This window comes from Synergistaceae bacterium (assembly GCA_017540085.1).
In the GTDB taxonomy this organism is placed as follows: Bacteria; Synergistota; Synergistia; order Synergistales; family Aminobacteriaceae; genus JAFUXM01.
In genome coordinates, this window is the sequence record JAFYBQ010000037.1 from 115,343 (window position 1) to 173,013 (window position 57,671).

General features: G+C 50.0%; 58 protein-coding genes and 1 riboswitch (2 of these 59 running past the window's edge). Of the genes, 20 read left to right on the forward strand and 38 right to left on the reverse strand.

Annotation, left to right across the window (positions count from 1 at the left end; all coding sequences use genetic code 11):
• The 9 genes from IKQ95_09200 to IKQ95_09240 all read right to left on the reverse strand — a co-directional run.
• Positions 1-109, reverse strand: the 5' portion of a protein-coding gene (locus tag IKQ95_09200) for a TRAP transporter substrate-binding protein (GenBank protein MBR4196871.1). The gene continues 998 nt to the left of window position 1, outside the view; the window shows 109 of its 1,107 coding nt (coding positions 1-109); it begins with the start codon at positions 107-109; the stop codon falls past the left edge of the window.
• A gap of 12 nt (positions 110-121) precedes the next feature.
• Positions 122-1,423, reverse strand: a complete 1,302-nt coding sequence (locus tag IKQ95_09205; GenBank protein MBR4196872.1) for a TRAP transporter large permease — start codon at positions 1,421-1,423, stop codon at positions 122-124.
• 3 nt (positions 1,424-1,426) lie between these two features.
• The gene (locus IKQ95_09210) at positions 1,427-1,999 is read right to left on the reverse strand and encodes a TRAP transporter small permease (GenBank protein MBR4196873.1); all 573 of its coding nucleotides are present in this window, start codon (positions 1,997-1,999) and stop codon (positions 1,427-1,429) included.
• Between the two features lie 71 nt (positions 2,000-2,070).
• Positions 2,071-2,997: a hydroxymethylglutaryl-CoA lyase gene (locus IKQ95_09215; protein ID MBR4196874.1), complete on the reverse strand. Its 927-nt coding sequence runs from the start codon at positions 2,995-2,997 to the stop codon at positions 2,071-2,073.
• Between the two features lie 3 nt (positions 2,998-3,000).
• On the reverse strand, positions 3,001-3,792 hold the full coding sequence (aroD, locus tag IKQ95_09220) for a type I 3-dehydroquinate dehydratase (protein ID MBR4196875.1): 792 nt from the start codon (positions 3,790-3,792) through the stop codon (positions 3,001-3,003).
• Positions 3,793-3,795: 3 nt separating this feature from the next.
• Positions 3,796-4,653, reverse strand: a complete 858-nt coding sequence (locus IKQ95_09225; GenBank protein MBR4196876.1) for a sugar phosphate isomerase/epimerase — start codon at positions 4,651-4,653, stop codon at positions 3,796-3,798.
• Between the two features lie 210 nt (positions 4,654-4,863).
• Positions 4,864-5,742, reverse strand: a complete 879-nt coding sequence (locus IKQ95_09230) for a shikimate dehydrogenase (protein ID MBR4196877.1) — start codon at positions 5,740-5,742, stop codon at positions 4,864-4,866.
• Between the two features lie 203 nt (positions 5,743-5,945).
• Entirely contained in the window at positions 5,946-6,260 is a 315-nt protein-coding gene (locus tag IKQ95_09235) for a hypothetical protein (GenBank protein MBR4196878.1), read from the reverse strand.
• Positions 6,261-6,281: 21 nt separating this feature from the next.
• Entirely contained in the window at positions 6,282-6,857 is a 576-nt protein-coding gene (locus IKQ95_09240; GenBank protein MBR4196879.1) for a TerD family protein, read from the reverse strand.
• A gap of 582 nt (positions 6,858-7,439) precedes the next feature.
• Here IKQ95_09240 and cysK point away from each other — a divergent pair.
• The 4 genes from cysK to IKQ95_09260 are packed head-to-tail and all read left to right on the forward strand — an operon-like array spanning position 7,440 to position 11,098.
• Positions 7,440-8,372: a cysteine synthase A gene (gene cysK / locus IKQ95_09245; protein MBR4196880.1), complete on the forward strand. Its 933-nt coding sequence runs from the start codon at positions 7,440-7,442 to the stop codon at positions 8,370-8,372.
• Positions 8,373-8,375: 3 nt separating this feature from the next.
• On the forward strand, positions 8,376-9,164 hold the full coding sequence (locus tag IKQ95_09250; GenBank protein ID MBR4196881.1) for a hypothetical protein: 789 nt from the start codon (positions 8,376-8,378) through the stop codon (positions 9,162-9,164).
• 40 nt (positions 9,165-9,204) lie between these two features.
• Positions 9,205-9,999 carry a hypothetical protein gene (locus IKQ95_09255; GenBank protein ID MBR4196882.1) on the forward strand — a complete coding sequence of 265 codons (795 nt, stop codon included), beginning with the start codon at positions 9,205-9,207 and terminating at the stop codon, positions 9,997-9,999.
• A 31-nt stretch (positions 10,000-10,030) separates the two neighbouring features.
• Positions 10,031-11,098, forward strand: a complete 1,068-nt coding sequence (locus IKQ95_09260) for a site-specific DNA-methyltransferase (protein MBR4196883.1) — start codon at positions 10,031-10,033, stop codon at positions 11,096-11,098.
• A 40-nt stretch (positions 11,099-11,138) separates the two neighbouring features.
• Here the strand turns inward: IKQ95_09260 and IKQ95_09265 are convergent, their stop codons facing one another.
• The 4 genes from IKQ95_09265 to folK form a co-directional block, all read right to left on the reverse strand.
• Positions 11,139-11,888 carry an amino acid ABC transporter ATP-binding protein gene (locus IKQ95_09265; GenBank protein ID MBR4196884.1) on the reverse strand — a complete coding sequence of 250 codons (750 nt, stop codon included), beginning with the start codon at positions 11,886-11,888 and terminating at the stop codon, positions 11,139-11,141.
• 4 nt (positions 11,889-11,892) lie between these two features.
• Positions 11,893-12,696, reverse strand: coding sequence for an amino acid ABC transporter permease (locus IKQ95_09270; GenBank protein ID MBR4196885.1), 804 nt, complete (start codon positions 12,694-12,696; stop codon positions 11,893-11,895).
• On the reverse strand, positions 12,686-13,483 hold the full coding sequence (locus IKQ95_09275; protein MBR4196886.1) for a transporter substrate-binding domain-containing protein: 798 nt from the start codon (positions 13,481-13,483) through the stop codon (positions 12,686-12,688). Before IKQ95_09275 ends, IKQ95_09270 begins: the two co-directional genes overlap by 11 nt.
• A 69-nt stretch (positions 13,484-13,552) precedes the next feature.
• Positions 13,553-14,044, reverse strand: coding sequence for a 2-amino-4-hydroxy-6-hydroxymethyldihydropteridine diphosphokinase (gene folK / locus IKQ95_09280; protein ID MBR4196887.1), 492 nt, complete (start codon positions 14,042-14,044; stop codon positions 13,553-13,555).
• A 110-nt stretch (positions 14,045-14,154) separates the two neighbouring features.
• On the opposite strand from folK, the gene treP reads away from it, so the two are divergent.
• The 6 genes from treP to IKQ95_09310 all read left to right on the forward strand — a co-directional run bounded on the left by treP (position 14,155) and on the right by IKQ95_09310 (position 22,679).
• Positions 14,155-16,086, forward strand: a complete 1,932-nt coding sequence (treP, locus tag IKQ95_09285) for a PTS system trehalose-specific EIIBC component (protein ID MBR4196888.1) — start codon at positions 14,155-14,157, stop codon at positions 16,084-16,086.
• A gap of 5 nt (positions 16,087-16,091) precedes the next feature.
• Positions 16,092-17,702, forward strand: a complete 1,611-nt coding sequence (locus tag IKQ95_09290; GenBank protein MBR4196889.1) for an alpha,alpha-phosphotrehalase — start codon at positions 16,092-16,094, stop codon at positions 17,700-17,702.
• A 114-nt stretch (positions 17,703-17,816) separates the two neighbouring features.
• Positions 17,817-18,644 carry a 5'-methylthioadenosine/S-adenosylhomocysteine nucleosidase gene (gene mtnN, locus IKQ95_09295; GenBank protein ID MBR4196890.1) on the forward strand — a complete coding sequence of 276 codons (828 nt, stop codon included), beginning with the start codon at positions 17,817-17,819 and terminating at the stop codon, positions 18,642-18,644.
• Positions 18,644-19,690 carry an aminotransferase class I/II-fold pyridoxal phosphate-dependent enzyme gene (locus IKQ95_09300; GenBank protein ID MBR4196891.1) on the forward strand — a complete coding sequence of 349 codons (1,047 nt, stop codon included), beginning with the start codon at positions 18,644-18,646 and terminating at the stop codon, positions 19,688-19,690. Before mtnN ends, IKQ95_09300 begins: the two co-directional genes overlap by 1 nt.
• A gap of 8 nt (positions 19,691-19,698) precedes the next feature.
• On the forward strand, positions 19,699-22,365 hold the full coding sequence (locus IKQ95_09305) for a valine--tRNA ligase (protein ID MBR4196892.1): 2,667 nt from the start codon (positions 19,699-19,701) through the stop codon (positions 22,363-22,365).
• Positions 22,366-22,499: 134 nt separating this feature from the next.
• The gene (locus tag IKQ95_09310) at positions 22,500-22,679 is read left to right on the forward strand and encodes a hypothetical protein (GenBank protein MBR4196893.1); all 180 of its coding nucleotides are present in this window, start codon (positions 22,500-22,502) and stop codon (positions 22,677-22,679) included.
• Here the strand turns inward: IKQ95_09310 and grdB are convergent.
• The 11 genes from grdB to IKQ95_09365 form a co-directional block, all read right to left on the reverse strand.
• Positions 22,602-23,906, reverse strand: coding sequence for a glycine reductase complex selenoprotein B (gene grdB / locus IKQ95_09315; GenBank protein MBR4196894.1), 1,305 nt, complete (start codon positions 23,904-23,906; stop codon positions 22,602-22,604). The genes IKQ95_09310 and grdB overlap by 78 nt on opposite strands.
• Positions 23,907-23,919: 13 nt before the next feature.
• The gene (locus tag IKQ95_09320) at positions 23,920-25,212 is read right to left on the reverse strand and encodes a glycine/sarcosine/betaine reductase component B subunit (protein ID MBR4196895.1); all 1,293 of its coding nucleotides are present in this window, start codon (positions 25,210-25,212) and stop codon (positions 23,920-23,922) included.
• A 3-nt stretch (positions 25,213-25,215) separates the two neighbouring features.
• Positions 25,216-25,632: a GrdX family protein gene (locus IKQ95_09325; GenBank protein MBR4196896.1), complete on the reverse strand. Its 417-nt coding sequence runs from the start codon at positions 25,630-25,632 to the stop codon at positions 25,216-25,218.
• Positions 25,633-25,691: 59 nt separating this feature from the next.
• Positions 25,692-25,781, reverse strand: a riboswitch (glycine riboswitch).
• Between the two features lie 126 nt (positions 25,782-25,907).
• The gene (locus IKQ95_09330) at positions 25,908-27,320 is read right to left on the reverse strand and encodes a sodium:alanine symporter family protein (protein ID MBR4196897.1); all 1,413 of its coding nucleotides are present in this window, start codon (positions 27,318-27,320) and stop codon (positions 25,908-25,910) included.
• A 194-nt stretch (positions 27,321-27,514) separates the two neighbouring features.
• A complete protein-coding gene (locus tag IKQ95_09335; protein MBR4196898.1) occupies positions 27,515-27,832 on the reverse strand; it encodes a hypothetical protein in 318 nt (105 codons plus the stop codon).
• Positions 27,829-28,104: a TIGR03905 family TSCPD domain-containing protein gene (locus IKQ95_09340; protein MBR4196899.1), complete on the reverse strand. Its 276-nt coding sequence runs from the start codon at positions 28,102-28,104 to the stop codon at positions 27,829-27,831. The genes IKQ95_09335 and IKQ95_09340 overlap by 4 nt, the downstream gene beginning before the upstream one ends.
• A complete protein-coding gene (locus tag IKQ95_09345; GenBank protein ID MBR4196900.1) occupies positions 28,101-29,033 on the reverse strand; it encodes a tRNA-dihydrouridine synthase family protein in 933 nt (310 codons plus the stop codon). The genes IKQ95_09340 and IKQ95_09345 overlap by 4 nt, the downstream gene beginning before the upstream one ends.
• Positions 29,034-29,801 carry a type III pantothenate kinase gene (locus tag IKQ95_09350; protein ID MBR4196901.1) on the reverse strand — a complete coding sequence of 256 codons (768 nt, stop codon included), beginning with the start codon at positions 29,799-29,801 and terminating at the stop codon, positions 29,034-29,036.
• Positions 29,802-29,828: 27 nt separating this feature from the next.
• Positions 29,829-30,194 carry a sel1 repeat family protein gene (locus IKQ95_09355; protein MBR4196902.1) on the reverse strand — a complete coding sequence of 122 codons (366 nt, stop codon included), beginning with the start codon at positions 30,192-30,194 and terminating at the stop codon, positions 29,829-29,831.
• Positions 30,195-30,392: 198 nt separating this feature from the next.
• Positions 30,393-31,274, reverse strand: a complete 882-nt coding sequence (locus IKQ95_09360; protein ID MBR4196903.1) for a hypothetical protein — start codon at positions 31,272-31,274, stop codon at positions 30,393-30,395.
• Between the two features lie 3 nt (positions 31,275-31,277).
• Positions 31,278-32,549 (reverse strand): NAD(P)/FAD-dependent oxidoreductase, encoded by a 1,272-nt coding sequence (locus IKQ95_09365; protein ID MBR4196904.1) that lies wholly within the window; start codon positions 32,547-32,549, stop codon positions 31,278-31,280.
• Positions 32,550-32,974: 425 nt separating this feature from the next.
• Between IKQ95_09365 and IKQ95_09370 the strand changes: the two genes are divergently transcribed.
• The 7 genes from IKQ95_09370 (at position 32,975) to IKQ95_09400 (ending at position 40,629) form a co-directional block, all read left to right on the forward strand.
• Positions 32,975-34,369 carry a TolC family protein gene (locus tag IKQ95_09370; GenBank protein MBR4196905.1) on the forward strand — a complete coding sequence of 465 codons (1,395 nt, stop codon included), beginning with the start codon at positions 32,975-32,977 and terminating at the stop codon, positions 34,367-34,369.
• Positions 34,366-34,974 (forward strand): transglycosylase SLT domain-containing protein, encoded by a 609-nt coding sequence (locus IKQ95_09375; GenBank protein MBR4196906.1) that lies wholly within the window; start codon positions 34,366-34,368, stop codon positions 34,972-34,974. The genes IKQ95_09370 and IKQ95_09375 overlap by 4 nt, the downstream gene beginning before the upstream one ends.
• 4 nt (positions 34,975-34,978) lie before the next feature.
• Complete coding sequence (locus IKQ95_09380; protein MBR4196907.1) at positions 34,979-36,091, forward strand: hypothetical protein; 1,113 nt, start codon at positions 34,979-34,981, stop codon at positions 36,089-36,091.
• Positions 36,092-36,196: 105 nt separating this feature from the next.
• Positions 36,197-37,624: a cysteine--tRNA ligase gene (cysS, locus tag IKQ95_09385; protein ID MBR4196908.1), complete on the forward strand. Its 1,428-nt coding sequence runs from the start codon at positions 36,197-36,199 to the stop codon at positions 37,622-37,624.
• Positions 37,625-38,884, forward strand: coding sequence for an MFS transporter (locus IKQ95_09390; protein ID MBR4196909.1), 1,260 nt, complete (start codon positions 37,625-37,627; stop codon positions 38,882-38,884).
• 183 nt (positions 38,885-39,067) lie between these two features.
• On the forward strand, positions 39,068-39,892 hold the full coding sequence (locus IKQ95_09395) for a site-specific DNA-methyltransferase (protein ID MBR4196910.1): 825 nt from the start codon (positions 39,068-39,070) through the stop codon (positions 39,890-39,892).
• Complete coding sequence (locus tag IKQ95_09400) at positions 39,784-40,629, forward strand: type II restriction endonuclease (protein ID MBR4196911.1); 846 nt, start codon at positions 39,784-39,786, stop codon at positions 40,627-40,629. Before IKQ95_09395 ends, IKQ95_09400 begins: the two co-directional genes overlap by 109 nt.
• 64 nt (positions 40,630-40,693) lie before the next feature.
• Here the strand turns inward: IKQ95_09400 and IKQ95_09405 are convergent, their stop codons facing one another.
• The 7 genes from IKQ95_09405 to IKQ95_09435 all read right to left on the reverse strand — a co-directional run bounded on the left by IKQ95_09405 (position 40,694) and on the right by IKQ95_09435 (position 46,907).
• Complete coding sequence (locus IKQ95_09405; GenBank protein ID MBR4196912.1) at positions 40,694-41,494, reverse strand: TIGR00282 family metallophosphoesterase; 801 nt, start codon at positions 41,492-41,494, stop codon at positions 40,694-40,696.
• Entirely contained in the window at positions 41,491-43,095 is a 1,605-nt protein-coding gene (gene rny / locus IKQ95_09410) for a ribonuclease Y (GenBank protein ID MBR4196913.1), read from the reverse strand. Before rny ends, IKQ95_09405 begins: the two co-directional genes overlap by 4 nt.
• Before the next feature lie 167 nt (positions 43,096-43,262).
• Positions 43,263-44,051, reverse strand: coding sequence for a histidinol-phosphatase HisJ family protein (locus IKQ95_09415; protein ID MBR4196914.1), 789 nt, complete (start codon positions 44,049-44,051; stop codon positions 43,263-43,265).
• Positions 44,052-44,095: 44 nt separating this feature from the next.
• Complete coding sequence (locus IKQ95_09420) at positions 44,096-44,635, reverse strand: metal-dependent hydrolase (protein MBR4196915.1); 540 nt, start codon at positions 44,633-44,635, stop codon at positions 44,096-44,098.
• A complete protein-coding gene (locus tag IKQ95_09425) occupies positions 44,632-45,441 on the reverse strand; it encodes a metal ABC transporter permease (GenBank protein MBR4196916.1) in 810 nt (269 codons plus the stop codon). The genes IKQ95_09420 and IKQ95_09425 overlap by 4 nt, the downstream gene beginning before the upstream one ends.
• Positions 45,434-46,090 carry a metal ABC transporter ATP-binding protein gene (locus IKQ95_09430; GenBank protein ID MBR4196917.1) on the reverse strand — a complete coding sequence of 219 codons (657 nt, stop codon included), beginning with the start codon at positions 46,088-46,090 and terminating at the stop codon, positions 45,434-45,436. The genes IKQ95_09425 and IKQ95_09430 overlap by 8 nt, the downstream gene beginning before the upstream one ends.
• The gene (locus tag IKQ95_09435) at positions 46,083-46,907 is read right to left on the reverse strand and encodes a zinc ABC transporter substrate-binding protein (protein MBR4196918.1); all 825 of its coding nucleotides are present in this window, start codon (positions 46,905-46,907) and stop codon (positions 46,083-46,085) included. The genes IKQ95_09430 and IKQ95_09435 overlap by 8 nt, the downstream gene beginning before the upstream one ends.
• A 53-nt stretch (positions 46,908-46,960) precedes the next feature.
• Here IKQ95_09435 and IKQ95_09440 point away from each other — a divergent pair, with 53 nt between their 5' ends.
• Together IKQ95_09440 and IKQ95_09445 are read left to right on the forward strand one after the other, a co-directional pair.
• A complete protein-coding gene (locus tag IKQ95_09440; GenBank protein MBR4196919.1) occupies positions 46,961-47,488 on the forward strand; it encodes a bifunctional adenosylcobinamide kinase/adenosylcobinamide-phosphate guanylyltransferase in 528 nt (175 codons plus the stop codon).
• Between the two features lie 30 nt (positions 47,489-47,518).
• Positions 47,519-48,031 carry a restriction endonuclease gene (locus IKQ95_09445; protein ID MBR4196920.1) on the forward strand — a complete coding sequence of 171 codons (513 nt, stop codon included), beginning with the start codon at positions 47,519-47,521 and terminating at the stop codon, positions 48,029-48,031.
• On the opposite strand, the gene glf is transcribed toward IKQ95_09445, so the two are convergent.
• The gene (glf, locus tag IKQ95_09450; protein MBR4196921.1) at positions 48,019-49,122 is read right to left on the reverse strand and encodes a UDP-galactopyranose mutase; all 1,104 of its coding nucleotides are present in this window, start codon (positions 49,120-49,122) and stop codon (positions 48,019-48,021) included. The two genes, IKQ95_09445 and glf, sit on opposite strands and share 13 nt — an antisense overlap.
• Before the next feature lie 390 nt (positions 49,123-49,512).
• On the opposite strand from glf, the gene IKQ95_09455 reads away from it, so the two are divergent.
• Positions 49,513-50,076, forward strand: coding sequence for a response regulator (locus IKQ95_09455; GenBank protein MBR4196922.1), 564 nt, complete (start codon positions 49,513-49,515; stop codon positions 50,074-50,076).
• Between the two features lie 192 nt (positions 50,077-50,268).
• On the opposite strand, the gene IKQ95_09460 is transcribed toward IKQ95_09455, so the two are convergent.
• The 6 genes from IKQ95_09460 to nifJ all read right to left on the reverse strand — a co-directional run.
• Positions 50,269-51,246: an aldose 1-epimerase family protein gene (locus IKQ95_09460; protein MBR4196923.1), complete on the reverse strand. Its 978-nt coding sequence runs from the start codon at positions 51,244-51,246 to the stop codon at positions 50,269-50,271.
• Positions 51,246-52,742: a UDP-glucose--hexose-1-phosphate uridylyltransferase gene (locus IKQ95_09465; protein MBR4196924.1), complete on the reverse strand. Its 1,497-nt coding sequence runs from the start codon at positions 52,740-52,742 to the stop codon at positions 51,246-51,248. The genes IKQ95_09460 and IKQ95_09465 overlap by 1 nt, the downstream gene beginning before the upstream one ends.
• Positions 52,743-52,818: 76 nt before the next feature.
• The gene (locus IKQ95_09470) at positions 52,819-54,099 is read right to left on the reverse strand and encodes an EAL domain-containing protein (protein MBR4196925.1); all 1,281 of its coding nucleotides are present in this window, start codon (positions 54,097-54,099) and stop codon (positions 52,819-52,821) included.
• A gap of 10 nt (positions 54,100-54,109) precedes the next feature.
• A complete protein-coding gene (locus IKQ95_09475; protein ID MBR4196926.1) occupies positions 54,110-54,553 on the reverse strand; it encodes a DNA-binding protein in 444 nt (147 codons plus the stop codon).
• A gap of 186 nt (positions 54,554-54,739) precedes the next feature.
• Positions 54,740-55,516 (reverse strand): hypothetical protein, encoded by a 777-nt coding sequence (locus IKQ95_09480; protein MBR4196927.1) that lies wholly within the window; start codon positions 55,514-55,516, stop codon positions 54,740-54,742.
• Between the two features lie 68 nt (positions 55,517-55,584).
• Positions 55,585-57,671, reverse strand: partial view of a pyruvate:ferredoxin (flavodoxin) oxidoreductase gene (gene nifJ / locus IKQ95_09485; protein MBR4196928.1) — the 3' portion only. The gene runs 1,543 nt beyond the window's last position; 2,087 of the gene's 3,630 nt are visible here — the last part of the coding sequence; the start codon falls outside the window, past its right edge; it ends in the stop codon at positions 55,585-55,587.

A 57,671-nucleotide genomic window follows, 5' to 3' on the forward strand; every position in this document is an offset into this window, starting at 1 on the left:
TCGCTGTAGTGTCGGCGGTAACAAGCCACGTTTCATCAAATTCTGACGCTCCGAAAGCGCATGAGCCGAGCGCAAGAACTAACATAAGGGCAACGATAAATTTTCTCATGATTCACCCCTCCTAATATGCAAGCCACGTGCTTATCTCAGGAATGTAGACAATCAGCGCCAATGAAAGCAAGAATGCCACGATAAACGGGAAAGCCCTCTTTGCGACATCCATCGGCTGATCCTGAGAGATATTTCCGGCCACAAACAAATCGAGTCCGAACGGAGGAGTCGCAAGCCCTATCGACAAGCAGCACACAAGGACAACGCCGAAATGTACCTCATCAACTCCGAGCATTTTCACAGCAGGAAGCAGGACGGGTGCGAGAATGATAATCGCCGGGCCTGTGTCCATAATCATGCCGAGAATCAAGAAGATTATTGTGCATATCGTGAGTACTGATGTCGAGCTGTGGAAGTTTGTGAGAATGAAATCCTGCACCGCTGATGTTGCATGTGTGAGCGACAGAACGCGCCCGAATGCCGTTGCGAATGCGAGAATGAATGCGAGTCCGCCGTAAGTTTTCACCGAGCTTGTGAGAAACGCAGGAAGAGCCGAGAAGCTGATTGTCCGCTCAATGAAGAGACATACAATAATCGCGTAGAAGACCGAGACGACAGCCGCTTCCGTCGGTGTGAAGAATCCCGAATAAATACCGCCGAGAATGATTAACGGACACATTAACGCCCAGAAAGAATCCTTCAGCAGGGGCATGAATCCGTTTGCGCTGATTTCGTCAAGCCTTTTCTGTGTCTTCTCGTTAATCTCCGCTTTGTTGTCTTTGTTCGTAGCGCAGTAGAAAACAGCATAGGCCATGAGGAACAATCCGATTAATATTCCGGGAAATACACCGCCCAAGAATAATTTTCCGGTTGAAACGCCCGTAGCCAGTGAGTAAAGGACGAAAGGGATCGACGGCGGAATGATGACTCCGAGCCCGCCCGCAACCGCGATTAATCCCGCCGCCCATGTCTTGTTGTAGCCAAGATCTACCATGAACGGAATGCACATTGCACCAACTGCCGCCGTTGTTGCAGGGCCTGAACCTGAAATAGCACCGTAGAACAAACACGTCAAAACTACCGCGCAGGGTACGCCGCCCGTGAATCTTCCGACAAAATACGAGAAGAAGTTAAAGAGCTTCTTTGAGATTCCGCCCTCGGCCATGATAACGCCGCCGAGAATGAACAGGGGAACCGCAAGAATCGGTGTTGAGTTTGCGCCGGATAATGTGTTGTCGACAATCTGAGGAATGACTCCGCCGCGTGCCATCATGAGAATGGGAGCGACTGAGCCGAGAATCATACTTACCCCGATAGGTATCGAGAGTACTATTGCTACGAGAAATACTACGAATACGAGTAACGCCGCCATTGATTACTTCGCCCCCTCTGACTTTGCAGCCGCTTCAAGTTCGGCCTTTGCGTCAAGCTGTGTCTGCTCAAGAGTCGTAAGCTCCCTCTCGTTAAACTTGCTGAGATGGATAAAGAACATCTGAACCGATCTGAGAGTCGCCAGGCAGAACCCGAAAAGCCCTACCGCGTACAGCCACCACATAGGCCAGTTCATAGCCGGGGAAGTCTCAGCTTTCGCGCCTTCAAGCATTTCACCCTTAGCCCATTTGAGGCACTCTATGCAGTGATACGCAAGAAGAGCCATGCACACGCCTACGATTACATCAACGCATAAATTTATGACCTTGCGGACTTTTTCGGGGAGAAGGTCAATCACGACATTGACGCGGAGCATGTTTGCTTTTCTGACTGTGTAGGGAAGGGAGATAAATACGCTCATTATCCACATGAAGCGCGAGAACTCCTCAGCCCACGTAAGCGACGGCAGAAACGGAATCTTTCTGACGATAACCTGAAGCATCATGACACATGCAATCAGTATCAGAAATATGACCATTAAGCACTCTTCAAAATGCTCATCAAGCCATTTGAACATGTGTTAAATCCTCCTGACTGTGAAAAAATTAAACAACCCCCCGCAAACCTCACAGGGGGAAATTTCCTGAATTACTCCGACTGAGACGCGATTAAATCCTTTGACCGTCCTGCCCTCAGCACGTAGCTGTCTAAATCATGGCCGACAATCTCGCGAATCTTCCGGGACATTTCCATTACTTTAAGCACATCAACGCCCGTAGCAATTCCCATCTCATCAAGCATATTGATTACGTCCTCTGATGAGATATTGCCAGCCGCGCCGGGGACGAAAGGACATCCGCCGAGTCCGCCGAATGAAGCATCAAAGCGAGTCATTCCCGCCTGCATTGCCGCAAGAATATTCGCCATTGCCGCGCCTCTCGTGTTGTGGAAGTGAAGCCACCATGAAGCCTGCGGATATTTTTCCCGTACGTGCTTGCAGAGATCGTAGACCTGATTCGGGACTGCCTGCCCTGAAGCGTCAGACAGCGAAATTTCGTCAATTCCGACCTTCAGATAGGCTTCTATTATCGCGTCAACGTCTTCAACGGGAGTCCTGCCTTCCCACGGGGACGCATACGGCATTGAGATTGAGCCGGATATAGCTATGTGATTCTCGTTGGCCATCTTCACGCAGTCAGCAAAACCCGCAACGCTTTCCTCCGGGGTGCGGTTAAGGTTCTTGAGATTGTGCATACGGCTTGCGGAAACATTGAGCTTCACTTTCTTGCAGCCGCAATCTATAGCCCGCTGTACTCCGCGTGTGTTGGGAATGAGGGCGCGCAGTTCAACATCTGCAGGAATCTCGCCTATACGCTTGAATATCTCGTCAGTGTCGGCCATCTGAGGGACTCTTTTCGGGTGCATGAATGAGCCTACCTCGATAACCTTATATCCCGCGTCAATGAAGCCCCGCAGGATTTCGAGCTTCTGCTCTGTGTTCGGGTAAACTTTCTCATTCTGTACGCCGTCGCGCAGACCGACTTCACATATTGTTACTTTTTCGGGTAAATTCATCGCCTATGCACCTGCCTGTGCGTTATGTATTCTCGTGAGCATGTCTTTCAGCTCGCCGACCTGAATTTGACCGGGTGCGCTCACCTGACCTGCCGCCCCGAATGTCATACATGAGCCGGATAATTCACACGCAACACGGCTCATCATTCCGAGAGGCCCCATCGAGATTGTGAGATAGGGACGGTCAGTAACATTCCCGAACTCAACGGACGCGGCAATCACGGCTAATACGTCCTCTTTTGACTTGGGCATTACGGCGGCTTTCGGGATGTCTGCTCCTGCTCCCTGCTGATGTCTGAGAGTCGTTACAATCTCGTTTGCATGTGGAGTCGCCGAGAAATTATGACGCGAACCGACAACGAGACAGCCTGCTTTGTGAATCTCGTCAACAAGTTTTGCAGAATAATTTGACGCGGGCGCGTTCCAGTCCGTAATGTTCCAGAACATTTCAACGTCAACCAAATCCGCGTCTCCGCTCTGAGCTACAGCCTTGTTTGCTGCCTGATAGTCTGAAAATGTCGGTGCAACTTCTCCGCCTTCAGGTTTCGTGCGAATCGTGAAAAGTATCGGCGTATCCTTCAGCACTCCGCGTAATTCTTTGAGGGTCTCCAAAAGTTTCGGCGTGTTGAACAAATCCTCGTAGAAATCCGCTCTCCACTCTACCAAGTCAGCAGGAAGCCGTGTAATTTCGTCGGCCTTTGCGAGAATGTCAGCTTTTGTTTTTGCGACAATAGGGACGATTGTTTTCGGGACACCTGCGCCGAGTTCAACGCCCCGGATTGTGATTGCCTTCATGATTTAGTCGATACCGTTGGCGGCAAAATACTTCTTTGCCACATCGAGGCACTGTTTTGCGTGTCCAGCAACGCCGCGGGCTTTAATCTCAGCGAGATTCGGAAGCTCAATCGACAGCGGGATGTTGGGCATTGCCTTTACCATGTCAGCTATTGCCATTGCGCCTTCGCCCGGATACATTCTGCCTTCACGCGCCGTAAAGAGCATGAGGTCATCTTTGATGTTGTCGAGTACGGGGTCTCCGTTGGGCATGTCATCGGAGGGCTTTCCTGCGGGGCCGTCGCAGAGGTGAATGAAGCGGAAATATTTTCGCGGAGTCCTCGCAAGCTCTGAGCCAGTTACGCCTGCCCTGCCTGCGTGAAGTGTGTCGACCATCACGAAAACGTTATCCCTGTACAAGTCATCGATGAGGGAAATATCTTCCTGAAGGTTACGGACACCTGCCCAGGGAAGGAACTCAATGTTGAACATGAGTCCGAACTCTTTTGCCATGTCGGCGACTTTTCCGGCGGTCTCTGTGTACCATTTGCGGTCGCGTGTCCACACTGAGCCAAGTACGTCCGTTGCGCCTAATTTCGCGGCGGCCTCGAATGCGGGCTTGTACTCGTTGATGTCGAGGTCTTTGCGGATTCGTGCAAGCTCAATGTCCATCAGCGGCATGTCGTATTCTTTGAGGGCGGCTTTGATGTCGGCGAAAAGTTTCGGGTCATCCTGCGGGAGGAATGAAGGCTCGCCGGGAAGGTGCATAGGAATTGTGCGGAGGCTCACATAGTCATAGCCTGCTTCTTTTGCGATTTTGATCTGATCCATCGGATTTGTGCCGGGGATTGTGAGGTAAGCCAGTGAAAATTTACGTGCCATTTGTGAAACTCGTTCTCCTTTCAATGTAAATAAATTTTGCGACCCCATCCGCGACCCCTCCGGCCTTCGGCCACCTCCCCTTTCGCAGGGGAGGCAAGAACACGGGCGAGTCCCTCGTCCCCCCTGCCAAGGGGGGAGGGAGCGACAGCGGAAGGGGGGTAGAATCCCCTGCCAAAGGGCTAGAAAGCGATAGCGGAAGGGGGGTAGACCTTACTTTCCTTCTTTTTCCTTCATGATTGTCTCAAGAGTCTGGCGCATTACGTCAAGCGGCACAGCCTGCCCGCCCGTCCACAACTGAATCTGCCGCAGTCCCTGATACAATGACATTCCGAGTCCGTTAATCGTTGTGCAGCCTACTTCAGCGGCTTCTTTGAGGAAACGTGTTGTAGCGGGATTATATGTCGCGTCAAAGCAAATGTGCGACGGCTTGAGGAATTTTTTGTCAACGCAGGTATATTCCTCTTTGCCCTTCATGCCGAGTCCCGAAAGGTTGAGGATAATATCTGTCTCATCGAGAGCCTTCTTGATTCCGGCCTCGTCAGCTGCTCTTACGGGTACGCAGACTCCGGGGTAGAACTTGTTGATTTCCTCGCTGAGAGTCTCGCATTTCTCTGAACGTGAAGAGATGTAGATTTTCTTTGCGCCCTCGTTGGCAAGCTCAAGGCAAACGCTCCTGCCTGTGCCGCCCGCGCCGAATGAGAACATAACTTTGTCTTTGATGACGCAGCCGTGCTCTTTGATGTCGCGCAGTGCTCCGTAGCCGTCTGTGTTGTAGCCGATGAGCTTTCCTGATTCTGTTTTGACGACTGTGTTCGAGCTTCCGATTTTCTTGCAGAGGGGATCTAAATCGTCGAGGTACTGCATTACGGCTTCTTTGTTGGGCTTTGTTACGGCGCAGCCGAGAAACGTGGGCATGTAGCGTATACCGTCAATGATTTCCTTCAAGTGCGTGCTGTCTGCCTCGCAGTAGCAGTACACCATGTTGAACCCTGCCGCCTGATACGCTGAGTTCTGCATTCTTGCGGCGAATGACTGACTCAGAGGCGTTCCGATAAGTGCGATAAGTCTGCTGTTAATATCAATCTGCATACTATTAACGCTCCTGACATATGAAATTTTGTTGAGAAATTTGTGATTGAACGTGATAATTTTATTCACACCGCGCAAAGAATGCAAACATAATTTTACTGGTATCGAAAAATTTTTGTGAAGGGTAAAAAAAATTACCCCCGGTGTTTTTTGCCGGGAGCGTAATTTTTTCATTAGTATGTTTCTTATTGTGTACGCTGAAATTATTTCTGTGTAGCTAACCCATATGCGATTACTGTTATAGCAGCACCAGCAACATGACCTGCAACCGCTGTAACACGCTCTCCTACAGGAGTAGCACCGATACTGGCACCCACGATAGCAGCTCCCCCTATAATAGGTAATGCAAGACCGCCAGTGAAGAAAACCGCAGCAGCACCCAACAGACCACCGACTACACCGCCCACTGCCGTATCTCTGACAGCCTCTCCCCACGTCCTAGCGAGCGCAGGCTCAACGACCGCAAACATCATGACGCACACGACCAACAGCGCAACAACTTTTGACTTCTTCAACATGATTATTCCTCCTCTCAAAACTTAACGCCTGACCCCGTAAGTCTGACACAGCGCACTCAATCCGCCCTTGAACCCGGAGCCGATCGCATTGAACTTCCATTCCCCCGAATGACGGTACAATTCTCCGACAACAACAGCAGTCTCAACCGAGAAATCCTCGCCCAAGTCATAGCGGATTAACTCTTTGCCGTTTGAGTCATCTGCTATGCGTATGAATGCGTTTGAGACCTGGCCGAAATTCTGCCGACGTTCTTCCGCCTGGTATATCGTTACTGTGAATACTGCCTTGTCGATATTGCCGGGAATCTTGCTGAGGTCGATTCGTATCTGCTCATCATCGCCTTCACCTTCACCCGTCAAATTATCGCCCATGTGAATCACCGCGCCGGAATTGTGCTTCAAGTTCCTGTAGTACACAAAATCGTTGTCCGCTGTTACTTTGCCGTCAGCACCCAGAAGAAACACAGACGCGTCAAGGTCAAACGCCGAACCGCCATCATATTTGTTGACATCCCAGCCGAGTCCGACAAGAATTTTTGACAGCCCCGGATTCCCTTTCGTGAGGTCAACTTTTTGCCCTTTGAGTAAATTTACCATACTGAAATATGCCTCCTTTGTTTTATTTGTTTGAACAACTGATGATATATACTGTCCGTTTCATTCCTCCTTTCAATGTACAAAACGTTGCGCCAAACAGCTCCAACTTCACGAAGAAACTACCCGGCGCAAGAGTAAAAGCACACAACTAATAATCATCTACCTTGCGCTATGCTATAATAACCGCAGGACAAGATACGATTAAATGAGTCTCAGCTCACATTAATTGAGTGCTGAAAACATAAATTGATGAAATAGATTATAGCACAGAAAATTTCTTGTCCTTGTTTTTTATGTCTTCATTTCATAATTTCACCGCAATAATTTATCCCAAGAGCTGAAATTCTGTAGTTGATTCCGATTCTCTTTCGTGGCATAATTACCCGCAACAATTTTCCCAAGAGGTGAAACAGTATGCGTAATCACAGAATCACTATCAGCATTCTTGAGGCCGTATGCTGTTGTCGTCCCTTCACATTCTAACTTCGCGCAAGTAAGTTCCATTTTCACACACAAATTTTTCGTTCACGCCTGAGATTTAGCCAGGCAATTATCACATTAACACAAAAGGAGTCGTGTACCATGTCAGGAGTCTATACTTCAGTCGATCAGCTTATAGGACATACTCCGCTGCTTGAGCTTGTGAGAATTGAGAGGCATTTTTCCCTTCACGCAAAAATCCTCGCCAAGCTCGAATACTTCAACCCCGCCGGAAGCGTCAAAGACAGAGTCGCAAAATCAATTCTCGATGACGCAGAGTCAGACGGCAGACTTACCCCCGAAAGCGTCATAATCGAACCCACAAGCGGAAATACAGGTATCGGGCTGGCCTCAGTCGCCGCGACAAGGGGCTACCGTGTCATTATCGTAATGCCCGAAACAATGTCCGTTGAACGCCGCAAAATCATGAAGGCTTACGGAGCGGAATTAGTTTTGACGGAAGGCAAAGCCGGCATGATGGGCGCAATCAAGAGAGCCTCGGAAATTGCTGACGAGACTCCCGGCTCATTCATTGCGGGGCAGTTCGTCAACCCGTCAAACCCGAAAATTCACCGTCTCACTACAGGCCCGGAAATCTGGCAGGATACAGGCGGGAATGTCGACATACTCATTTCAGGAGTCGGCACCGGGGGGACTCTCACGGGAACAGGCGAATATCTCCGCTCAGTCAAGCCCGGCATAGAGATTATCGCCGTAGAGCCGTCCGGGTCTCCTGTTCTTTCGTCAGGGCGAAAAGGAAGCCACAAGATTCAGGGAATAGGCGCGGGATTCGTTCCTGAAGTCCTCAACACAAGACTGTATGACGAGATTATTACCGTTGACGACTCTGACGCAATCAACGCCGCAAAACTTACGGGAAAATTTGAGGGCTTCCTCGCGGGAATATCATCGGGAGCCGCGCTTCATGCCGCGATTGAAGTCGCAAAACGCCCCGAAAATGACGGAAAGAACATCGCGGTTATCCTCCCTGATTCGGGCGAAAAATATTTGTCGACAGAATTATTTGCGGACTAGCTCATGAATATCAGCGAGGCTGTAACGTCAGCAGAAGAAGGACTCAAATCCCGCGCTGACAGCAGAAATTACAACGGCATAAAGGAGAGCATAGAGTCGGCATTCGTCAATATACAGTCGGCGATGTTCCCGGCTCATGTCAACTACGAAGAGAAAAACATTGCTGAAAGTTTGCGGCTTGCGGCTGAAAATCTCAGGTCAGCAATATCACGGTTAATGAATGATTCTGACGGCGAAAAGTTCACGGCCATGCTAATATCTCGTCTCCCGGAAATAAAGCGGGTGCTTCTCACGGACATTACAGCAGCTTATGAGGGAGACCCAGCCGCGAAAAGCCCTGACGAAATAATTTTGGCCTACCCTGCTTTCACGGCAATAAGCGCGTACAGGACAGCCCACGAGCTTTATGTTATGGGAGTGCCGTTAGTCCCGCGAATCATAACCGAGTACGCTCACTGGCTCACGGGAATCGACATTCACCCGGGCGCGGCAATCGGGGAATATTTCTTCATAGATCACGGAACAGGAGTCGTAATCGGCGAGACTTCAACAATCGGCAGGAGAGTCAAAATCTATCAGAATGTTACGATAGGCGCGAAAAGTTTTGACGTTTCCCCGGACGGCTCACTAGTGAAGGGGATAAAGCGTCATCCCGACATCGGCAATAATGTTGTGATTTACGCGGGGGCGACTATATTGGGCGGTGATACGGTCATCGGGGACGACTGCGTAATAGGCGGAAATGTCTGGCTGACTCACTCTGTAGAGGCCGGGCAGGTTGTCGTTAGGTGAAATTTTCCCTCCTGTATAATTTCTGCGGGAGGGATTTTTCTTGATTAATTACTGGACGGAGCAGAGCATAATTTTTGCGGGGCAGAGGAATTATCTTGACGAGCTATTCAGAGTATACCCGGTGAATCCTAACTTGCGCCGGGAGCTTTCACAGTCTCAGGCCGAAAAATTAATGTCGGCTTATGACTCACGCGACAACATAAGGCTTGTTGAAACTTTGCTTGACACTGAACTTTTCCCGCTGAAAGATTCGTATGTTCCTTTTCTCAGGCATGACAGGGGAGCGATAATGCGGAATCCTCAGACGGTGAACAGGATAGCCGGAAATTTATACCAGATGGGAATCGATGCAATAATAGAAAAATGCACAGCCCCGAAAGAAACAAACAGGCAGATGGGGCCGATGTTCAAAAACTGGATAGCACGAAACGTTATCGGAGTCCCAATTCTGAATGACCCGGAAAAATTTTTGCACATGAATGACAACTGCATACTAAATTCTTCAGACGCTTTAATGCAGGACTTCTCACAAAAATATTTGGGCTTCACACGCAACAAGGGAGTCGACTTTCTCGCAAAGTTTCACGGAAAATATATCGCGGGCGAGGCAAAATTTCTGACAGATTTCGGAGGACATCAGAACGCGCAGTTTGATGACGCATTAAGCACACTTCACAGCTTCAGGCCGTCACGATTTGACGTTATCCCCGTTGCAATTATTGACGGCGTAATCTACATCAGCAATCACAGCAAAATGCATGAATATATTTACCGTCACCCGCAGGATAATATCATGTCCGCTCTAGTTCTCCGTGAATTTCTCTACTCACTGTAAAATGCTCCGGCTTTCTTTTGACGGAAGATTATTGCGCGATGAAGTTCTGCAAAAAGCACACAGCACCGCCGCCAATATCAATATCACGCTTGACACGTCACAAAATTATCTCTTCATGGCCGAAAACTTTTCCGCATTGTCGCTCCTCCTGAAATATTACACAGGAAAAATTGATCTCGTCTACACGGATCCGCCCTTCAACACGCAGAATGACTTTTACATTTCCGACACCCGCGCAAATTCCGTAAGCGCAGTGAAATCCCGCAGAGCATACCCCGACAAGATGACCCGGGAAAAATTCCTTGCCTTTATGCGTGAGAGGCTCATACTGATTCATGAATTGCTGTCTGACAGAGGCTCGCTCTATCTTCACATTGACTGCAAGACCGGCCATTATGTGAAAATTATGCTTGATGAGATTTTCGGGGCTGAGAACTTCATGAATGACATTGCCCGCGTGAAATCGAATCCCAAGAACTTTTACCGCCGTGCATGGGGCAATGAGCGCGACATGATTCTATTTTACGTCAAGAAATCCGGCCTCAACATATGGAACGACATCAAAGCCCCCCTCAATGATTCCGAGATTCTGCGGCTTTTCCCGAAAACTGACACTGACGGAAGGCGATACACTACGATTCCTCTTCATGCCCCCGGCGAAACTCAGGGCGTTACCGGGCGGGCGTGGCGGAATATTCCCGTTCCACCCGGCCGACATTGGAGGACTGACCCGGCGAATTTTGACGCTCTCGACTCGCAGGGACTCATAGAGTGGTCAGCGTCAGGCAATCCCCGAATCAAAAAATACGCGGACGGTCACAGCGGCAGAAAGATTCAGGACGTGTGGACATTCAAAGACCCTCAGAATCCCGTTTACCCTACGGAAAAGAATCATGACATGCTGAAATTGATTGTCGCTCAGTCATCGCTTAATGAAAGTATTGTGCTTGATCCTTTTGCCGGAAGCGGGGCTTTCCTAATGTGTGCTAATGAATTAGGCCGTAAGTTTATCGGGATTGACCAGTCAGAAGAGTCCGTGAAAGTTATCCGTGAGAGATTGAGAGATGATTATACGTTTGTTGATTTGGTGAAGGAGTAAAATTTTCCCCCAGTCGTAAAAGGCCGGGGGATTTTTGTTGTTACCGTCTCAATACTTTTGAGAGAAATTCTACCGTACGCGGCTGTTTCGGGTGATTGAACACCTCATCCGGCGTACCCTGCTCGCTGATTATTCCCTTGTCGATAAATAATACCCTGTGCGCGATTTTGTACGCGAATCCCATCTCATGAGTTACAAGATACATAGTCATTCCCAAGTCGGCAAGCTCCTGCATAACGTCAAGAACTTCACCGATCATTTCAGGGTCAAGCGCGCTCGTAGGCTCATCGAACAAAAGCACCTCTGGATTCATAGCCATAGCCCGGGCGATTGCGACTCTCTGCTTCTGCCCCCCCGATAATCTGTCAGGCCATTCGTCTATCTTGTCGGCAAGTCCAACGCGGGCTAGGAGTTCGGCGGCTCTCACATCAGCTTCTTCCTGCGTCATGAGTTTTAGGTCGACAGGGGCAAGCGTCAAATTTTTCCTCACCGTCAAATGCGGGAAAAGGTGAAAATGCTGGAACACCATGCACATTTTACGCCGTACAAGATTTATGTTGCATGAAGGGGACGTAATATCTTCTCCGTTGAATGTGATTGTCCCGGACGTAGGCTCCTCCATTCGGTTAAGGCAGCGGAGGAATGTTGACTTTCCTGACCCTGAAGGCCCTATCACCGCGATTTTCTCGCCCTTCACTATTGATGTGCTTATTCCGTTTAGGACGTTAAGAGTCCGGCCGTCCTGAAGCACGAAAGTTTTGCGAAGGTCTTTCACTTCAATAACCGCCATGTTATTACCTCCTGCCCCGACTGAGCCACTGCTCCAGCTTTTTCACGAGCTTTGACAGTACCATTACCATAATCAGATAGATTATCGCAACCATCACAAGCGGCTGTGAATGCTCAAGCGTCAGTGCCTGAATGTTCTGACCCGCCCGCGTAAGGTCATCAATCCCGATGTACCCGGCTATTGATGTCTCCTTCAGCAGTGCTATAAACTCGTTGAACAGCATCGGCACAACGTTGCGTAATGCCTGCGGTAATATAACGTGCCTCATTGATGAGCCGTATGTCAGTCCCAATGACCGCGCCGCCTCCATCTGTCCCGCGTCAATCGACTCAATTCCGCCCCGGAAGATTTCCGCCACATATGCCCCGGAGTTAAGACCGAACGCAAGAATCGCAATGTACTGCGTGTTGAGATCCCTCGCTGAGGCAAATATAGTGAAGTTCCATATCAATAGCTGAACCATCGCAGGAGTCCCACGCAAAACGGTGATATATGTCTCCGCAAACTTGTTCAGAATCGGAATATGCACCCCGCCTTTGTACGCCACACGTATAACGCTCAGTATCAGCCCGACAATCACGCCGATTACAGTCGCGCCGGCCGTCATGAAGAGAGTCGACTTCAGGCCGTCAACAAGCATCATATAGCGGTCATCCTTCACGAAATTCTGATAGAAACGCCTGTTGAAGTCCGCCCACGCCGAGGCCGTAAAGAATCCCGAACGCCACAGCAAATACAGCAGGAACGCTCCGACAATCCACAGCAGAAAATCTCCGCGCCCCGCTCCGGGGTATGTCTTATTTCGCATAGTCTTCCGCCCGGATTAACGCTACCTGCTTCACGCCCGTAACGTAATTTTCGGAGAAGTCCATATTCTCTTTGCGTTCGTCTGTTACGGTGATTCCCGCGCAAATCATATCAACTTTTCCTGTTGAGACGGCTGTGGGAAGAGCGTCAAAATTCATGTTGATGATTACGAGTTCTTTGCCGAGCTTTTTGGCGATGTGGGCGCACATTTCGATGTCGATTCCTATGAAGCCGCTTCCGACTTTCAGCTCATAGGGGGCAAATCCTGCCTCTGTCCCTACATAGAGCTTTCCGCCTTTCGCACCCTTGCTGAAGTCTATATCCTCCGGCTTGACCGCTGAATAGTCCCCGCCGATGTACTTGGCGAAAATGGTATCCATTGTTCCGTCAGCTTTCATTTCCGCAAGAATCTTGTTGACCTGTGAGACTAGCTCCGTATTTCCCTTCCTGAAGCCGATTGCGTAGCTCTCAACGCTCATAGGCTCGTCCATAATCGCGAGGCCGTCAATCTCATTCACGAATCTTTTCGCGGGCATTTCGTCCATGATTACGGCGCGGATTTTTCCCTGCCTTAGAGCCGCAACAGCGTCAACATATTTCTCGTATGTCGTGAGGAGATCCGCTTTCTTGTCGCCAAGCAGATCCTCGGCTATGTACTGGCCTGTTGTGCCTCTCTGAGCCGCGAGCCTTTCGCCTTTGAGCTGATCCGGGGACTTGAGCTTTTCACCCTCAGCAGACGCACAAACGCACAGCATTAACACGAACATAAGCGCAAGAAACTTTTTCATGATAAGAACAGTCCTTCCTGTGAAAATTTTCCGGCAAATAATTATAGCCTAAATAGTAATGCGCGGGCATTAAAGCTCCGTAACCCTCAGCGGCAACGACTCACCGTCAACCCCGGCAATCATTTCATGAACCGTCAAACCGTTCTCAGGGTGCCGCCAGCCATCCGGGACAATCTGACTCAGCGGCACAAGCACAAAAAGACGCTCCGGGATTCTCGCGTGCGGAATGTCCAAATCCTGCGAGTGAAATATAACGTCATCCATCAGCAGAATATCAATGTCAATTTTCCTCGCGCCCCATCGGACTGACTCAACACGGCCAATTTCGCGCTCAAAATTTTTGACGGCCTTCAGGATTTCGTGAGGCTCATAATCTGACGGCGAGTCGATTCTCACGCAGGCGTTCAGGTAGTCAGGCTGTGCGACTCCTCCCCAGGGGGCTGTGCTGAATACGTCGCTTGACGCTGAGACATGGCCGAGTGATTCGAGTCTTCTGACTGCCTCGCGGAGATTCTGGAGACGATTGCCCAAATTTGAGCCTAACGCAAAATATATCTTCACGGAAAAATCACGCTCCCTTATGGAATATACTTACGGAAAAATTACACTGTCTGCAATATAATTATCACACTTCAAATTATCCCAAAAATTTTATATCGGAGGCGTTGCTCATGGGCAAATTTTTGTCTGACGCAAAAGAGCTTCTCGCGGCCATAGGCGGGAAGGAAAATATCACGGCGGTCTCCCACTGCATAACCCGTATGCGGTTCGTTCTGACTGACCCGAAAATAGCGGACATGAAACGAATCGAGTCCATCAAGTCAGTAAAAGGGACATTCACGCAGGCCGGGCAGTTTCAGGTGATAATCGGGAATGAAGTTGCTGACTTCTACAAAGATTTTGCGGAAGTGTCCGGGGTATCGGGAGTCTCAAAGTCTGAAGTAAAAGCGATGTCGAAACAGAATCAGAATATTCTTCAGCGACTCATGACATCAATCGCGGAGATATTCGCGCCGTTAATCCCTGCTATTGTTGTGGGCGGTCTCATTCTCGGCTTCAGGAATGTTATTGACAGCATGGAGATTTTTGGCGGTGCGACTCTCGTCAGCCAGAGTCAATTTTGGGCGGGCGTTGACCACTTTTTGTGGCTTCTCGGTGAGGCAGTGTTTCATGTCGGAATCCCTGTAGGAATCTGCTGGACTATCATGCGGAAGATGGGCGGTACGGAAATGCTCGGTATCATTCTCGGACTTACGCTCGTATCTTCACAGCTCACGAACGCATACGCAGTAGCCGGAGCGATGGCAAACGGGACACTGAATCAGTGGAATTTCGGCTTCATTCAGGTGAACATGATCGGCTATCAGGCTCAAGTTCTCCCGGCAATGTTAGCGGCTTTCACATTGGCATACTTGGAGCGTTTCTTCAAGAAGATTATTCCGCAGGTCGTGCAGATGATTCTTGTACCGTTCTTCAGCTTATTGTTTGCGGTAATGGCGGCTCATTTCGTGCTTGGGCCAATCGGCTGGCGTATAGGCTCGTGGATTTCTGCGGCTGTCTACGCGGGAATATCGGGGTCATACCGCGTAATATTCGGGGCGGTGTTCGGGTTCTTCTACGCTCCCCTAGTCATTACGGGACTGCACCACATGAGCAACGCTATAGACATTCAGCTTATCGCGGATTTCGGCGGGACTATGCTTTGGCCTATGATAGCGTTGTCGAACATCGCACAGGGAAGCGCGGTGCTAGGTATGATTTTCCTTCAGCGTAAAAGCGCAAAGGCTAAGGAGCTTAATATTCCGTCCTGCATATCGTGTTATCTCGGTGTAACTGAGCCGGCCATGTTCGGAGTCAACCTGAAGTATGTATTTCCGTTCATCTGCGGTATGACTGGCTCATGTATCGCGGGAATCATCAGCACAGCAGCGAGTGTTACGGCGAGTGCTATAGGTGTCGGAGGATTGCCGGGTATACTGTCGATTCAGCCGGGGTCTATTGCGTGGTTTGCTATCTGCATGGCCGTTGCGGTGTGCGTACCGTTCGCGCTGACCTACGCCGCAGGAAAGCGCAGGGGAATCGACAAGGAAGCCGCTGACGAAGCGACAAAGGAAGCCGAATTAGAGCGGGCAAGGACGGAGCATAGGCCGATAGATTTCATGGCGTTCCTTACTGGGAAGACAGTCGCAATAAGTGAAGTGCCTGATGCTACATTTGCCGAAAAAGTTTTGGGCGACGGAATCGCGATAGAGCCGGAAGATAATATACTCGTCTCGCCTGTTGACGCTGTTGTGGAGAATCTCATGGAGGGCAGCAATCACGCAATAGGACTCGTTATGGATAACGGCCTCGAAATTCTGTTACACATTGGGCTTGACACTGTAGCAATGCAGGGAGATGGATTTGTCCTTCACGTTGCGGAGGGCGACAGGGTGAAAAAAGGCCAGGAGCTAATCTCGTTTGACCCGGAGAAAATCAAAGCCGCAGGCCATCCCGTAACAACAATCATGGTAATCACGAATGACGCGGGATATGAGTCGTTCAAATTTGACGCGGGTATTCAGGTCAAAGCCGCCGAAAACGTTATAGCACACGCGGAGTAACAGCCATGCAGGACAAATACAAATCTTCAGCCGTCTACCAGATCTACATCAAATCATTCTGCGACTCAAACGGAGACGGTATCGGCGACATCAACGGAATACGCGCAAAGCTCCCCTACATTCATTCGCTGGGAGTCAAATATATCTGGGTAACTCCTTTCTTCTGTTCACCGATGGCGGATAACGGCTATGATGTCTCAGACTATCGCAACGTTAATCCCATGTTCGGCACAATGGATGACTGCGAGAAAATGATAGCTGAGGCTGACGCGCTCGGAATGGGGTTCATGTTCGACATGGTATTCAATCACACATCGGACGAGCATGAATGGTTCAGGAAGGCACTTGCGGGAGACCCGAAATATATGGACTACTACATTTTCCGGGACAACCCGCCGGAATGGACATCAGTTTTCGGGGGGTCAGCGTGGGAATTTTCGCCCTCAGTCGGGAAATATTACTTGCACTTGTTCCACAAAAAGCAGCCCGATTTGAACTGGGACAATCCGCAAGTCCGGGAGGAACTGAAAGACGTTGTGCGATTCTGGAAGGGGAAAGGCGTTAAGGGATTCCGCTTTGACGTTCTCAACCTAATATCAAAGCCCGCGAATCTTGAATCGCTTCCTGCGGGGGCTGGCGCGCAATTCTGCAAGGACGGCCCGCACATTCACGAGTATATACGCGAGCTTGCTGGGGACTCCGGGATTACGGACATGATTACGGTCGGCGAAATGTCGTCCACAACCCTCGAAAACTGCATACAGTACGCGAATCCGTCAGGCTCTGAGCTTTCTATGTGCTTCAACTTCCATCATCTGAAGGTTGACTACAAGGACGGCGGGAAATGGACTCTAATGCCTCCCGATTTGCACGAACTCCGAAAAATTTTCAGCACGTGGCAGGAAGGACTCTCGAACGCAGGAAGCTGGCAGGCTCTCTTCTGGTGCAATCACGATCAGCCGCGAATAGTCTCAAGATTCGGCGATGAGGGCGAATACTGGAGGCAGTCAGCAAAAATGCTCGCAACGTTCGTACACTTCATGAGGGGGACTCCGTATATATATCAGGGCGAGGAGCTTGGGATGACTAACGCACACTTCACGGACATAAAGCAGTATCAGGATGTCGAGTCGCTGAATTATTATCGGATTATGCGCGACAATGGAGTCTCCGAGTCTGACGCGCTGAAAGTCCTTGCCTCGAAATCACGCGACAACGCACGGACTCCAATGCAGTGGACTCCCGGCCATGAGGCAGGATTCACGGAGGGTAAATCATGGCTCAGTGTTACGGAGAATTTCACGGACATCAACGCCGAGTCAGAAGAGTCAGACCCCGACTCAATCCTCAATTACTATAGGCAGCTTGTGCAGCTCAGGAAGGATTACGCGGTAATCTCGGAAGGTGATGTGAAGTTCATTGACACGGGAAATGATAACGTCATCGGCTATGAGCGGAGATTGAACGGTGAAAGACTCGTAGTGCTGTGCAATTTCAGCGGGAGTGATGAGACTGTTACGGGCGTTGACGTGAAAGGCCGGGTGTTAATCGGGAATTATTCCGGCTCGCACAGGATGATGAAGCCGTATGAGGTTCTCGCGATTCTTGAGGGCTGAGTCAGATTTTCAGGCGTAAAAGCAGGGGCGTTCCTTCAGATTTTGCGGGGACGCTCTTTTTGTGTAGTACAATACCTGAGAATTTCACACTTCAACGAAAGAAGGCTTTATCCCATGAGGAAGACTGCAATAATTCTCGCCTTGATTCTTTGCTTTGCGGGCTGCGGTGAGTCTCTGCCTGCGTACGATAGCGAATCACGCCCCATTCTGATTCAGGGGGCAATGAAAATTGAGACTGACATACTGATTTCCGCGCTTGCTGAGTCTCATGACATCACTATAGAGCATTGGCATTACGTTGCCGGGAAAATTGACGGCTATCCCGTTATAGTGAGCGTAACGCGGTGCGGGGTCGAGAATGCTTCAGTGTCAACAGCACTTGCGATTGAGACATTCAGGCCGTGCGCTGTGATTAATCAGGGTACGGCGGGAGGACATGACCCGGCATTGAGGCGGGGCGATATTGTGATAGCGTCAGACTGTTTCAACTCTTCAGCATGGAAGGCAGGATCAAGCGCAAAAGGTGAGGGAGTAAATTACCGTGATATAAATCTTCTTGACGTTAATTTTTACGATGAGTACGAGAACGGAGAAGAGATTACGTTTCTTCCTGCTGACGAAAAGCTGAAGGCTTCCGCGCTCGCTGTGAAGGGGAAATATTCAGGCGGGAAAATTGCTGTAGGACGTATTGCGACTTCTGACTCATGGGAGAACAGAGTCGACCGTATATTATTCTTTCACGAGAAATTCGGCTCATCGTGCGAGGAAATGGAGACATTCGCGGCGGCTAAGGTGTGCAGGATTTACGGCGTTCCGTTCTTGGGCGTGCGTGTAATCTCAAATTCTGAGCTTACAGGTGAAGAATTTATACCGAAACTCGGCCATGACTGCCAGGAATTTGTGATTGAGGTTGTGAAAAATTACATCAGGGAGATGAATTAATGCAGAGGATAAAATTTGAGACTGACTACCAGGAGGGAGCATCGCCGGAAATTTTAGAGCGTTTACTCTCAACGAACCTCGAACAGACATCAGGCTACGGCGAGGACTCTCACTGTTCCCGCGCAAAAGAGTTAATACGCCGCGAGATAGGCAGGCCGGAGTCGGCGGTCTACTTCATGGCCGGAGGGACTCAGACTAACACAACGGTGATAAAGCATTTGCTGACCCCCTGCGAGGGAGTAATAGCGACCTCAACGGGACATATAAACGTCCACGAGTCCGGCGCGGTTGAGTCGACAGGCCACAAAGTTTTGACGCTTCCGAGTCATGACGGATTACTTGACGCAGGAGACTTTCGGCAGTACATGGAGGCGTTCACCGTTGACCCGACAAATGCACACATGGTACAGCCGGGGCTTGTCTACGTGTCGTACTCGTCAGAATTGGGAACGGTCTACAGTAAATCACAGCTCACGGAAATACGGCGGGTATGTGATGATTACGGGCTGAAACTTTTTCTTGACGGCGCGAGGCTCGGAACGGGATTAACGTCTAGTGTGTCCGACATGGCAATGAATGATATTGCGGACTTGTGCGATGTGTTTTATATCGGCGGTACAAAGAACGGGGCGTTACTCGGCGAGGCTGTAGTTTTCCCGAACCCTGAAGCGGTAAATCTCCGGCACTTTACGACAATAATCAAACAGCAGGGCGGACTCCTCGCAAAAGGTAGGCTGTTAGGGATTCAGTTTGAAGTGTTGTTTGAGGACGGACTATTTTACAGGAATGCAGAACACGCGAATATTCAGGCCATGAAAATCAAGCGGGCATTCACGGATAAAAGTATACCGTTCCTGATAGATTCACCGACAAATCAGCAGTTCCCGATTCTGACACGTCAGCAGAATGAATCACTGTCCGCGAAATTCAGCTATGAGTCGTGGCAGCCGTTAGAGGACGGACGATTAGCGGTAAGATTCTGCACGAGCTGGGCAACAACTGATGACAGTATCAATGAACTAATACAGGCAATCAATCAACTATAGGAGGAAAAATGACAACAAGGAAACGAAACAGGAATTTAGACAAGAGCTACACGCCGGACAACATAGAGCAGAAATGGTACGCGGAATGGGTTTCTCACGGCCTCTTCAACGCGGAAATTAACCCTGACGCAAAAGCATTCTCAATCGTAATCCCCCCGCCTAACGTAACAGGCTCTCTTCATGTGGGACACGCATTCGATCACACATTTCAGGATATTATGTGCCGTACAAAGCGCATGGAGGGCTACAGCGTGTTGTGGCTTCCCGGAACTGACCACGCCGGAATAGCGACTCAAAATGTCGTCGAGAAAGATTTGGCCAAGAAGGGAATCTCACGCTATGACCTTGGCCGGGATGAGTTCGTCAAAAAGGTGTGGGAATGGAAGAAAGTTTACGGCTCACGAATCATTGAGCAGATGAAGAGACTCGGCAACTCGTGCGACTGGAGGCGGGAAAGATTTACGCTTGACGAGGGATTATCGCGGGCAGTAAGGGCGGTATTTGTCCGTCTCTACAACAAGGGGCTAATCTACAGGGGGAAATACATCGTCAACTGGTGTCCCCGCTGTGCGACTGCAATATCAGATCTTGAAGTCGAATATGAAGACCAGCCCGGAAATTTCTACTACGTACAGTACCCATTGACGGACGCAGAAGGCTATATCCTCGTAGCAACGACACGCCCCGAAACGATAATAGGCGATGTAGCAATAGCAGTACACCCCCGCTCAGAGAAATACAAGCACTTAATCGGGAAGCATGTACGAGTCCCGCTCACTGACAGAGTGATTCCCATCATCGAGGACAACATGGTAGACCCTGAATTTGGCACGGGCTGTGTGAAGATTACGCCGGCGCATGACCCGAATGATTTTCTTGTCGGACTGAATCACAATCTCGAACAAATACAGGTAATCGACTCTCGCGGAATAATGAACGAGAATGCCGGAAAGTATCAGGGTATGACAATCGAGGAAGCCCGAAAAGAATCGGTGAAAGATTTGGAGTCGCTTGGCCTCCTCGTGAAGACAGAGAAAATCACGCATTCTGTAGGACACTGCCAGCGTTGCGGGACAACCGTTGAGCCGTATTTGTCGGAGCAGTGGTTCGTGAAGACTAAGCCCCTCGCCGAACGCGGAGTCCAGGCGGTGAAGGATGGCCGAATAAAGTGGACTCCGTCCCAGTGGGAGAAGACATACTTTAACTGGATGGAGAATATCCGGGACTGGTGCATATCCCGCCAGCTTTGGTGGGGACACAGGATTCCCGCGTGGGAGTGCAAAGACTGCGGGCATATCACTGTCGCCGAAATTGACCCTACAGAATGCGAGCATTGCCACAGCAAGAATATACAGCAGGAGAGCGATGTTCTTGATACGTGGTTCAGCTCTGCATTGTGGCCTTTCTCGACAATGGGATGGCCTGACGATGCCCCGGAGCTGAAATATTTTTATCCCACGTCATTAATGGTAACGGGATTCGACATAATATTTTTCTGGGTTGCGCGAATGATTATGATGGGCCTCGAATTTATGGGCGATGTTCCATTCCGGGACGTGTACATTCATTCGCTGATTCGAGACGAGCACGGAAAGAAGATGAGCAAGACAAAAGGCAACGTGATAGATCCTCTCGTGATGATCGAGAAATACGGAGCTGACGCGCTGAGGATGACACTTGCGGCATTGTCTGTGCAGGGGCGTGATATTCTCCTGTCGTCAACACGAATCGAGACATACAGATTTTTCATGAATAAATTGTGGAACGCCTCACGCTTTGCGCTGATGAATCTTGATGACGATGTGAGAGAGATTGACCCGATTCAGCTTCAGCTTCACGACAAATTCATTCTCACCCGGACTCAGGAAATGGCGCGGAGTGTCCGTGAGCAGATAGACTCCTACGACATAGGGACGGCGGCGCGGGGACTCTATGATTTCGTGTGGGGCGATTTGTGCGACTGGTACGTGGAGATGTCAAAGCCTGCGCTGAAGGGCGACGAGGGCGACGCGAGGAAGCACACGACTCAGGGCGTAATCGAGCATGTATTCAGGACAGTATTGCCGCTCCTGCACCCGTTTGTGCCGTTCATCACTGAGGAATTGTGGGCGGCGTTCGGGTTTAACGACGACTATATAATGCGGTCTTCATGGCCTGAGCCTGTGAGGGAGTACGAGTTTTCCGGGGCTGTTGACGAAATGCGAGTCCTGCAGGAAACCGTGAGGACTCTGCGAAATCTCCGGGCAGAAGCTCACGTCCCCCCGCAGAAGAGACTAGCCCGCTCCGTGATTCGTGTTGCGGGTAATACTAAGACCGCTGAAATTTTGCGTGCGTCATTGAATCAGGTTGAGGGACTCTGCAAGGTTGACAGCGTGATTCTTGAGGAGCCTTCGCCGGAATGGTCATACGGGCCTTCATTGTCGAGCGTCTGCGGTGATGCTGAAGTGAAATTGCCTGTGGGTGATGTTCTTGACGTGCCGGAAGAGATTTCGAGGCTTGAGAAAGAAATAGCGTCAATCATGAAGGCTGTTGCGTCAAGCGAGGCGAGACTCAGCAAGGCGGATTTTGTCGCCCGTGCGCCCGCTGAAGTTGTCGAGAAGGAACGCGGGAAAGTCGCAGAAGGTAAAGCGCAGATTGAGAGACTCAAAGCCAATCTTGAGAGTTTGAGCAAGTAATGAGAGATTCCCCCGGTGATTCGCGGCCGTTCACATTAGGGCGGTGCCTGCACCGGGGATAATTTTGCGGCCATGTTCAACGATATTTTAGGGACAATCAGAGATTCAGAGGGCAGAAATTTTTACGAGGTGTCGTGTTAGATCCTTTCATGGGTTCGGGAACAACATGCGCGGCGGCTAAGAATCTCGGAAAGACAGAAATCCCCCCGACTTTTTGCCGAGGGGATAATTTTTTGCTACTCTGTGAAAACTGTCTGCTCTGTGATTTCCGTCTGCAATGCCTTCAAAGCCCGCTCAACGAGTCCGCGCCGTAAAGTTTTCTCCTCTTCAGGCGTTCTTGTCGGGTCTCCTAACGGGTGAGGTATTGCGATTGTCGGGACGATTCTGTTTGCGCCGACTGTCTGCGAGATCGGGACTATCGTGCACATATGGACTACCGGGAGTTTGCGCTCAATTTCTTTTACCATCGTTGCCCCGCAACGTGTGCAGGTTCCTCAGGTTGACGTGAGAATGACCGCCGTAACTCCGTCAGCTACGAGCCTGTTTGCGATTTCCGCGCCGAATTTCTTTGCGTTTGCGACAGCCGTACCATTTCCGACAGTGGTATAGAACTTGTTGTGAAGTTTGCCGATTGCGCCCTCTCTTTCGAGGTCTCTCAATACGTCAACAGGAAGCACCCTGTCCGCGTCCTGGTCAGCATATGTAGCGTCATACCCTCCGTGAGCCGTGCAATATTTCTCGCTCGTGAGGTCATTTACGCCGGTGATGTCATATTCTCCGAACTTGCTCGCGCTTGAGGCTTCAATGTGATCCGGGTTGCCTTTGGGACAGATTCCGCCGGACGTAACGAGGGCGATTACTGCGTGTTTCATGTCCTTCACTGCGGGCTGAGGGTCTACGCGGTCAAAAACGGGCATTTTGTACTCAGTCTCGAAAGGTTCACCCTTAATCTTTGCCGCGAACATATCAACGCATCTTTCCGCCGCTAATTTCCCGTAGAACATATTTTTGCGGATACCCCGCTCAATATATCCTTCCTCTGACGGTTTGCCGATTGCCTCGCCTTTGAGGAGTTTCAGCGCAAGTTTTGCCATCGCGGGGACGGCCTTACGCATTCCTGCGGCTGAGTCCGGGGTCTCGATTATCCACGCGGATTTCTTGTACATTTCCGCGCCGGGGTTCTCCGGGTACATTCCTGATATTACGGGGATTGAGAATGCCTTTGCTACTGCCTCGCACATTGCACCGCACGCAGTACCGTAACGCCCGGCATTGAACGCAGGCCCGGCAATGAATGCGTCAGGCTTGTATTCTTTCATCATGCCGAGAATTTTTGCGCTTGCCTCGTCCATGTTGCTGGCGAAATACGAGTCTCCGCAAATCACGGTAGCTACTATTTCGGCCTCGCCTTTGAACGCCGCATTGAGAGCCATACCCGGCCCGACGATTCCCGCGCGTATTTCGGGCTGATAGTCTGCTTTCTCTTCTCCGCCTATGCCCGCGTAAAACTGATTGATGTAGTGTACTATTCTGTATGCCATTTTTCCCACCTCCTTAAAGCGTGTATGCTCCGAGTTTCGTATAGCCAAGCTCACTTGTTGCGCCCGTGATGGCCTGAAGCTCTACGGTGATTGAGCCGTCCTCAGCAAGCGAACCCTGCCAGCCTCCCGCGATAACGTTTGCTTCTTCAGCATAGCCGATGACTTTCGACATGGCCGGAAGGTGTATAACCTCGTTCGCGTTTCCGGCCGTAACACATGCGTTGCCTTCGGGACATGAGTCGGCCAAAGACTGACTCGCGCCGTCCTGCCCGGCGTATTCGTCCGTGAGTAACGCTGTCTTGATTCCGAGCTGCTCACATTTCCGGCAGTTCATGATGAGATCCGCGTCAGGATTCCCGAATCCCTCCTCCGTAATCACAACACCGTCAAGCCCTAACATAGCGGCCAATTTCGCGGCGTATGATGAGCTTCTGCGCTTGTCGGCAAGTGTTACGTTCTCGTTTGTTACGATGACTGCCACAAAGTTGAAATCTTTTCCGTGCCTCTTGAGCATGTCAGCTATTACGGGGTTGTTCAGGTGTGAATACGTGCTGTTCTTGTCGCAGGCTGATACGCAGTTCCCCGAAACTATTGCGCCGTCCATTACCTCAAGCGGTGAGATGATTGTCGGAAGTATGCGCTTAACATCAACGCCGTAAAGATACGTGTCATGCAGTAATCCCTGTGTCTGAAGCATGTAGATGTATCCGACTTTCGGGAGTCCGGGAAATTCATTCATTGCCTCGCGGATTGTGGGACGCTCGTAGACTTCAACCGAGTCAGCTTTGCACCCGGCGCAGGCTTTTGCGAGATATGCGGCTGTCTTGAGTCCGGCCAAACGGCAAGCCTTCTCGTAGTCGTGCTTGTCCATATTCGGGTCTGAAGGCTCAAGAACAAGTACAACGTTGCAGGTTTTCGAGTACGGCGTGTAATCCGCTCCCGGCCCGGACATGTCTATTATTCCTTCCTGAAAGCGTACGAGCTTCCCCGTTGTGAGAACAGCGCACCCGGATAACACTAACGTTTGACCCTCGCCGACCGTCTCAACATCGCTGATCATTCCGGGGAACACCTGACCTTTTCCCGAAATTTTCCATCGCGGTTCGATTACGTCCTTCACGGGCATTATTCTTGTTGACTCGCCGGGCATCGCAATATCGACATCAATATTTTTCCCTAAAAGCGGGTCTTCCGATATGAGCGCGAGAATTTCGGCCTTGTTCACGGTCAGTATTCCATTCTCAAAGCCGGTTTTCTCTCCTAACTTCAGGCCGTTCACTTTCAGCCTGTGCAGCTCAAGTTTCATGATTTATACCTCCTTCACTCTTAATGACGGGGCATCGCAGAGTCTCTCATCTCTGATTAACCCGTAACGCCCAAGACTCTCCCTCATCAGTTCCGCGTCAATATATGCGTAATCAGCCCGCGTTAATGCGTCCAAACTTTTCGGCGTGATAATTTCTGCTGACTGGTATACGTTCACTGCTGACTCAATAACTGAAAGGGAGTCCAAATCTACAGCACCCGGAATCACATCAACGATTACGGATCTATACGGCTGGTGATTGGGTCTGAGATTGCCGCAAAGGGGATGGGTTAAGATTATGCTTCCTGAATGCACAAGCCCGCGAACATGAATCAGAACATCAAGCGATGATCCGTCAACGTATTCTGATGATTTCGCGCTGTCGTGAAGTCCTGCATTGTTTGTGATAAGTCTTAACATCTCTAACCCTCCTCGAACTTTCTTCATCTGTTGCCATAAGCAAGCGGCTTCAGAAGTCCTGTCCGAATACATTTTTTCTGCCTGAGAGTTTCGCGTTTGACTGCTTGCACCTTCGGCGGCCTGTTATGGCTCTCTCGTGTATTCTTCGTTCAGGGTTACAAGGGAATTATACCCGATGTAACAATTTACTGCTATGCGAAATATACCGCTTGTTGTTACGAACGACAGAAGGAAAAGTGCTGCCCCCGTAAAATTTTGAGACAGCACAAAATCTTCTAGCCCTTCAGAAATTCCTGCTGACTGTAGGATTTCCCCTCGTTGTATTCTCGCAGGAGTCTGGCTACCTTGTTGCTTAGGAATAATATTGCGATAAGGTTCGGGATTACCATTATTCCGTTGAAGAAGTCAGAAAGCTCCCAGACGAGATCGATTTTCAGGACGCTTCCCACGAATATGAACGCCATCACAAGAAGCTGATACGGCAATAACGCTTTGGCCCCGAAAAGATAGCGTATATTCGTCTCGCCGAAATAGTACCAGCCTATGACAGTCGAGAACGCAAAGAACAATAAGCACACCGCAATGAATGAATATCCGTATGAGCCGAGGAAGTGTTCAGAGAATGCCGCCTGCACTAGCGATATTCCCCGGAGATTCGCGCCGCCTTCAACAAAATTCTTGTCGAGGACTCCCGAACTCATTACCGCAAACACTGTGATGTTCAGAACGACAAACGTATCAATGAACACCGCGATGATTCCGAGTACGCCCTGTTCAACGGGATGAGAGACATTCGCGACCGCGTGAGCGTGAGGAGTCGATCCCATTCCGGCCTCGTTCGAGAAGAGTCCCCGTGCGATTCCGTAGCGCGCCGCCTGTGAGACTGCGACTCCGGCCATGCCTCCCCAGACAGCTTTGGGAGCGAATGCACACGAGAATATTTCACCGAATACCGCCGGGAGATGATGGAAGTTGATGACGATTAACGCGAGTCCCACAGCAACATACAGAATGGCCATCAGCGGCACAAGTTTTTCTGTTACTGAGGCTATGCGCTTGACCCCTCCGATGAATATCAATCCCGCAACGACTGCAAGGACTCCCCCGATAATCTTTGTGTCAATACCGAATGCGCCATTGAAAGCATCACTTATTGAATTAGCCTGCACCATATTGCCCATGAAGCCGAGTGCTAATATTATAGAGACGGCGAAAAAGCCCGCGAGGAATTTCGCGAAAGGATTATTGCCCAATCCCCGCGAAATGTAATACGCAGGCCCGCCGACAATTTGCCCTGTCTCGTCTCTTTCCCTGTACAACTGAGCGAGGCAGGCTTCAGCGAAATTCGTGGCCATTCCGAAAAAAGCCGCAACCCACATCCAGAAGATTGCGCCCGGTCCGCCCGACACAAGAGCAGTCATAGCCCCGGCAAGATTGCCCGTTCCCACCTGAGCCGCGATTGCCGTCGCAAGTGCCTGGAATGATGTCATCCCGTGCGACCCGGCAGCCTCTCCGAAGAATGAGAAGTTGCCGAACAATTTCCGGCAGGCTGTCCCGAATTTTGTGATCTGGACGAAACCAAGCCGGAGCGTGAAATACAAGCCCGTTCCGCACAATAACGGAATGAGGAAACTTGTACCCCAGAGAAAGCCGTTAGCGTCTGATACGATTCTTAACAGCTCATCCATAATGAAAATAACCTCCCTGTGAATATATTTTTGATGATTGAAAAATTAAGACAATAAAAACAGGCTCAGGAAAAATTTTCGTTCTCCCAAGCCTGTATTGCTCACAATATTTTCTGCGTTATGACCGCACCGACACCCCGGCCGGATTTTTCTTTCGCGTCATATACGCTTCAACGTCATGAATTTTATTGTCCTCATGCTATGATTATAGCACGTTTCCTCCGCCTTTCTCCCGCCTTCACCGCTTCTGCTTCAAATATTTCTCTCTGCTGTTCTCTGCGCTCTATCGTATGCTGTTCTATTTCCTTCTTCTGACGGGCTTTCTTCCTCAGCTCCGCCGCCTGTCTCATGGACTCGTTGTGCGCGTCTATCGTCTTCATTAATGCGTCATGCCTGCTTGCCTCTGCTGCCTCGTAAAACTCTTCTGCCTCCTCTTGCGTCTCAGGGATTCGGCCTTCATATTTCGGTGGGAGATTGTCCCATATGCTTGTGTAGCGGGTATCTATCTTCATGAGGCTATCCTGTGTTCGCTGAGACCGATTGCCTGCTCGATGGCTTGGGCTAACTGGTCGGCGCATGATGTCATACGATGCCCGCATGTGTTCCCCCGGAGGATTTCCGCTGTAAGTGCCGCGTCTGAACCCTCAACGAGTTTGGCGATGGCCTTCAAATTTCCATTGCACCCTCCGAGAAAGTTAAGGCTGTAGATTCTCCCGTCCTCAATGTCAAACGTTATCAGTTTCGCGCAGACTCCCTCAGTCTGAAATTCATAGTGTTCTCTCATTCCGTTACAATTCCTTTCTGCAATATGCTTGTTATCTCGTCAAGTGTTGCTGATGTCATAGCTTTCTGTCTCAGTTCCGCCGAGCCTCGCTCATTCCGCAGAATGCTCCCGGCAAATCGTTTCATGAGTACAACCGCTTTGTGTTCACCTGAAATTTCGTACATATCACGTGCGAATTTTAACAGCTCCGAAATTTTTTCATCACGAGTCCTGAATTGCCCGCTCCATTCCTCAAACATAAACGGATTTCCGAACGCCCCCCGCGCTATCATTACCCCGGCACAGCCCATCGATAAATATTCCTCAATGTCATTCACTGACCGAACATCACCGCTTGCGCTTATCATTCCGGGAAATTCGGCGCAAGATTGAGAGATTATACTCCTGTCCGCAATACCCTCGTAACGCTGTGAAGGTGTACGGCCATGTATGCAGACATTATCAGCCCCCGCAGAAATTATCACGTCAGCAAAACGCAATGTATCATCGTCATCATCAAGCCGTCTCATTTTCACCCACACAGGAAGGCCGAGAGTCTTCAATCCTTTCACCATATCCGCGGCGAGTCCGGGCTTTTTGAGAATCGCAGAGCCGCAGCCGTTCTTTGTGATCTTCGGCATAGGGCAGGCCATGTTGATTCCGAACGCCGAGAATTTAGCGCAGTGTTTCATGACGGCTTCACCGCCGGAAACGAGGACTCCCGCGTCATTCGCGAATAACTGAACGACTAACGGCCCTTCACGTTCTGAGGACGCTAACATGTCGAAAGTTTTTGCGTTGTCCCGGACTAATCCCGCGCATGAAATCATCTCCGTGTGAGTCAGGGAAGCTCCGTGAGAAGCGAAAAATTCACGCACAGGAAGAGTCGTTACGCCCGCAAGAGGTGCAAGAAACAATTTCCCCGCTAAATCGAGTCCGCCAATCCTCAATTAACCGTTCACCCGCTCAAATATCATCTTCAAGCCCTCAAGAGTCAGCCACTTGTCGACAATATCAATACGCCGCGAGAGCCTCGACATAAATCCAGCATGGCCGCCAGTCGCCACAACCTTTGCGCCCTTCATGCCCGGCTCATCGTGAATCATGTCTATGATTCTGTCAGTGAGTCCGGCGTTCCCGAAAAGAATCCCCGACTGTATAGCCTCTTCCGTTGAACGCCCTATGACGCTTTCGGGGATGTTCAGTGCTACCTGCGGGAGTTTTGCGGCCTTCGAGAATAGCGCGGAGATTCCCGAATTTAGGCCGGGGGCGATCGCTCCTCCCATGTATTCGCCGGAGGGTGAAACAACATCGAACGTTATCGCGGTGCCATAGTCAGCAACAATTAACGGCTGTCCGTATTTCTCGCGGCCTGCGACTGCGTTCACGATTCTGTCTGCTCCTACCTCGCGGGGATTACAGCACAAAATATTCATGCCCGTGTCTGTCATCCCGTTCACCTGAAGAGGAACAACCGCAAAATATTTCTTGATGGCCTCGATTATCGGTATGTCGAGAGACGGTACTACGCTCGCGAATGCCGCGCCGTGAATGTCGGAAGGCTTGAGGCCCTTTGTGCTGATGAGATTCAGAAGGTACACGCCTAACTCATCATGAGTGCGTAAAGTCGATGAGAGTCGCCAGTGCGCTGTGAGATTTTCGCCGTCATAAATCCCCGCGGCTGTCGTTGTGTTTCCTGTGTCGATTACGAGTAACAATTTTATTCACGCTCCGTTTTGTGTAGGTTACTTTATGCGTTTGAGGGCTTCTTTTGCGGAGTTTGCTATGTATTCGTTTTCTTGCTCTGCTGCTTTCTGATACCATTTGCGGGCTTCATGAAGATTTTTCGGTACACCGTTGCCGTTTTCGTACATATACCCCAGATAGTATTGCGCCGAAGCATTCCCCTGTTCAGCGGCTTTGCGATACCATTTCAAGGCCTCCGCGTAATCCTGCTTCACGTAGTACATCGCCCCCAGATTGTTTTGTGCGACAGCTCTGCCCATTTCAGCAAGTTTCTTCACTTCATCAAATGGTAGCGAATTTATATCCTCAAACAGCATTCTCAATTTTCCCTGAAGATTCGCAACATCAATATTACCCTGCTTCATCTGTGTGAGAATTACCCCGCTGATTTCCCGCTCATATCCCGGCTCAATGTTCCCATATTCCACGCAGTTCACAGCCTCGTCCTTATCGCCCAGCGCGAAATACACTATCCCCGCAAAGAGATTACTCTGCCAATCTCCCGGAGCCGTATAATCCCTCAGCGTTTCAACAAACCCCCTAAGCTCATTCACCTTATCACCTTAAGGCACTCCCTTTTCCGCAAGCTCACGTATTCTGTACTTCACGGCCTCAAGTTTGTACGGGTCATAATTCAGCACTGGCCGCCAAACTTCATTGAACCTGTCGAAACACTTCCGGCATTCCTGAGAGTTTCCCGCCCTCATGGCCGAGTCAGCACGGAAAAACCAATACGGCGGATACACCTTGAATTTTCGCTCAATGAAGGTCAGACGGCCTAAACGTTTTGCGGGGTCTTGTGCCTCCATTGCCGCGAGAAACTCACGTATATTTTCCTGCGTGAGGCGGTATTCATTCGGGAGGTGATACTTGCTGATGAGTCCCCACGACAAATTGAGGAGGGTTGACTGGAGGCGGTTGCAGTCTTCAAGCTCCTGACGTGTGAGCTTCCACGACTCTGACGAAATTTCGCGGTGAATCTGCTCCTTTGAGGCTTGATAGTCATAGTAGCCAGTGCCGACAGATGACGCAGCAGACACAATCATACTTGCTACCCAGCCCCACAACGAATCATTTTCCGGCGCACGAACATTCTCGAAGCCTTTTGACATTGAGCGGTAATATGCTTCCTGCTCGCGGTGCTTTTGACTCTCTTTGAGGCGTTTCAAGTCTTCCTGCCTGAGACGCTTTCCGCTGATGAACGATAAAAGCTCATCGAACAGACTCCGAATCTCCGGGTCGCCCTCAATGTTTCCGATTGCGAGTCGGTTGATGATGTTCTCGTACTCCCAATCAAGAACCGTCCTGTCCTGCGTTGTGAGTATCCTGTTGACCGATACGATAGCCATGTTCAGCGCAAGCATTGTGTGCTGAGGGTCATATTCCGCATGTGATGGTGAAGAGACGAAAATGACAGCGATAACCGCAACAATAATTTTCCGCATGATTTATTCCCCTTCCTCTTTCTGCGCGTTAATGCTTCCCGCTACGTAGCCCGTACTCCAGCAAACTTGAAGATTGAATCCCCCGGAAGGCCCGTTGAGGTCTAACACTTCTCCGGCAAAGTATAAATTATCACACAGCTTTGATTTCATTGTTGACGGGTCAATCTCCTTCAGGCTGACTCCTCCGCGAGTCGTTACGGCGTTCCCGAATCCCCACAGGCCGTTGACGTTCATGCGTATGTCCTTCAGCAATGTTACTGTGTCAAAAATTTCTTCCTCGCTCATGTAGTCCGTAGGCTTCTCGGCGGGAACGTCTGACAGCTCAAGAAACAGTGATACCATTTTCGCGGGGACTAATGACCGAACAAGCCCGTAGAATTTCCCGTGCCCGGAATGTTTCGCGATGTCCCGTCTGATTCTCGCCGTCAAAATTTCGGGCGTTAATGTCGGTTTCATGTCGAGGGAGAATTGAAGCTCCGTGTCTGTTCCGTCTGTGCGTTTCTGCCAGTCGGGAATGAATCGGCTAATGTCCATTACGATTGGCCCGCTGACCCCGAAATTCGTGAACTCCATCTCCCCGAATCTTTCGGCGACATTTTTCCCGTCAGCAATGACTGTGAGTCGGACATTCCGCAGATCGCACCCGCTTGCGAGTTTCGGCCATGTCTCGCGGGTTCGGACTGGGACCAACGCGGGGTAAAGCGGCGTGATTGTGTGGCCTGCCTGCTGTGCGAAAGTGTATCCGTCTCCTGTTGACCCTGTTTTAGGGTACGACTTTCCCCCGGTGGCGATGATGTATTTGTCTGCGGTGTACTCGCTGTTTTCCGTGATGACAAAATCAACATGGCCGGAGCGAATCTTGAGGGCTTTAACGGGAGTAGAGCGCATTATTTTGACTCCGTTTTTCCGGCACTGCATGAGGAGGGAGTCTAATACGCGCTGGCTTCCTCCTTCTTTCGGGAAGATTCTTTTTCCGCGCTCCTCGACAAATTTCACTCCTATGTGGCTGAAATATTCGCGTGTCCTAAGAGGGCCGAACTTGCTGAAGGCTGAGTGCAGAAATTTACCGTTTTCCCCGTAATGTGATATGAATATGTCCATGTCTGACTCTGCGTTTGTGAAATTGCAGCGTCCTTTTCCCGACAGAAGCAATTTATTTCCGAGTGAGTGATTTTTTTCGAGGATTGCGGCTATTTGTCCGAGTGATGACGAACGTATAGCCGCCATTAATCCCGCGGGGCCTCCGCCGATTATGAGAGTGTCGAAATGTTCCATGTATAATTGTCTGCTACGTAAAAAGTGTAATGATATGCTGTGTACACTCTTTCGAGTTTTCCTCATTCTTTCCGTAATTGTTACGGCATTTCCTGCCCTCGTTCGCGATGTTTCCTGCTACTAGAGTTTGTACGGCAGTCCAGAGGCTTTGACTTCCCCCCTAGCCGAAGGTAGCCACATTTCTGTGGATTTTGTGATGCCTGTCCAGCACCTGACATTACGCAGCAGATTAACCCTCCCTAATTCTTTTGTCAAGCGTGCCTTTCAGAACATTTTTCCTCACCGTTTCACTCTATTTGCCTATTTAGGTATTTCTCCTGAAGTTTTCTGATATTCTAGCATGGGCGATTCTGAGATAACCCGCATTTACGCTCAATCCTCAATGTGTCATAATAATTAGCAAAATATTTCATCATTCAGAAGGTGTGAAACTCATCGTGCGAATCCATCGTAATCAAAAATTTATCGGCGCGCTGATTCTGGGAGTCATGCTTATGATTCCTCATCCTTGTTCCGCGTCAGTCTCTATGACTCTGCCTCAGTACCTGCGCGAAATTCTCCTCAACAACCACACATTAAGGGCGGGCATGAAGAATATCGAGGCAAGTTATTATTCCGTGCTTGCGTCAGTGGCGTACCAGCGTCCGACAACATCAGGGACATTCACAGGGGCATACACGACAAAGCAGACATCCGGGAACGCCTCGCAGGAGAATGTTTTTGCCGGGAACATCGGACTCCGTCTCACTCAGCGAATCGACATCAGCGGAAGCTACAAGCTCGACGAACAGCAGAATATACTGGGCTACGAGGTGTCCCGCGCAAATTTCGACAACAACATTAACACCCTCATAGCTGCGGCTGAGGAAACATGGTGGAGTGCAGTGCTTGCCCGCGAGAACATGAAGCTACAGCATGAAATTTTGTTACAGCGTTCAGAGAATCACCGCGTTACAGTCGAGAAATACAATCAGGAGCTTGTCCCGAAACTTGACATCGTTCGCAGTGAAGCGCAGGTAGTAGCCGCTGAGACACTAGAGAAGACCGCCGAGACTACATACTTGAATCTCATCGCGGAATTGTCGCTCATGGCAGGAGGGCTTGACGTTGAGCCTGTCGACGAACAATTGAAGGTGCCGGAATTTGATGTAGCCCTTAATTTTGAGGACGCATTAGAATACCGCCCTGATGTCAGAGCCGCAAGACTCAATCTCGAACGCGCCCGACTCGTGAAGAAGCTCACCGCTAAAGGAATGTCCCCGACTCTTGATTTCGCGTTCCAGTTCACACCGTGGTCAGACCCGGAGTCTTACGCCACGCCGAATAAATATCAGGCAGGAGCGTCCATCTCAATGAATTTTCCCATCACTGACGGAAAAGCCACAAAGTATAGAGTCCTCAACACTGACCGCCTAATTCAGGCCGCAGAGTCAAGCCTAAGCGCACTGAAAGAACAAACGCGCCGGGACATAGCCGTAGCCATGAACAACTGGCGGAACGCCTCAGCCGCAGAGCATGACAAACAGCGTCAGGTAGAACGCGCAGAAGAGGAACTCAGAATCACGGAATTGATGTACGCCGAGGGAATGGGAGCGCAGATTGACCTGATAAACGCTCAGACGGCGTACCAGTCTGTGAGAACGGAATATCTTGACGCGGTGAAAGATATGTATGTTGCTCTTGTGGCCATGCGGAAGGCTGTCGGGGATTACTCGCCTGACGAAAATGGAGACTGGAGAGAAGCTCTTGAACGTTACGGCAAGGGGAATGATATTGTCGGCGAACTTGGACTCAAAAATCTGAGGACTACCAAAAAATGAAGACGTATAAATTTATAGCCGCGGCATTAATATTTGTATTTCTCACGGGGTCATGCTCGGTTTTTCCGAGAGCAAAGAAGAAAAATACCGCCAAAGCTCCGCAGTCCCAGCCCGCAAAGACTCAGCCCCTGAAAGACCCCGGCGTGAAAGCCCGAAATATTTACGCCCTTTTCACGCAGAAAAATCCCAGGCTTGAGCCGTCAAGCGCGGGAAAATACGCCGAGTACGTCATAGAGGCCGCCGGAAAATTCGGGCAGGATCCCTACGTCATAGCCGCAATAATCGTCCATGAGTCGACCGTCAACAACAAAGCCGTCTCAAAGGGAGGCGATTACGGGCTTATGCAGGTTCGGTGGAAAGTCCACGAGAAAGCCATAAAGCAGAGATTCCCGAAAGTGAAGCGGGCAAATGACATGTTTGACCCAAGAACTAATATAATGTTCGGGACTGAAATTTTTGCTGACGGAATGAAAAGATCCGGCAATGACACCGGGAAGGGACTCCTGCGTTACAGTGCCGGGAACACAAAGCTGCGCGACAAAGTTCTTGCTACAGTGAAGGAGCTGCGCACGAAAGAGAACGCACAGAAAAAGAAGGGGAAATAGTTTCATGATACGCAAAATAACAATGTCATTAATGATTCTGCTTATGCTCTGCGGAATATCAAGTGCCGATTTCGTGTACATGACTTCAGCCGGGCATCTTGGAGCCATAAAGATTAGTGCCTCAAGCGACATTGAAGCACTGCCATTGCAGTACACCGGGAATGTGTCATCTCCTTTCCTCGCGTCATACTGGAACGGGAGAGCCACAGATATTATGCTCATTGACAGAAACGCGGCGGCATCAGGCGACAGGGCATATATATTCACTCCCGGCAACATGGAGAATTTTACGAGAAGCGCGGACATTGCCGGGGTATACGGCACAGGAATCGCGGCATATGCTGATAACGGCTACAGTCTTTTTCTAGGCGCAGGGTCAACGCTGTATGAGGTCAGCACATCATCATTCAGGGTGCTTAACTCTTTCGACTGTGCGGAGATAGTCAGCCGGGATGGGTATAGCACGGAGATAGAAGCCCTCAGAGTAGATTCGCTGATACACGTTATAGCCTCATCGGGTGAAAAACAGAAATACGCACGCTTTGACGGCCAACTGAAAAAGAACAAAGACCTTTTCATGAGCGCGGACTTGAGCGCGGGAGCGTCTGCAATGCTCACGACTTCTACAGCCTGGCCAATTATCGGACATTCATCAGGCATTGACGCTATGAGAAGCGACAAGAAACTTTACCTGACAATAAGCACAGATTATCCGGTCAAAGCAATGTGCCCGGACAGCGGCTCGGATTTCTTTTTCTCCACGCAGTATTATGACGGAAGCAATTATGTGAACACAATCATGCATTCAGCTTCCCGGACCGAGTTCACGCCAATGACAATAACATCATCGGGGCAGGATTTCAGGCTTCTGCGGGATAACAGCCATATGGAAACATTTGCGGCCATGACGGACGAGGGCATACGGATAATATCATATGCTGACAGGCGCACATTCTCGCGTGAATTTACCTCGTCAGACTTGGGCGGGACTCTTGCTGGGATTGCGGCGGCTTCTGTCTCAGGCTACAACGCTAACTCGTCATCAAGCGGCTGTGATTCGCTGTATGCGGGAATGATTCTGCTTGCTGTGATTCCGTTTGTGATGAGGCGGAAATAGCGCGGAGGATTTCATATTGTCCCCTCGGATTTATGCCGGGGGGATATTTTTTTGGGCGTGAGTGTACAATATTCATGAAATTAATCCCGAAAGGATATGAAAATTTTGAGCCTCGTACTATTCAACGACCTCACCCGAAAAAAAGAAGCCTTCACTCCCATAAAGCCCGGTCATGTGAGCTTCTATTCCTGCGGGCCGACGGTCTACGATTTCTTTCACATAGGAAACGCCCGGCCGTTTATCGTGTTTGACGTGCTAAGGCGATGGCTACAGCATGAGGGCTATGATGTAACGTTCGTGCAGAATTTCACCGACATTGACGACAAAATGATTCACCGCGCTAACCGTGAGGGCATCACAGTCGCACAACTCGCCGAGAGATTCATAGCCGAGTACAACAAAGACGCGGACGCACTCGGAATCCGCCGGCCTGATGTCGCCCCCCGCGCAACTGAGCATATCCCCGAAATCATAGCGACAATTCAGCGCATAATCGACAACGGACACGCATACGAGTCAAACGGTGATGTATATTTCGACATAAAGAGCTGGCCTAAATACGGCTCACTGTGCAAGCAGAATCTTGAAGACCTCGAAGCAGGCGCAAGAATCGAACCGGGCGAAAAGAAAAAAGATCCCCTCGATTTCGCGCTGTGGAAGGCAGAGAAGCCCGGCGAACCTTCCTGGCCGAGTCCCTGGGGCAATGGCCGCCCAGGCTGGCACATAGAATGCTCCGCGATGTCATCAAAATATCTCGGCGACAACATAGACATTCATTCGGGCGGAGTAGATCTGATGTTCCCGCACCACGAGAACGAAGCCGCACAGAGCGAGGCCGCGTCAGGGTCGGGAAAACCTTTCGTCAACTACTGGCTTCACAACGGCTTTCTGCTGATTGACAGTGAGAAGATGGCAAAGTCCCTCGGAAATTTCGTTACAGCAAGAGACGCGCTCAAGAAATATCCTCCGTTAGCGATAAGATTCTTCATGTTGAGCGCACATTACAGGAGTCCGATAAACTTCACGCCGGAGTCATTAGAGCAGTCAGCAGCAGGAGTTGAACGTCTCAGAAATTGCCGGATCGATCTCGATTTCGCCGCAAAGAATCGAGTCGGCGACTCAGATTTCGACATGGCCGGATTCGAGTCCCAGCTTTCAGACCTGCACACGAAATTCACGGAGGCCATGAATGACGACTTCAACACCGCCGCCGCAATGGGAATCTTGTTTGATGTGGTATATCTCATCAACACAAGCCTGAAGGAGAATGAGACGCTCCCGGAAAAATTCTTCACCCTCTCGAAAAATGCCCTCGATGAATACGACTCTGTACTCGGCGTAATCGGCAGTGATGACGCAGAAACGGAACATGACGCGGAGTCCGCCGAAATTGAGAGGCTCATACAGGAACGTACAGAGGCAAGAAAAGCGAAAAACTTTGCCCGTTCTGATGAGATTCGCGACTCGCTCAAAGCGCGGGGGATTGTGCTTGAGGACACTCCGCAGGGAACGAAATGGAAGAGGGAGCTGTAGATGATTAAGCTGTTATTTGTGAGAAGGTTTATGCCGCTTTTCTGGACTCAGTTTCTAGGGGCGTTCAATGATAATTTCTTCAAGAGCGCGTTAATGATGCTCATAACGTACCGAATCGGGGACGCTGCCGGGGTTGACCCTCGAATCCTCGTCAACGCCGCCGCCGGGATATTCATTCTGCCGTTTTTCGTGTTTGCCCCGACTGCCTCAGACCTTGCGGACAAGTACGACCGTTCGGACTTAATGCGCTGGGTGAAATTCGCTGAGATTGTCGTGATGTCGTGCGCGCTGTTCGGGTTCTGGCTGGGAAATGTCTGGGTGCTAATGTTCGTGCTGTTCATGATGGGAGCGCAGTCAGCATTCTTCAGTCCGGCAAAATACAGCATACTTCCTCAGCACCTGCGGGAAGACGAGCTTATAGCGGGCAACGGCCTGATTCAGATGGGTACGTACCTTGCGATTCTCTCCGGGACAATCGCGGGCGGCCTGGTGATTCTGCGTGAGAATGGAATATACTGGGTCGGCGGACTCGCTGTAACAATTGCGGCACTGGGCTGGCTGTTCTCGATGTTCATTCCTCCCACGAAACCTATTGACCCGTCGCGCGTTGTGTCATTCAGAATCGTGAAGAGGACTGCGGAAATGTTTGCTGACGTTTACCCGATGAGGAAAGTTTTCGGCTCAATGCTGGCTATTTCGTGGTTCTGGCTTGTAGGCTCTGTGTTCCTGGCGCAGTTCCCGACATACGCCCGGACGATTCTGGGAGCTGATGAGAGCGTTGCAACGTCATTCCTTGCTATATTCTCGTGCGGAATCGGAGTCGGCTCGATGTTCTGCGACTCACTGCTGAAAGGCAAAGTTACGTCAAAATATGTTCCTGCCGCCGCCTACGGAATAGCAATAGCGAGCGTTTTATTGTGGTACGTCAGCAGCCGTCCTCCTGTGCCTGAAGGGACTCCGATAATTGACGCATGGACGTTCTTCACGCGCCCGGAGAATTTCATGATTACCGCGTGCTTGTTCGTGATAGCTTTCTGCGGGGGGCTGTACATTGTGCCGTTATACGCCGTAATGCAGACTGAAGCGGGCGACAAGGTGTCAGGTGTCATAGCCTGCTCGAACATCTCGGACTCTGTGTTCATGGCACTGGCCGCAGTGGGTGCGAGCGTGTTAATCACAATGGGCCTGAGCATTCCGCAATTGTTCCTGACGATGGGGCCGACAACGTTTATTGTTGGTTTGCTTGTGGGACTGATATAGGGAGAAGAAATGCCCTGTCTTTTTCGGGAGGCGGGGCGTTTTTTTTTGCGGAAAAAACTGACTCACAAAACTATTTGCAGTTTAGGAAATCAGTTGTTAAGATCACTCACGAATTTTTCGCGGGAGTGTTGCGTGTTGTATTTCGCTTCGATAAAACCTTTTTTCACTGATGATGATTCAGCATTGTATTTGTCTGATGCGTTTCTTGCGCTTGAAGATATGCGCCCGAAAAGTGTCGACATGATTTTTGCTGATCCTCCATATTTTTTGTCAAACGGCGGATTTTCATGTAGCGGGGGAAAAAGGGTATCAGTCAATAAAGGCAACTGGGACAAATTAGAATCCACAGAGCAAAAACACGACTTCAACCGCAGATGGATCCGTTTATGCCGGAACGTTCTCAAACCTGACGGAACTATATGGATTACGGGGACTCTTCACAATATTTATTCCGTTGGCATGGCACTAGAACAGGAAGGCTTCAAGATAATGAACAATATAACATGGCAGAAGACGAACCCGCCCCCTAATCTTTCATGCAGGTACTTCACGCACAGCACAGAGACTATTTTATGGGCGAAAAAAAACGGCAAGGCACGGCATTACTTCAATTATGACCTGATGAAGGAATTGAACGGAGGCCGACAGATGAAAGACGTTTGGACAGGGACATTAACGCCGGCAAGTGAAAAGACGCAGGGGAAACACCCAGCGCAGAAGCCTTTGTACATTCTCGAACGCATAATAATGGCCTCAACACGCGAGGGGGAATTAGTGCTTGATCCTTTCTGTGGGTCATCAACAACGGGAGTCGCCTGCAAGAAATTGGGACGCAGGTATATCGGCATAGACAACAATCCGGAGTACATAAATTTATCTGTAAGGAGGCTGACAAATTCATGCGCGGAAGAATTTTCGAGGAATGGTTCTCTACTTTCAGAGCGTCAATTAACACTTATGATTACTACTCTGACTTCAGGAAGATATGCAAAAATGCCCGTAAACTGAGAGACGAGATTAATATTCTTAACCTGCTTGTGAAGGCAGAAAATATAGAGTCGGAATTTGTGCGTATCCTCAAGAAATACCCTGAATGCCTCAGAGCTGTACCCATTCTCTTGGCTGTCAGGAGCTATGAAATTTTCTGTCGGGAGGAAGACGTAGAATTAACTTATCGCTTCGACAAGATGACACAAACCCCGGAGCAGTACGCTTACTTCATGCACAAAACCGGGCTGTTTGACTTGATACAGAATCACATTATCCATGATCTTAACGACTATGTTACGGGAGTCGAAACGGGACTTGATTCAAACGGTCGCAAAAACAGGGGCGGGCATCAGATGGAACACCTTGTAGAATCCTTCCTCAAGAAATCCGGCGTAACCTATTGCCGCGAAATCAAAACAGCCAAGCTCGCAAAGCAATTCGGAATCACCCTCCCCGAATCTTTCGCCAAAAGTAAACGCTGGGACTTCGCCGCCAAAACTCCCGACCATGTCTGCGCGATTGAGACAAATTTCTACACCGACAGAGGCTCAAAGCTCACCGAAACCGCAAGAAGTTACCGCCTAATAGCAGAACAAGCCCGCGGCATTCCCTGCTTCACATTCATATGGATAACTGACGGAAAAGGCTGGGAGTCCGCAAAGTCTGAACTTCACGAGACATTCTCCGAGCTTGATACCCTCTTCAACATCTCAGACCTCGAAAACGGAGTCCTATCCGAAATTTTCCGCCCGTAAAAAAATCCTCCCCCGCTCACACAAGGAAGGACTCATTTCTGCCATCAGCACCCCAGCTACATTCCTACGTCAAATCATCCGCCGGAAGCTGTATCCTCTCAATGCCTACAGCAAGCCCGGTGTCCTCGTCAATGTCAATAATTACTCCGTTGAACGCCGCACCCGATTCGCTGGCCTCGAATTTGCACGGAAGACCGTCAATGAATTTCGGCATGACTGACTCATAGCTCACGCCTAATATACCGTCATGGCCGCCCGTCATACCAGCGTCAGAAATATACGCCGTGCCTTTCGGGAAAATCCTTTCGTCCGCCGTCTGAACATGCGTATGTGTCCCGACAACCGCGCTCACACGCCCGTCAAGATAGTACGCCATCGCCTGCTTCTCGCTCGTGGCCTCCGCGTGAAAGTCCACGAATATCGGCAGATTGTCCCCGCCCTGTGATTTGAGGTCGTATATCAGCCTGTCAGCACAGTAAAACGGGGAGTCTATCGGCGGCAAAAACACCTGCCCCTGAAGATTCAGAATGCCCAGCCTTTTGCCCTTGCGTTCGATTATGCCATGACCGCGCCCGGGACATGACGGGGGATAATTCGCCGGGCGGAATACTCTCGTCTCAGCGTCAAGAACGGGGAAAAATTGCGGCTTGTCCCAGATGTGATTGCCGCTTGTCATAGCGTCAACCCCTAACTCTATGAAGCCGTCAAATATTCTGTCGGTCATCCCTTTTCCGTGTGCGGCGTTCTCGCAGTTTACGATGACAAAATCAAACGGGCCGTGTTCCCGCCGTATTACAGGCAGCGCATAAGCAAGAGCCTTCCTGCCCGTGTTCCATGAAACATCGCCGGAAAATAGTATCCTCATTTCGCAAACTCCGCCGCTTTCGTCTCACGTGTTACGCTGACTTTGATTTGCCCGGGGTATTTCAGCTCGGCTTCTACCCTTCTTGCTATGTCGAACGCTAATTTATGCACTGTCCCGTCATCTGTCCTTTCTGCGTTGAGCATTACGCGGACTTCTCTGCCCGCCTGCATTGCGTAAGCCTTTGTTACGCCGTCAAAACTCTGCGCGATTTCCTCTAACTTTTCGAGCCGCTTAATGTATGCGTCAAGACTCTCACGCCTTGCACCAGGACGGGACGCGCTTATAGCGTCAGCAACAGACACAATCACTTCATACACCGAGCTTACTTCGAGATTGTCATGATGGCTTGCGATACAGCTCACTATTTCGGGACGCTCGCCGAGTCTCCGCGCCAAGTCAGCACCTATTTCAGCGTGAGGGCCTTCCGTCTGTCGGTCGATAGCTTTCCCGATGTCGTGAAGGAGTCCTCCCCGCCGGGCTAATTCCTCGTCAAGCCCTAACTCCGCGGCAATTATTCCGGCAATCTGCGCCACCTCTATGCTGTGGGACAAAACATTCTGCCCGTAGCTGTAACGGAATTTCAGCTGGCCGATCGTCCGTACAAGCTCGTTGTTCATGTTCTTTATACCGAGTTCAAGAATGACATTCTCGCCCTCCGTAATCATTTCGTCGTCAATATCGCGGGCGGCCTTCTCGATTAACTCCTCGATACGTGCGGGGTGAATGCGTCCGTCAACAACCATCCTCTCCATAGCTCTGCGGGCGATCTCTCGGCGTATAGGGTCAAAGCTGGAAAGTGTTACTGCTTCGGGGGTGTCGTCTATGATGAGGTCTACTCCTGTGAGGCTCTCGAATGTCCTGATGTTGCGTCCTTCGCGGCCAATTATGCGGCCCTTCATTTCTTCTGACGGGAGCGGCACAACGCTAATGCTTGACTCCCCGGCACTTTCTACAACACATCGCTGCATTGCGCCTATGATGATGTCGCGTGATTTTCGGTCTGCTTCCCGCTGGTACTGCTCTTCAAGTTCTTTGAGCCTGAGTCCGAGAAAGTGCTTTGCGTCTGCTTCTGTGCGGGCTAAAAGAATTTCCTGCGCCTGCTCGCGGGTCATGGCGGCTACTTCCTGTAGTTTCTCTTCCTGCTGCTGTATTGCGGCTTCGAGGTCTGAGCGGCGTTTTTCGATTTCCTCCTGCCGGGATTTGAGTTCGTCTTCTTTTCGGGTTACGCGGTCAATTTTCTTGTCGAGGTTGTCCTCTTTCTGTTCGAGTTTTCGCTCTGTCCGCTGAATTTCGAGCCTGCGCTCTTTGATGTCCTTCTGCGCTTCCTGCCTGAGTCGGGTTACTTCCTCGCGGGTCTCGGTAATTTTTGCCTGCTTGATCCGTTCGGAATTTTCTTCTGCTTCCCGGAGCATGTTGGAGATTTGGTTCTTCACGCCGTTCACTTTGGCATTGTCCCACGCCCTTAACACCGCATATGCCAGTCCGGAGCCGGCAATGAAGGCTAATACTGCTAATGCTAGTTGCATGATTGAAGTTATCCTTTCTGTGTGTAAGTGATGAAATTTATATTCCCAAAAAAAGAAGGGGTGCTGATTAATCATTCTCGTAATTGGGCAGATATTAAAAAAATTTTACCATAACCACACGAAAAGACTCCTGCTTATAATTGCGTGTCCGTGCTGTGCTTCTCTAAGTCCGGGTATACAATTAAGCTCACGAGTTGAAACGGGAGAGCCGCCGAAAGAGGATACGCCCCCGCTTTTCCCCGCTAAAGCTCATGATACATCGGCTTCATTTTCTCGAACGTGCAGAACCTCCGAAACCCTATATCCCGCAGAATATCCCGCGCCTGACTCACATGGTCATAAATATATTCCGGCGAATGTGAGTCGCTCCCAAGCGTGATAATTTCCCCGCCCATGTCATGATAGAGCGTCAGAATCTCCAGGCACGGCTGTGTGTCTTTGAGACCGTATCGCCATGAGGCCGTGTTCATCTCGATACCCTTCCCGCTGTCTATGACGGCCGATAATATTTCGGCTATTATGTCTTGCGCCTTCCTGAACGGATATTCCCCGGCCATGTCGTAACGCCTCATCAAATCCATGTGAGCCAGCACAGAATAATCACGATACGAGCGCACTACCCTCAATAATTCCTCGTAGTAGCCCCGGTTGTATTCGTCCTGAGTTTTTCCCGATTGATATTCCTGATTCCAGAAGCATTTGTTTCCGACCTGATGGACGCTCAAGAGTATAAAGTCAAGATCATCCCGGTACTTCTCGCACAGTGATTCATACTGCCCTGTTGTGTGAGACTGGACTCCGCACTCAAGCCCCGCCCGTATTGTGATTCTGTCCGCGTATTTCTGCCTCAGTCCGTCAATCTCCGCAAAGTACAGCGGGTAATCTATATCTTCATACCTCACGCCGTAATCTACATGATCCGTGAAGCAGATCTCATCAAGCCCAAGCTCGCACGCCTGAAGAACCTGACGCTCCATAGGTATATTGCTGTCCTCGCTGTAATAGCTGTGAATATGATAATCGCACTTCATATTTGTTTCCTCCGCAGCAAAATCAAGAATGAGTGAATATCCTGCTATATGCTCCTCCACAGGGCAAGCAGGAAATCAACAAAACTGGATACCGTAAACGTCCTTACCATGAACGCAATCAATGAAATTCCGACACAGCATAGGACAAAATTTTTCTCGCCCCGGCTCATTTCGCCGATTTTTTTCGACATGTGGAATACGTGCATTCCCACGCTCCTTTTCCAGGGGAGCAGGAAAGGCACTGTACCGCACCACGCATCCTCCAAGATATGCAGAACACATCCCATCAGCCAGAAGCCAGCGCATGACCACACATCAAGATGGGCATTCCTCCCGTCAACAAGAACTGACAGACGCGGCACAATCCAGTGAGACCGCTCAAAGCACACCAGTGCCATAACAAGCCACGGAACAAACCAGTGTGTGTAACGTCTGTGATACCTGTTGCGCCTCTTCCCGAATATCACATACTCAGACGAATCCGGGAACGTGCTGCCCAAAAAGCTGAATGTCGCCGCCAATGGAGACCCAGTAGCACCCAGCACAAACGCAAACGTAGAAAGCCTATGCCCCTTCCCCGTCATGGCCGTACCCCCGAATATATTTTCATGAGCATTAATATTGTTACGTTCGACAGAATCACGCCCGCCCCCGCCGGTATGCTGAAGACGAACGACACAGCCAGCCCCGCCAAAAACGCAATCACCGATATTACGCCCGAAATCACGACAAGAGAACGGAAGCCCCGCGCTATTATTTTCGCAGACACCGCCGGAAGGATTATCACTCCCGAAATTAACAGCGTTCCCGTTATCCTCATTCCCGCGACAACTACAAGAGCCGTCAAGACTGATACGACAAATTGATACATGGCCGTGTTGATTCCCAGAGTCCTCGCGTAATCCGCGCTGTATGTTATGAGAAACAAGCGATTATAGAGAATCACGAATGACGAAATCACAACAGCCGCCAAAAACACCGCAATCCACAAATCCGAGTTGCTCACAGCAAGAACGCTCCCGAAAAGATACGCGCTCATATTCGAGGATTTCCCCGTGAGTGATGACACCGCTATACCGAAAGCCAGTGCCGCTGAGGATGCTATTGCTATTGCCGTGTCGCCCGCCGTGCGGTATTTCCTGCTGACGTACATAATGACGAATGAGGCCGCTATCACTGAGGGAGCCGCAATATACATCGGCTGAATGTTCAGTGCTGACGACAGAGACAATGACGCAAAACCGATCTCAGACAGGCCATGACCGATTAAGGCATAATGTTTCAGGACGAGAATCACTCCCAGCACTGACGCGCATAACGATATGAGAGTCCCCGCAATCAATGCCCTGTAAGCAAACGGATACGACAGAATTTCGAGAAGGTCATTCATGATTGAGTCCTCCGTGTGAAATATCACTTGCGATTTTCCCGTGAGAGATTCGAATCACGCGGCCTTCAGGGATTCCGTCAATGTCGGAAATGTCATGCGTAACCATAACGACCGCGCACCCGTCCGAAAGAAGCCCCCGCAGTATCGTGAAGAGTCTCTCATGCGTATGAGCGTCGAGTCCCGCGCAAGGCTCATCAAGCAGCAGCAATTCAGGATTCCCGCATATAGCCCGCGCCAAGAATACCCGCCGCAACTGCCCGCCGGAGAGAGTCCGAATCTCACTGCCCGAAATCCCGCCGATGTTCAGCGCATTCATGGCCGACTCTGCCTGCTCCCGGTCTTTACGTGTGTGGAATAATTTTCCCGGACGCTGAGTCCCCGTCAAAACAATCTCACGAACACGCGCAGGAAAATCCCGGTCAGCGTCTTCATACTGCGGAACGTATGACATTCTCGGAGTCCTCACGAGAGTCCCTGACGAAAGCTGAAGAAGCCCGGCGATTCCCTTCATGAGAGTCGATTTCCCGGAGCCGTTAGAGCCTGTGATGAATATCATCTCGCCGGCATTGGCCGAAAGTGATACCCCGTCAACCGTCGCAATGTCCCCGTACTTTATGACAGCGTTATTCAGCCGCAGGCACTCAGTCATTCATGGCCTCAGAAATATTCCTGTAGTTGTCATTCATGATTTTCAGGAACGTAATATCATCGTCAGGCACAAAATGACCCGTCCCGAAAGTGAGAAGCTCCGCGCCTGTCTCATCGCTTATCGTCCGGGCAACATCACCAGCCCCGTTGATGTCCGTGAAAATATAGCGTACTTTATCCTGCTGAATGTGCCTGATTATGTCCGACATTCTCCGCAAGGACGGTTCATTCTCGCCTTCATACGCGCTGAGATACTCGAACCCGTAACGCCTCACGAAATATCCGGCGGAAAATTCCCCTGCGAAAATTAACGGTCTAGGCTTCCTCATGGCCGAAAATTTCCCGTCAAGCTCTCTGAGTCCGGCGCATAATGTCTCAGCGTTGCGGGCATATTCTGATGAGTTGCCCGGGTCAGCCTCAGACAGTCCGCGCAGAATGTTCATCACCATTTTTTGAGCAAGCGACAAATCAAGCCATATATGCGGGTCATTGTCGGTCAATTCTATTCCGTCTGAAGCGTCAATACTCCGTGTGTCTTTGAGGGACTGCGAGACTTTCACCGCCCAAGGCTCCATCAATGCACCCGTGAATATGAACACGTCCGAGTCATTCAGAGTCTTAATGTCGCGGGGAGACGGCTCATATTCGTGAGGCTCAGTTCCGGGCGGAAGGAGTAATTCTACGTCAGCAAGAGTCCCGGCAATGCTCCGTGTGAAATCGTAGACGGGAAAAAGGCTGCATGTTACGGAAATTTCAGCATGTGAGGCCGAAGCCGTGAGAGAGAAAAGCACAAGTAATATTAGAGTTTTAAGTTTCATCAGCAAAATTCCTGAAGGAAAAATTTTAGAGTATTATAGCAGACATGTTGATATTGATTTTCGGAAGTGCGTCAAGCGGGAAAAGCCGTTACGCGGAGTCGAGGCTGTCAGAATTACCCGGGAGTCCAAAAATTTATGCGGCTGTCTCAGAAGTATACGATGACGAAATGAGAGAGCGAGTCAGAATCCATCAGGCAATGAGAGCGGGAAAAGGCTTCATGACGATAGAGCGTCCCAGAAATTTGGCGGGCATGAATATTCCTGCGGGGGCTTCCGTGATGATTGAGAGCCTCACAGCGTGGACGGCCAACGAAATGTTTTCCCCTGAAGGCGTGAAGAGTCCCGGCCATGTTGCGGGGAAGGTGTACGGCGATTTGCGGGTGATAATGTCGCGGGTGAAAGGTGCCGTGATTGTTGCTGACGATATATTTTCGGACGGCGGAGAATATAACGCTCTCACGGAAAATTACGTGAAGGCACTTGCGGATTTGCTTGTGAAAATTGCGGCTGAGGCTGACGAGGTTATAGAAATTATTGCGGGAATGCCTGTATTCTACAAAAGGCGGGCGGATAAATTATAATATCACCAAATTTTTTGACGGCGTAACAATATGAATGATCGCAAACTCACACTGAACAATGAAGAGTCCTCAGACTATGCGAACTTAGTCAGCCAGATTCTTGCGAGGGTAAGCAACTTGTCCCCCGCAGGTTTTGAGCAGCTTGTTACGGATTTATTGATACGCATGGGCTACGAGGTCTTCAAGAACGCCAAACGCCGAACGAGTCCCGGAGCGATTCAGGGGATAATCATTGAGGATCGCCCCGGCTATAACCCGATATATATTCAGACGCGGAAACTTGAGAGAGGCAGCATAATAACAAGCTGGAACATGCAGAGTTTCGGCGACGCTGTAGAGCGAAAAGCGGGGCGCGGACTCCTCGTAACAAACGCTTCATTCTCAAAGCCCGCGCAGGATTACGCGAAGGAGAAACGTATCATCCTCATAGACGGCCATATATTAGCCCGCCTGATGATCGTGCATAATTTCTGCATCAATGTCCGCGAGGTCGTAGAGGTGAAATCGCTTGACCCCTCGGCCTTCAGCGACTACGAAATCTGAGACGCAATCTCAAGCGCACGCAGTAATGCCGCGTCCATGTCGTAATATTTGTACTCGCCGAGTCTCCCCGCGAATATCACATCAGGACATTTTTCCCGCGCAAGCTCCTTGTACTGTTCACATAATGTATTGTTCCGCTCATTGTTGACGGGATAATACGGCTCCGTTCCCGGCCTCCATTCCGCGCTGTATTCGTGCGTCAATACGGTGTCTTCTGTTTCAAGTCCGGGGTAAAAGTGCTTATGCTCAATCGTCCGCATGTAGGGTATATCTTTGTCCGTCCAATTTATTACCGCGTTGCCCTGAAAATTTCTGACTCCCTTCATGAGTTCATGCTCAAATCTTAATGTCCTGTATTCAAGATGTCCGAGACTGTAATCAAAATATTCGTCAATCTGCCCGGTGAAAACAACTTTTCCCGCAAGCCCGTCAAAATTCCCCCTGTCAGAAAAATAATCACAGCTCAGTCGGACATCACAGCCTTCAAGAAGTTTCCGTATTATCTCCGTGAAGCCGTCAACAGGAATCCCCTGATACAATGCGTTGAAATAATTGTTGTCGTAAGTGTAGCGGACTGGGAGACGCTTTATGATGAACGCGGGAAGCTCACTGCATGGCCGCCCCCATTGCTTTTCGGTGTAGCCCTTTATGAGGCGTTCATAGATGTCGCGGCCGACGAGGCTTATTGCCTGCTCCTCAAGATTACGGGGATTCGTTATGCCTGACTCGCGCCTCTGGGACTCGATTTTTTCGCGGGCTTCTTCAGGGGTAAATACGCCCCACATTTTGTTGAATGTCCACATGCTGAAGGGCAATGAATATATTTCCCCCTTGTAGTTTGCGACAGGTGAGTTTGTGAATCTGTTGAAGTCGGCAAAATTGTTGACATAATTCCAGGCTGCCCGGCTGTTTGTGTGGAAGATATGCGCCCCGTAAACATGGACATGAATCCCGCTGATGTTCTCGGTGAAAATATTTCCGGCGATGTGATTCCGTTTATCGATGACAAGGACGGACTTCCCCCGGCTGTGAAGCTCATGTGCAATCACCGAGCCTGTGAGTCCTGCTCCGACAATGAGACAGTCATACATGAAATTTTCGCTCCTTTTTGGGATTATTGTTTTCACGCATAATTTACCACAAAGTTATTCAGTATTGCTGCGGTGAAATATATACATCAGGAAATCTTTTGCAGCGACAACGAGAAGCCACAGCAGATATACAGCTCCTCCGAGAAGCCAAACGCCAACAATACACCCAACACACTCTTCCATTCTCAGAATATCTCCCTGTCTCAGAAATTGGAAATACGGCCGGCAGAGTGAAGGGCGAATGCGTGTCCTTAATGAGTGCTGTTTCAAATAAAGCCCGCCGTACTCCTAGTAGAAAGTTTACACTACATAATCCGCTGTAAAATATTTCGTAGCATATGTGGTATTATTTCGGGCATATTTCGGTTTTAAGCAAGGCAAGTGATTTGTATGTATGATATAGCACTCTGCGAGAACTCTCCCTCTGACGCGGTAGAGCTTCAGAATATCCTTGATGACTATGAAGAAATATCACACGAAGAACTGAGAGTAAAGCACTTCATCACCGCAGAATCCCTCATGCAGTCGATTACATCAGAAGGCTACAGGCCCGATATAATTTTCACTGACATAAATCTTCCGGGCATTTCAGGAATAGAAGCCGCAAAAAGACTCAGGGCGGGGAATTTTCCCGGAAATGTCATATTCATTACAGCCTCAGAGAATTACGCCCTTGACGCTTGGGAATTATGCGCCCGGCAATATATCATAAAGCCTGCGACAAAGGACAAAATATTTTCCGCACTCGGCAGAATTTTTCCCGCAAGAAAATTTATCATCGTCAGGCAAAGAAAAGCCGTCCGCAAAATTTTCCTGAATGAGATTCTATACTGCGAGACGCACGAAAAGTATCAGGCAATAATTACGCGGTCTGAAGAAATTTCTGTGAGGATTACGGCGCGGGACATGAGAAAACTTATTGCCCCCACCGCAAGAGTAATTTTACTGAATTAGGGTCAGCATATCTCATTAATCTTGAGAATGTGAGAATGCTTGAGGAAGGGAAAATTATTTTTGACGGAGGAAAGGAGCTGAGTATTTCGCAGAGGAGATTCCGAAAGGTCAAGCGCGATTTCCTCAGCATGTGAAGAAAGAAGCCCCCCGGCGTTTTCGGGAGGCTCACGGATTTAGCACCCGCCGAAAATTTCACTCCGAGAATTTCAGCCTCACAGAATGCTTCACGCTCCCATACGGTGAAAGCGTCATCAGCCGTCCTTCTCTGCGTTCGCGTTCACGTCCCATAATGTAGCACGTTGACGGCTCAAGCCCTAAAACGTAATCGCCGCTCTTCATGTTCTTCCACTGCGCCAAAATCGGCAGGGTGTCAAGCGACCACGAAAGCTCCGCCGAAATTCCCAGCTCAGGATTCTTCAGCCGCGCAAATGCTTCCGTCTCCATCTCGTTGAAGAATACCTGCTCTTCCTCGCCGTCAATAGGTTTGCAGAACGTACACTGACTCGCAAGTCCCTTCTCCGCGTAGGGAGTCCTCGGAGTTACCTTGCGTTTTTCGGGAAGCTCAAGCACCGCCGACTCACTCAGCATAGGCCAGCCGAAATTCATGTGATACAGCATCATATATTCTGCGGGTTCGGGCGTAAGGTTCGTTATTTCGTCCTCAAGCAGAATTTCACTTTTCCACGCCGGAATCGTGTAACGCCGTCTCACGCTGAAGCAGTATTTTCCCTGCGCCGTTTCTCTGACTTCACCGCCCACGAAAATATTATCCCCATCGCTGTAACCGTAGAGTCCTTTCGCGCTGAGTCCGTGAAAGCGTCCGTGCAATGGGTGAAATTCTCCGTTGTCGACATTCTCCGGGCCTGCCGATAACATTCCGCACGTGAAGAGCATTCCGCCCGGAAAATAGCGGTCAAATTCGCCGTGAACAGGCAGAAATCTTGCGGGCGAGTCGTAGCCGTTCTTTGTCGTGTAATTGATGTTGACCCCCCGGAATTTTACCCGGCCGATATCGAGTCCTGAGTCCGGGAGAATGTCAAGCTCAAGCCCTCCCGCTGTCGTAACCTGGTACATTGCGATTCCCCGTGCGTTGCCCTCGTCAAGAATAACACGCCGCACTCCGTAAACCTGCTCTTCATTGCCGACATAAGCGCGAAAATCTTTTGTCATCATCTCAATACCTCCTGTGAAAATTTGTCGAATGCCGCTAAACCTTCCGGCGTTCTCTTGTACACTCCGCTGTCCGTCAATACCTGCGTGAATACATGCCCGACTTCATCGCGCAGCATATTCCGCACATTTTCTTCACCCGCAAGACCGTCATATTTCGCCCTGAGTCCCCTGTACCATTTCTCGTGGGCTTCAAGCTCTGACGGGAGAGTCTCTTTTCCCTCAAGCCATGCCGAGCGGATTCGCTCCAACGCATTTTTGAGACGGGCGGGAAGTACTGCGAGTCCCATTACTTCAATCAGCCCGATATTTTCCTTCTTGATGTGATGGACTTCCGCATGAGGATGGAATATGCCTAGGGGATGTTCCGCGCTTGTCCTGTTGTTACGGAGGACTAAATCAAGCTCGTAATCTTCACCGTTCATTCGTGCGATGGGCGTTATTGTGTTGTGCGGCTCACCGTCAGAATACGCGAGAATCCCGGCGGACTCGTCTGTGTATTCGCGCCATGCAGACAAAATTTTATCCGCGAGATTCACGAGTGCTTCAGGCTTCCGTGAACGGAGTCGTATTGCTGACATCGGCCACTTTACGCGCCCCGCTGTGATTTCGGGATTGCCTGTTGTGTATTCCTTCTCGACAGGAGCGACAGCCATCGCGAAAGTGTATCGCCCGCCCTGATAGTGATCGTGCGAGAGAATAGAGCCTCCTACAATGGGAAGGTCAGCGTTTGACCCTATGAAGTAGTGCGGGAACATTGACACGAACGCAAAGAGATTCCCGAACGTCTCACGCGAAATCAGCATAGGCACGTGATTTTCGTCGAGGACAATGCAGTGTTCATTGTAGTAGCTGTACGGGGAGTACTGGAAGTACCATCTTTTTCCCTGCAATGTTAGCGGAATGAGCCTGATATTTTGCCGTGCGGGGTGTGCGTGATGACCGTAGAAGCCTTCATTTTCGCGGCACAATAAGCATTTGGGATAGCCTGTTGATTTTATTGTTTTGGCCTTTGCGATGTCGCGGGGATCTTTTTCGGGCTTTGACAGGTTGATGGTGATGTCTAATTCGCCGTAGTCTGTCGCTGTCTTCCAACAAATATTTTTGGCGGTGCGCTCTGAGCGTATGTAGTTTGACGAGACTCCCAGCCTGTAGAAGTAATCCGTAGCTTTGACGGGCGACTCGGCCATGAGAGTCCCGAACTCCGCAATAACATCTGACGGACGCGGGGTCAGTGCGCCCATTAATTCGGTGTCGAGGAGATCGCGTTCTGTCTCTGTGTTCTCGATGATGTGATTTTCTGCTGACCAGTCGAGAATCTCAGCGAGGATTGAGTCGGGGGAAGCGGTGAAATTTTCGGTGATTGTCTCAGGCTCAAACGAGTTAATGCCAAGTATGCCGATTAATGAATTTGCCGCCCACGTAGAATCCTCCGGGGCGATGAGTTTGTGATAAAGCGCAAAATTTATCAGCCTGTTTATATGACGGTTGACCATTGCGGGAATGCCTCCTTTGTGTGAAAATTTTTCGTGGGAAATTCTGAGGCTATTTTACCGCAGGGAACGCGAAATTTTAGCGTGCTGTTACTGTTTCTATACCCCTTTCGAGCGCGAAAAGCTCATCAAGTTTCATAGGCCGCCCGAAATAATACCCCTGCGCCTTGTCGAAACCTATAGACCTCAGATATTCAAGCTGTCCGGCTGTCTCGACTCCTTCCGCAAGTGCCTGCATTCCCATAAGCCTGGCCATCTGTAAATTTGAGCTGATTATGTATTTTGCCTTCTCTGACTTCCGAATGTCGAATCCGTTAAGAAATTTCATGTCGAATTTTATCGTGTCAAAATTGTAATCCTTCAGAACGTTCAATGACGAATACCCCGACCCAAAGTCATCCATCCATATCTCATAGCCCATTGCCCTGAAACGCTCAATCCCAAGATTAAGCACCGTCATGTCCTCGTCGTTAATGCTCTCGGTAAGCTCAATATTCATCATGTTACGGGGAATTTTGCTGACTGTTACGGCGGACTCTATCTCGCGTATTATGTCGCAAAGCTCAAAATCAAGCCGCGACAAATTGACCGACAAAGGCACAACGGGAAGCCCTGCCTCATTCCTGAGCCTGTAATCACCGCATACTTTCTTGACGGCGTAAATGTCGAGCTTGTGAATCTCCCTGTAATTTTCGAGGGTAGGTATAAATTCGTTAGGGGGGATTATTCCTTTCTCCGGGTCATTCCACCGTGCTAAAGCCTCAGCCCCGCAGATTTTCCCCGTTGAGAGTCTCACAATCGGCTGATACAGGACAGTGATATATCCGTTCGACATGGCCGAGTCCAGCGTGTCAAGAATATGCTGCTGAAGCTCAAGCTCTCGGCTCATTCCGTCATGGAACATGCACGAGCTGACAGAATGATTTTTGCGGATTGAGTCGCAGGCCAGTTTTGCCCTGTCGCATGATGAGCGTATGTCGTCATCATCAGACGGGAAATATATCCCCGCCCTTAGCCGTAACGTAACATCCTCATGAAGCGCGTACAAATATTCCTGAACCGCGCCGATATTCATCTCAGCTACAGCCCAGTCAGTAAGCACTATGAAATTGTCGTCCGAGAATCTCGCTATGAGGCTGTCCCCGAAAGTGTCAGGTGAGAAAACGCCGCCCAGAATCAAAGCAATCTCCCTCAGAATGTCATCGCCGCGCCCGAATCCGAAACGCTTGTTGAACATCTTGAAGTTGTCGAGATTGAACCATATGACAGCAAGCCCCCCCGCCGTGATTTTCCCCGCCTGCCTGTGAAATTCGTTGCGTGTGAGAAGACCGGTGAGCCTGTCTTTTTCCGGGCAGCCCATGAAGTGATAATCAGTCTATGAACTCGAAAAGGTTTAAGCCGACTTCCTCATTCATTTTCCGCTCTACTGTGAATCCGTTTGCGCCGCCGTCTGAAATGTCGTCAACAATCATCTCGCAGGTTGCGCTGACTCTGGCCGAGCTTAAATGCCCCCCGAAAACATTTCCGTGAACATCGCCCGCGCTCATGTGTATATGAGGGTAAAATTTTCCGTTTTTGGTCGTTACTGTTCCCCAGAGGCTTGTTATTTCGGCGGGGAAGGTGAAATGATTTGAGTGATACTTCTTTTCCTTAACGTCAAACAGTCCCACAATGAAATCATCAACCGCTCCCAGTGCTTTCACTTCAGCAAGGGTGATTTTCTCGGACTCACAAAAATTTTTCAGGGACGACATAATTTCCTCGCCTCTGTCAATGCGGACAAAGTATTTATTTCCGAATCTCCTGAACTGCATAATGACTCCTCCTGTGATTTTGGGTGATTACGCACATTATAATACAGCAGAAAAAATGCGCCCCTCCATATTTCAGGAAGAGCGCAAGAATTTTCCTTTGTGTGAGTTACTGCTACTTTGCTTCCGCTGAGATTGCTCCCATTTCAGCAAGTGCTTTATACGTGAGATAACGCTCTCTTGCTTCGGCTATGTCTCTAACGGCAAATGACGCTCTAATAGATATTTCGTGAAATGACTGCTGTTATATGCTGCAAATTTCTGGTACTTGTCGCTCTTATCCTCGTTTGCGTAATCACATATCCCCTTGATGATTATTGCTTTTGGTGAGGGAGCTGAAAAATGCACAGCTGAATAAATCACACTGTAGGATTCCATGTCTAAACCTATTGTTGACGGGAATAACGGCAATACACGTTTAAGGACAAATTTATTGTTCGCCACTATCGCACTTCCGCACGCCATCGGCCCTATGTAAATATTAAACTCGTTGTCATCGCGTCCGATTGTGCTCCTAATTACAGAAAGAATTGATTTGTCAACTGCTATGCTTCGTGGTCTGGGAAGAAATCCTAAATCACCGAAACGCATCTCAGATTTATACGGCCCTACAAATTTTCCCGTTGAGTAATCCCACACAATATCAGGAACAAGTATATCCCCGTATATTTGCTCTATTCCCTCGCCAATTCCGGCTGCTATACCGCACATTATCAGGTAACGGGGACGGAAATTTGATATTACCTTCGCACATAACAAAGCTGATGAGGTCATGCCCATTACCTCCTGTTGTGCCGTTATCAGTTTGTACTTTTTTTCCTCACGCGTAAATTCTGTCTGATAGTATGTCTGACTGTCTCCGGGAATTTTCACTTTGTCCCATTCATCATAGAGACTGAGAACTGATTCTGTCTCAATTTCTACTGCTGTCAATATTGCCGCTGTCGTCTGGTATCCTTCAGTCATTTTTCTCAGCAAAGCCGGGCATAATCGCTTACACCCGGCTGTTAATTTCTTACTGTGTTACGTTGATACTACTTTGCTTCAGCTGAGATTGCTCCCATTTCGGCAAGTGCCTTGTACGTGAGATAGCGTTCTCTCGCCTCAGCCGCGTTCCTGTCGAAAAGCTCATCAGCGATTGCGGGGAAGCCTCTCTTGAGTGATGAGTATCTGACTTCGCCCATGAGGAACTCTTTGTAGTCCTTCACGAACGCTTCAGCGTCATCAAACAGTTTCGGTGCTTTGCTGTCGAGTGTGAACGGGTTTTTCCCGGCCTCAACATCAGGGTTGTACCTGTAAAGGTGCCAGTAGCCTTTTTCGACCGCCAGTTTTGTGCGCTCCTGAGTCTTGCCCATTCCAGCGCGGATTCCGTGGTTAATGCAAGGGGCGTAAGCGATGACTAATGACGGGCCTTTGTGGGCTTCTGCTTCCTTCAGTGCCTTCATGAGCTGGTTTTTGTCCGCGCCCATTCCGACCTGTGCAACGTAAACAGTGCCGTATGTCATTGCCATTCTGCCGAGATCCTTTTTGCGGGTTCTCTTTCCGCTTGCCGCAAACTGTGCAATTGCTGCTGTGGGTGTTGACTTTGACGACTGTCCGCCGGTGTTGGAGTAAACTTCCGTGTCAAGAACGAGAACGTTGACATCCTCGCCGCTTCCGAGAACGTGATCGAGTCCGCCGTAGCCAATATCGTAGCCCCAGCCGTCTCCGCCGAATATCCACACGGATTTTTTCACGAGGTAGTCTTTGTACTCGCAGAGTGTGCAGACTTCCTTCTGTGCTTCCTCGCTGAGGTCATCGAATGACATTCCGCAGTCGCAGCAACCGCAGCAAAGTTTGTCGAGGCATTCCTCAACTTTCGCCGCCGCCGCTACGCTCGCTTCTCCGTCCTCGTGAACGTCAAGCCAGCCCTGTAACGCTTCCTTCATCGGTGCGGGAACGCCGTCCATCTTCACGAGAGCTTCAGCCGCTGAAACAAGGTAGTTGACCATGACATTCAGCGATAACTTCATGCCCATTCCGTATTCTGCCGCGTCCTCAAATAACGAGTTGCCCCAGGCCGGGCCGTGTCCGTTCGCGTCTGTCGTGTAGGGCATTGACGGAGCAGAGCCGCCCCAGATGGAGGAACAGCCGGTAGCGTTCGCGACGATCATTCTTGAGCCGAAAAGCTGTGTGATGAGTTTCGCGTAGGGAGTCTCACCGCAGCCCGCGCAGGCTCCGCTGAACTCAAACAGAGGTCTCTGGAACTGTGAACCCTGAACGGTGAACTTGTCGCCCGCGTCAGCCTTGTCCGCAACGTTCTCAAATGCAAACGTCCAGCGGTCAATCTCTGCTGTCTGTGTTGCTGACGGCTTCATTTCGAGAGCCTTAACCGGGCAGATGTCCGCGCAGTTTCCGCAGCCGAGACAGTCGAGAACGTCAACCTGCATTTTGTACTTGTAGCCTGCCGCTTTGAGTTTCGGTGCTTTAACGTCAACAGCTCCGAATCCTTCAGGGGCGATTGCCTGCTCCTCAGCGTTAAGCAGGAAGGGACGAATTGCCGCGTGAGGGCATACCATTGAGCACTGGTTGCACTGAATGCACTTTGCGCCGTTCCATTCGGGGACGTTTACGGCGACTCCGCGCTTCTCGTACTTGCTTGTGCCTGCCGGGAAGTGTCCATCCTCGTAGCCGTCAACAAATGCGCTTGAAGGAAGTGTGTTGCCCTTCTGAGCGTTGATTGTGTCAACCTGATAGCTGATGAATCCGGGAATCTCTGTCGGGAGTCCGGGGCGTTTGTGAGCTTTGTCCTCTGCTGTCTTCCATGCTTCCGGAACGTTAATCTCAATGAGTCCCGCGAGTCCTGCGTCAACAGCGGCGTAATTCATCTTCACGATGTCCTCGCCCTTTGCGCCGTAGGATTTTACGATTGCTTCCTTCATGTAGGTTACAGCGTCTTCAATCGGGATAACCTTTGCGAGCTTGAAGAATGCTGACTGCATGATTGTATTTGTGCGTGAGCCGAGTCCGATCTTCTGCGCCTCGTCTACAGCGTTGATGACGTAGAACTTGCAGCCGAGGTTAGCGATTTTGCGCTTCAGGCTTGCGGGCAGGTGTTCCTCTAATGCCTCAAGTGTCGTCC

Excerpts from the sequence above, each read along its gene's own strand:
- IKQ95_09210 (MBR4196873.1), bottom strand. The coding sequence starts at position 1,999 with ATGTTCAAATGGCTTGATGAGCATTTTGAAGAGTGCTTAATGGTCATA.
- IKQ95_09405 (MBR4196912.1), bottom strand. The coding sequence starts at position 41,494 with ATGAGGATACTATTTTCCGGCGATGTTTCATGGAACACGGGCAGGAAG.
- IKQ95_09265 (MBR4196884.1), bottom strand. The coding sequence starts at position 11,888 with ATGGCGGTTATTGAAGTGAAAGACCTTCGCAAAACTTTCGTGCTTCAG.
- IKQ95_09430 (MBR4196917.1), bottom strand. The coding sequence starts at position 46,090 with ATGACTGAGTGCCTGCGGCTGAATAACGCTGTCATAAAGTACGGGGAC.
- IKQ95_09435 (MBR4196918.1), bottom strand. The coding sequence starts at position 46,907 with ATGAAACTTAAAACTCTAATATTACTTGTGCTTTTCTCTCTCACGGCT.
- IKQ95_09325 (MBR4196896.1), bottom strand. The coding sequence starts at position 25,632 with ATGTTAAGACTTATCACAAACAATGCAGGACTTCACGACAGCGCGAAA.
- IKQ95_09425 (MBR4196916.1), bottom strand. The coding sequence starts at position 45,441 with ATGAATGACCTTCTCGAAATTCTGTCGTATCCGTTTGCTTACAGGGCA.
- IKQ95_09470 (MBR4196925.1), bottom strand. The coding sequence starts at position 54,099 with ATGGGCTGCCCGGAAAAAGACAGGCTCACCGGTCTTCTCACACGCAAC.
- IKQ95_09305 (MBR4196892.1), top strand. The coding sequence starts at position 19,699 with ATGACAACAAGGAAACGAAACAGGAATTTAGACAAGAGCTACACGCCG.
- IKQ95_09205 (MBR4196872.1), bottom strand. The coding sequence starts at position 1,423 with ATGGCGGCGTTACTCGTATTCGTAGTATTTCTCGTAGCAATAGTACTC.
- glf (MBR4196921.1), bottom strand. The coding sequence starts at position 49,122 with ATGTATGACTGTCTCATTGTCGGAGCAGGACTCACAGGCTCGGTGATT.
- IKQ95_09230 (MBR4196877.1), bottom strand. The coding sequence starts at position 5,742 with ATGCAGATTGATATTAACAGCAGACTTATCGCACTTATCGGAACGCCT.
- IKQ95_09390 (MBR4196909.1), top strand. The coding sequence starts at position 37,625 with ATGATTAAGCTGTTATTTGTGAGAAGGTTTATGCCGCTTTTCTGGACT.
- IKQ95_09320 (MBR4196895.1), bottom strand. The coding sequence starts at position 25,212 with ATGAAACTTGAGCTGCACAGGCTGAAAGTGAACGGCCTGAAGTTAGGA.
- IKQ95_09290 (MBR4196889.1), top strand. The coding sequence starts at position 16,092 with ATGCAGGACAAATACAAATCTTCAGCCGTCTACCAGATCTACATCAAA.
- IKQ95_09360 (MBR4196903.1), bottom strand. The coding sequence starts at position 31,274 with ATGCGGAAAATTATTGTTGCGGTTATCGCTGTCATTTTCGTCTCTTCA.
- IKQ95_09415 (MBR4196914.1), bottom strand. The coding sequence starts at position 44,051 with ATGAAGTGCGATTATCATATTCACAGCTATTACAGCGAGGACAGCAAT.
- IKQ95_09455 (MBR4196922.1), top strand. The coding sequence starts at position 49,513 with ATGTATGATATAGCACTCTGCGAGAACTCTCCCTCTGACGCGGTAGAG.
- IKQ95_09275 (MBR4196886.1), bottom strand. The coding sequence starts at position 13,483 with ATGAAAAAGTTTCTTGCGCTTATGTTCGTGTTAATGCTGTGCGTTTGT.
- rny (MBR4196913.1), bottom strand. The coding sequence starts at position 43,095 with ATGATTAATCAGCACCCCTTCTTTTTTTGGGAATATAAATTTCATCAC.
- mtnN (MBR4196890.1), top strand. The coding sequence starts at position 17,817 with ATGAGGAAGACTGCAATAATTCTCGCCTTGATTCTTTGCTTTGCGGGC.
- IKQ95_09330 (MBR4196897.1), bottom strand. The coding sequence starts at position 27,320 with ATGGATGAGCTGTTAAGAATCGTATCAGACGCTAACGGCTTTCTCTGG.
- IKQ95_09235 (MBR4196878.1), bottom strand. The coding sequence starts at position 6,260 with ATGTTGAAGAAGTCAAAAGTTGTTGCGCTGTTGGTCGTGTGCGTCATG.
- IKQ95_09240 (MBR4196879.1), bottom strand. The coding sequence starts at position 6,857 with ATGGTAAATTTACTCAAAGGGCAAAAAGTTGACCTCACGAAAGGGAAT.
- IKQ95_09215 (MBR4196874.1), bottom strand. The coding sequence starts at position 2,997 with ATGAATTTACCCGAAAAAGTAACAATATGTGAAGTCGGTCTGCGCGAC.
- IKQ95_09475 (MBR4196926.1), bottom strand. The coding sequence starts at position 54,553 with ATGCAGTTCAGGAGATTCGGAAATAAATACTTTGTCCGCATTGACAGA.
- IKQ95_09480 (MBR4196927.1), bottom strand. The coding sequence starts at position 55,516 with ATGACTGAAGGATACCAGACGACAGCGGCAATATTGACAGCAGTAGAA.
- IKQ95_09270 (MBR4196885.1), bottom strand. The coding sequence starts at position 12,696 with ATGCGAAATAAGACATACCCCGGAGCGGGGCGCGGAGATTTTCTGCTG.
- IKQ95_09340 (MBR4196899.1), bottom strand. The coding sequence starts at position 28,104 with ATGAGAGAACACTATGAATTTCAGACTGAGGGAGTCTGCGCGAAACTG.
- treP (MBR4196888.1), top strand. The coding sequence starts at position 14,155 with ATGGGCAAATTTTTGTCTGACGCAAAAGAGCTTCTCGCGGCCATAGGC.
- IKQ95_09380 (MBR4196907.1), top strand. The coding sequence starts at position 34,979 with ATGATACGCAAAATAACAATGTCATTAATGATTCTGCTTATGCTCTGC.
- IKQ95_09355 (MBR4196902.1), bottom strand. The coding sequence starts at position 30,194 with ATGAAGCAGGGTAATATTGATGTTGCGAATCTTCAGGGAAAATTGAGA.
- IKQ95_09375 (MBR4196906.1), top strand. The coding sequence starts at position 34,366 with ATGAAGACGTATAAATTTATAGCCGCGGCATTAATATTTGTATTTCTC.
- IKQ95_09250 (MBR4196881.1), top strand. The coding sequence starts at position 8,376 with ATGAATATCAGCGAGGCTGTAACGTCAGCAGAAGAAGGACTCAAATCC.
- IKQ95_09465 (MBR4196924.1), bottom strand. The coding sequence starts at position 52,742 with ATGGTCAACCGTCATATAAACAGGCTGATAAATTTTGCGCTTTATCAC.
- IKQ95_09460 (MBR4196923.1), bottom strand. The coding sequence starts at position 51,246 with ATGACAAAAGATTTTCGCGCTTATGTCGGCAATGAAGAGCAGGTTTAC.
- aroD (MBR4196875.1), bottom strand. The coding sequence starts at position 3,792 with ATGAAGGCAATCACAATCCGGGGCGTTGAACTCGGCGCAGGTGTCCCG.
- IKQ95_09445 (MBR4196920.1), top strand. The coding sequence starts at position 47,519 with ATGAATGATCGCAAACTCACACTGAACAATGAAGAGTCCTCAGACTAT.
- IKQ95_09365 (MBR4196904.1), bottom strand. The coding sequence starts at position 32,549 with ATGGAACATTTCGACACTCTCATAATCGGCGGAGGCCCCGCGGGATTA.
- IKQ95_09420 (MBR4196915.1), bottom strand. The coding sequence starts at position 44,635 with ATGACGGGGAAGGGGCATAGGCTTTCTACGTTTGCGTTTGTGCTGGGT.
- cysK (MBR4196880.1), top strand. The coding sequence starts at position 7,440 with ATGTCAGGAGTCTATACTTCAGTCGATCAGCTTATAGGACATACTCCG.
- IKQ95_09300 (MBR4196891.1), top strand. The coding sequence starts at position 18,644 with ATGCAGAGGATAAAATTTGAGACTGACTACCAGGAGGGAGCATCGCCG.
- IKQ95_09335 (MBR4196898.1), bottom strand. The coding sequence starts at position 27,832 with ATGAAGATAGATACCCGCTACACAAGCATATGGGACAATCTCCCACCG.
- IKQ95_09400 (MBR4196911.1), top strand. The coding sequence starts at position 39,784 with ATGCGCGGAAGAATTTTCGAGGAATGGTTCTCTACTTTCAGAGCGTCA.
- IKQ95_09225 (MBR4196876.1), bottom strand. The coding sequence starts at position 4,653 with ATGGCACGTAAATTTTCACTGGCTTACCTCACAATCCCCGGCACAAAT.